General features: G+C 66.3%; 52 protein-coding genes (1 of these 52 only partly in view). 24 read left to right on the top strand and 28 right to left on the bottom strand.

All coding sequences use genetic code 11. From position 1 onward, the window contains the following. Positions 1-164 carry the final stretch of a hypothetical protein gene (locus OG203_RS25605; protein ID WP_405159808.1) on the top strand. The gene continues 271 nt to the left of window position 1, outside the view, so the window shows 164 of its 435 coding nt (coding positions 272-435); its start codon lies off the left edge, out of view; its stop codon occupies positions 162-164. Here OG203_RS25605 and OG203_RS25600 read toward each other — a convergent pair. The 3 genes from OG203_RS25600 to OG203_RS25590 form a co-directional block, all read right to left on the bottom strand. Continuing rightward, positions 143-1423: an MFS transporter gene (locus OG203_RS25600; protein ID WP_405159807.1), complete on the bottom strand. Its 1281-nt coding sequence runs from the start codon at positions 1421-1423 to the stop codon at positions 143-145. The genes OG203_RS25605 and OG203_RS25600 overlap by 22 nt on opposite strands. A gap of 193 nt (positions 1424-1616) precedes the next feature. Then, the gene (locus OG203_RS25595) at positions 1617-3170 is read right to left on the bottom strand and encodes a recombinase family protein (protein ID WP_405159806.1); all 1554 of its coding nucleotides are present in this window, start codon (positions 3168-3170) and stop codon (positions 1617-1619) included. 22 nt (positions 3171-3192) lie between these two features. Beyond that, positions 3193-4623: an ABC transporter ATP-binding protein gene (locus OG203_RS25590; protein ID WP_405159805.1), complete on the bottom strand. Its 1431-nt coding sequence runs from the start codon at positions 4621-4623 to the stop codon at positions 3193-3195. Positions 4624-4763: 140 nt separating this feature from the next. On the opposite strand from OG203_RS25590, the gene OG203_RS25585 reads away from it, so the two are divergent. Further along, complete coding sequence (locus tag OG203_RS25585) at positions 4764-7604, top strand: FAD-binding and (Fe-S)-binding domain-containing protein (protein ID WP_405159804.1); 2841 nt, start codon at positions 4764-4766, stop codon at positions 7602-7604. 362 nt (positions 7605-7966) lie between these two features. Beyond that, positions 7967-8914 (top strand): DNA-3-methyladenine glycosylase family protein, encoded by a 948-nt coding sequence (locus OG203_RS25580; RefSeq protein WP_405159803.1) that lies wholly within the window; start codon positions 7967-7969, stop codon positions 8912-8914. A 13-nt stretch (positions 8915-8927) separates the two neighbouring features. Here the strand turns inward: OG203_RS25580 and OG203_RS25575 are convergent, their stop codons facing one another. After that, entirely contained in the window at positions 8928-9680 is a 753-nt protein-coding gene (locus OG203_RS25575) for a TetR/AcrR family transcriptional regulator (RefSeq protein ID WP_405159802.1), read from the bottom strand. A gap of 98 nt (positions 9681-9778) precedes the next feature. Here OG203_RS25575 and OG203_RS25570 point away from each other — a divergent pair, with 98 nt between their 5' ends. Then, complete coding sequence (locus OG203_RS25570) at positions 9779-11290, top strand: MFS transporter (RefSeq protein WP_405159801.1); 1512 nt, start codon at positions 9779-9781, stop codon at positions 11288-11290. 75 nt (positions 11291-11365) lie between these two features. On the opposite strand, the gene OG203_RS25565 is transcribed toward OG203_RS25570, so the two are convergent. Both OG203_RS25565 and OG203_RS25560 read right to left on the bottom strand, forming a co-directional pair. Further along, entirely contained in the window at positions 11366-12361 is a 996-nt protein-coding gene (locus tag OG203_RS25565) for an oxidoreductase (protein WP_405159800.1), read from the bottom strand. Between the two features lie 74 nt (positions 12362-12435). After that, on the bottom strand, positions 12436-13377 hold the full coding sequence (locus OG203_RS25560) for an alpha/beta fold hydrolase (RefSeq protein WP_405159799.1): 942 nt from the start codon (positions 13375-13377) through the stop codon (positions 12436-12438). A 102-nt stretch (positions 13378-13479) separates the two neighbouring features. On the opposite strand from OG203_RS25560, the gene OG203_RS25555 reads away from it, so the two are divergent. After that, on the top strand, positions 13480-14085 hold the full coding sequence (locus OG203_RS25555; protein WP_405159798.1) for a TetR/AcrR family transcriptional regulator: 606 nt from the start codon (positions 13480-13482) through the stop codon (positions 14083-14085). An 18-nt stretch (positions 14086-14103) separates the two neighbouring features. Here OG203_RS25555 and OG203_RS25550 read toward each other — a convergent pair whose 3' ends face one another. Beyond that, the gene (locus tag OG203_RS25550; protein WP_405159797.1) at positions 14104-15174 is read right to left on the bottom strand and encodes a DNA polymerase IV; all 1071 of its coding nucleotides are present in this window, start codon (positions 15172-15174) and stop codon (positions 14104-14106) included. A 125-nt stretch (positions 15175-15299) separates the two neighbouring features. On the opposite strand from OG203_RS25550, the gene OG203_RS25545 reads away from it, so the two are divergent. Then, entirely contained in the window at positions 15300-15896 is a 597-nt protein-coding gene (locus OG203_RS25545; protein WP_405159796.1) for a DUF1707 domain-containing protein, read from the top strand. A 125-nt stretch (positions 15897-16021) separates the two neighbouring features. Here OG203_RS25545 and OG203_RS25540 read toward each other — a convergent pair whose 3' ends face one another. The 4 genes from OG203_RS25540 to OG203_RS25525 all read right to left on the bottom strand — a co-directional run bounded on the left by OG203_RS25540 (position 16022) and on the right by OG203_RS25525 (position 21163). Beyond that, positions 16022-17647: an FAD-dependent monooxygenase gene (locus tag OG203_RS25540; RefSeq protein WP_405159795.1), complete on the bottom strand. Its 1626-nt coding sequence runs from the start codon at positions 17645-17647 to the stop codon at positions 16022-16024. 96 nt (positions 17648-17743) lie between these two features. Continuing rightward, positions 17744-20104, bottom strand: a complete 2361-nt coding sequence (gene lon, locus OG203_RS25535) for an endopeptidase La (protein ID WP_405168004.1) — start codon at positions 20102-20104, stop codon at positions 17744-17746. A gap of 173 nt (positions 20105-20277) precedes the next feature. Next, positions 20278-20547, bottom strand: a complete 270-nt coding sequence (locus OG203_RS25530; RefSeq protein WP_405159794.1) for a Txe/YoeB family addiction module toxin — start codon at positions 20545-20547, stop codon at positions 20278-20280. Positions 20548-20551: 4 nt separating this feature from the next. After that, positions 20552-21163: a type II toxin-antitoxin system prevent-host-death family antitoxin gene (locus OG203_RS25525; RefSeq protein ID WP_405159793.1), complete on the bottom strand. Its 612-nt coding sequence runs from the start codon at positions 21161-21163 to the stop codon at positions 20552-20554. A gap of 188 nt (positions 21164-21351) precedes the next feature. On the opposite strand from OG203_RS25525, the gene OG203_RS25520 reads away from it, so the two are divergent. Beyond that, positions 21352-21894 (top strand): hypothetical protein, encoded by a 543-nt coding sequence (locus tag OG203_RS25520; RefSeq protein ID WP_405159792.1) that lies wholly within the window; start codon positions 21352-21354, stop codon positions 21892-21894. Beyond that, entirely contained in the window at positions 21891-22937 is a 1047-nt protein-coding gene (locus OG203_RS25515) for a PrsW family intramembrane metalloprotease (protein WP_405159791.1), read from the top strand. The genes OG203_RS25520 and OG203_RS25515 overlap by 4 nt, the downstream gene beginning before the upstream one ends. A gap of 4 nt (positions 22938-22941) precedes the next feature. Here the strand turns inward: OG203_RS25515 and OG203_RS25510 are convergent, their stop codons facing one another. Next, positions 22942-23658 carry a cupin domain-containing protein gene (locus OG203_RS25510; protein ID WP_405159790.1) on the bottom strand — a complete coding sequence of 239 codons (717 nt, stop codon included), beginning with the start codon at positions 23656-23658 and terminating at the stop codon, positions 22942-22944. A gap of 202 nt (positions 23659-23860) precedes the next feature. Here OG203_RS25510 and OG203_RS25505 point away from each other — a divergent pair, with 202 nt between their 5' ends. The 6 genes from OG203_RS25505 (at position 23861) to OG203_RS25480 (ending at position 29620) form a co-directional block, all read left to right on the top strand. Beyond that, complete coding sequence (locus OG203_RS25505; RefSeq protein ID WP_405159789.1) at positions 23861-25216, top strand: hypothetical protein; 1356 nt, start codon at positions 23861-23863, stop codon at positions 25214-25216. 122 nt (positions 25217-25338) lie between these two features. Then, positions 25339-26130 carry a TIGR03084 family metal-binding protein gene (locus OG203_RS25500; RefSeq protein WP_405159788.1) on the top strand — a complete coding sequence of 264 codons (792 nt, stop codon included), beginning with the start codon at positions 25339-25341 and terminating at the stop codon, positions 26128-26130. Between the two features lie 314 nt (positions 26131-26444). Continuing rightward, positions 26445-27182: a hypothetical protein gene (locus tag OG203_RS25495; RefSeq protein ID WP_405159787.1), complete on the top strand. Its 738-nt coding sequence runs from the start codon at positions 26445-26447 to the stop codon at positions 27180-27182. Between the two features lie 22 nt (positions 27183-27204). After that, on the top strand, positions 27205-28395 hold the full coding sequence (lhgO, locus tag OG203_RS25490; protein WP_405159786.1) for an L-2-hydroxyglutarate oxidase: 1191 nt from the start codon (positions 27205-27207) through the stop codon (positions 28393-28395). A 171-nt stretch (positions 28396-28566) separates the two neighbouring features. After that, complete coding sequence (locus tag OG203_RS25485) at positions 28567-29037, top strand: SRPBCC family protein (RefSeq protein WP_405159785.1); 471 nt, start codon at positions 28567-28569, stop codon at positions 29035-29037. Positions 29038-29047: 10 nt separating this feature from the next. Beyond that, on the top strand, positions 29048-29620 hold the full coding sequence (locus tag OG203_RS25480) for a ribonuclease H (protein ID WP_405159784.1): 573 nt from the start codon (positions 29048-29050) through the stop codon (positions 29618-29620). Between the two features lie 81 nt (positions 29621-29701). Here the strand turns inward: OG203_RS25480 and OG203_RS25475 are convergent, their stop codons facing one another. The 9 genes from OG203_RS25475 to OG203_RS25435 all read right to left on the bottom strand — a co-directional run bounded on the left by OG203_RS25475 (position 29702) and on the right by OG203_RS25435 (position 39427). Continuing rightward, positions 29702-30619, bottom strand: a complete 918-nt coding sequence (locus OG203_RS25475; RefSeq protein ID WP_405159783.1) for a hypothetical protein — start codon at positions 30617-30619, stop codon at positions 29702-29704. A 132-nt stretch (positions 30620-30751) separates the two neighbouring features. After that, positions 30752-31924, bottom strand: a complete 1173-nt coding sequence (locus OG203_RS25470; RefSeq protein ID WP_405159782.1) for an MlaD family protein — start codon at positions 31922-31924, stop codon at positions 30752-30754. Beyond that, on the bottom strand, positions 31921-33012 hold the full coding sequence (locus OG203_RS25465; protein ID WP_405159781.1) for an MCE family protein: 1092 nt from the start codon (positions 33010-33012) through the stop codon (positions 31921-31923). Before OG203_RS25465 ends, OG203_RS25470 begins: the two co-directional genes overlap by 4 nt. Positions 33013-33020: 8 nt before the next feature. After that, positions 33021-34130, bottom strand: coding sequence for an MCE family protein (locus OG203_RS25460; protein ID WP_405159780.1), 1110 nt, complete (start codon positions 34128-34130; stop codon positions 33021-33023). Then, positions 34127-35125 (bottom strand): MCE family protein, encoded by a 999-nt coding sequence (locus tag OG203_RS25455; protein ID WP_405168003.1) that lies wholly within the window; start codon positions 35123-35125, stop codon positions 34127-34129. Before OG203_RS25455 ends, OG203_RS25460 begins: the two co-directional genes overlap by 4 nt. Continuing rightward, on the bottom strand, positions 35125-36168 hold the full coding sequence (locus tag OG203_RS25450; protein ID WP_405159779.1) for an MCE family protein: 1044 nt from the start codon (positions 36166-36168) through the stop codon (positions 35125-35127). Before OG203_RS25450 ends, OG203_RS25455 begins: the two co-directional genes overlap by 1 nt. Before the next feature lie 73 nt (positions 36169-36241). After that, complete coding sequence (locus tag OG203_RS25445; RefSeq protein WP_405159778.1) at positions 36242-37738, bottom strand: MlaD family protein; 1497 nt, start codon at positions 37736-37738, stop codon at positions 36242-36244. A 6-nt stretch (positions 37739-37744) separates the two neighbouring features. After that, positions 37745-38608, bottom strand: coding sequence for an ABC transporter permease (locus OG203_RS25440; RefSeq protein ID WP_405159777.1), 864 nt, complete (start codon positions 38606-38608; stop codon positions 37745-37747). After that, entirely contained in the window at positions 38609-39427 is an 819-nt protein-coding gene (locus tag OG203_RS25435; RefSeq protein ID WP_378722349.1) for an MlaE family ABC transporter permease, read from the bottom strand. Between the two features lie 561 nt (positions 39428-39988). Here OG203_RS25435 and OG203_RS25430 point away from each other — a divergent pair. Next, positions 39989-40663: a serine protease gene (locus tag OG203_RS25430; protein WP_405159776.1), complete on the top strand. Its 675-nt coding sequence runs from the start codon at positions 39989-39991 to the stop codon at positions 40661-40663. A gap of 64 nt (positions 40664-40727) precedes the next feature. Here the strand turns inward: OG203_RS25430 and OG203_RS25425 are convergent, their stop codons facing one another. Together OG203_RS25425 and OG203_RS25420 are read right to left on the bottom strand one after the other, a co-directional pair. Further along, the gene (locus tag OG203_RS25425; RefSeq protein ID WP_405159775.1) at positions 40728-42179 is read right to left on the bottom strand and encodes an MFS transporter; all 1452 of its coding nucleotides are present in this window, start codon (positions 42177-42179) and stop codon (positions 40728-40730) included. 59 nt (positions 42180-42238) lie between these two features. Further along, complete coding sequence (locus tag OG203_RS25420; RefSeq protein WP_405159774.1) at positions 42239-42862, bottom strand: hypothetical protein; 624 nt, start codon at positions 42860-42862, stop codon at positions 42239-42241. 195 nt (positions 42863-43057) lie between these two features. Here OG203_RS25420 and OG203_RS25415 point away from each other — a divergent pair, with 195 nt between their 5' ends. The 8 genes from OG203_RS25415 to OG203_RS25380 all read left to right on the top strand — a co-directional run bounded on the left by OG203_RS25415 (position 43058) and on the right by OG203_RS25380 (position 52098). Further along, positions 43058-43597, top strand: a complete 540-nt coding sequence (locus OG203_RS25415) for a DUF6764 family protein (RefSeq protein WP_405159773.1) — start codon at positions 43058-43060, stop codon at positions 43595-43597. An 83-nt stretch (positions 43598-43680) separates the two neighbouring features. Next, entirely contained in the window at positions 43681-44949 is a 1269-nt protein-coding gene (locus OG203_RS25410) for a serine hydrolase domain-containing protein (protein WP_405168002.1), read from the top strand. 85 nt (positions 44950-45034) lie between these two features. Continuing rightward, positions 45035-46429 (top strand): cytochrome P450, encoded by a 1395-nt coding sequence (locus tag OG203_RS25405; protein WP_405159772.1) that lies wholly within the window; start codon positions 45035-45037, stop codon positions 46427-46429. 303 nt (positions 46430-46732) lie between these two features. After that, positions 46733-47641: a L,D-transpeptidase gene (locus tag OG203_RS25400; protein WP_405159771.1), complete on the top strand. Its 909-nt coding sequence runs from the start codon at positions 46733-46735 to the stop codon at positions 47639-47641. 170 nt (positions 47642-47811) lie between these two features. Beyond that, positions 47812-48741, top strand: a complete 930-nt coding sequence (locus OG203_RS25395) for a carbohydrate ABC transporter permease (RefSeq protein ID WP_405159770.1) — start codon at positions 47812-47814, stop codon at positions 48739-48741. Positions 48742-48791: 50 nt separating this feature from the next. Then, complete coding sequence (locus tag OG203_RS25390; protein WP_405168001.1) at positions 48792-49604, top strand: carbohydrate ABC transporter permease; 813 nt, start codon at positions 48792-48794, stop codon at positions 49602-49604. 16 nt (positions 49605-49620) lie between these two features. Next, positions 49621-50949: an ABC transporter substrate-binding protein gene (locus tag OG203_RS25385; RefSeq protein ID WP_405159769.1), complete on the top strand. Its 1329-nt coding sequence runs from the start codon at positions 49621-49623 to the stop codon at positions 50947-50949. Positions 50950-51018: 69 nt separating this feature from the next. Continuing rightward, entirely contained in the window at positions 51019-52098 is a 1080-nt protein-coding gene (locus OG203_RS25380) for an ABC transporter ATP-binding protein (RefSeq protein WP_405159768.1), read from the top strand. Positions 52099-52187: 89 nt separating this feature from the next. On the opposite strand, the gene OG203_RS25375 is transcribed toward OG203_RS25380, so the two are convergent. From OG203_RS25375 to OG203_RS25365, 3 genes are all read right to left on the bottom strand, one after another. Further along, positions 52188-54206, bottom strand: a complete 2019-nt coding sequence (locus OG203_RS25375; protein ID WP_405159767.1) for a M13 family metallopeptidase — start codon at positions 54204-54206, stop codon at positions 52188-52190. 92 nt (positions 54207-54298) lie between these two features. Beyond that, the gene (locus OG203_RS25370) at positions 54299-54679 is read right to left on the bottom strand and encodes a DUF397 domain-containing protein (protein ID WP_405159766.1); all 381 of its coding nucleotides are present in this window, start codon (positions 54677-54679) and stop codon (positions 54299-54301) included. Between the two features lie 10 nt (positions 54680-54689). Further along, on the bottom strand, positions 54690-55541 hold the full coding sequence (locus tag OG203_RS25365; protein WP_405159765.1) for a Scr1 family TA system antitoxin-like transcriptional regulator: 852 nt from the start codon (positions 55539-55541) through the stop codon (positions 54690-54692). 136 nt (positions 55542-55677) lie between these two features. On the opposite strand from OG203_RS25365, the gene OG203_RS25360 reads away from it, so the two are divergent. Further along, complete coding sequence (locus OG203_RS25360) at positions 55678-56187, top strand: hypothetical protein (protein ID WP_405159764.1); 510 nt, start codon at positions 55678-55680, stop codon at positions 56185-56187. On the opposite strand, the gene OG203_RS25355 is transcribed toward OG203_RS25360, so the two are convergent. Next, entirely contained in the window at positions 56174-56665 is a 492-nt protein-coding gene (locus tag OG203_RS25355; protein WP_405159763.1) for a DUF4190 domain-containing protein, read from the bottom strand. The genes OG203_RS25360 and OG203_RS25355 overlap by 14 nt on opposite strands. Before the next feature lie 180 nt (positions 56666-56845). Next, a complete protein-coding gene (locus OG203_RS25350) occupies positions 56846-57631 on the bottom strand; it encodes a pirin family protein (protein WP_405159762.1) in 786 nt (261 codons plus the stop codon). Positions 57632-57671: the final 40 nt, after the last annotated feature.

Genomic DNA, 57671 nt, shown 5'->3' with positions numbered 1-57671 from the left:
ACGGCGGCGGCACAATTCATCTCGGAGTCAGCTGGTATGACCCCGAGTTCTACGCAGACCGCAAGGTCGCGTGGTTCGGTGCGATGCACCAGCGGATCTACCAGCAGATCGGCGTACCGCTGGACAACATCGAGGTGACTCACTACCTCGTTGACGCCGCCTGATCAGGTCCCGGCGTGGTGGAGGCGGCGTCGACCGCCTCCACCACTCGCGCGGTCTGCCCGCGCACTGCACCCAGCGACGAACCGAACACCCCGACCGCCGCAGCGACCACAGCCAGTACCGACCCGCCGAGCACGAACCCCCGCGCTGGTCCCGCCGCGATCAACGCGGGAATGACGGCCATGCCCAACGTTCCTGACGCCCGCATAACGGTGAAATTCAGCGAATTCAACCGCAGCCGCTGATCGGCCGGGAACATCGCCAGCCGCGCCGCCATCGCGATACTGATGAACGGGGACACCGCACCCGAGGCCACCGCAAACGCCACGATCCACCCCAGACTCGACGCGGCCCCGGTCGCGATCAGCAGCCCCCCCGAGATGGCCCATGCTCCGCAGAACCAGCCAGGGAACCCAGCGGTCAGCCGAACACGCGCGGCAACGAGATTGCCCAGCAGCGCACCGACCCCGCTCGCGGCGAGCACCAGACCGTAGGCGCTGGCGTCGACGTGCAGATGATGAGCCAACAGCACCGGCATACCGATCGCAGGAATCGCGGACAGAAAGAACCCGACGCCGTGCACCAACCACGCCGCACCCAGTGAGGGATTCGCTCGCAGCAGCACCCGCGCGCTCGCTGGATCGACTCCCCGATCCGGTGCCGGACCGGAACTCACAACCGCGGATACAGCAGCGATCCGAGCCGCCACCAACAGCGCCACCGCCGATACCGCGAAAGTCACCGCGTCGGCGGCGAACAGCACCGAAGCCGGAGCCACCAACAGCAGCAGACCAGCCAGACCAGGCCCGGCGATCCGAGCTATCCGGCCCGTGATGTCCATCGCCCCGAGAATCGCTTGCCGTTCCTCCGGGGCAACCAGTTCCGGTACCAGCGAGCCGAATCCCGGATCGAAGACGCTGCCCGCAATACCCAGGGTTAGCACCATCACCAGCATCGCGGGCGTTCCGCCGACGTTCCACACCACTGGTAGCGCGGCGGCCAGACCAGCCCGCACCACATCGAACCCGGCCAGCACCCGGAACGACGCGCACCGGGCAACGATGCGACGCCCGAACGTCCCCATCAGCACGTAGGGAACGGATTCGGCAATCGCTACGGCTCCCATCGCCACCGGCCCGGATCGCTCCAGCGCGATCCACATCACCGCCAAGGCGAAGAACCTGTCGCCGAGCACCGATAGCGCGTTCGCCGACCAGAGCACCAGAACCGGCTTGCGACGGAGCAGTGACAGGTACGGCATAGCGGGGCACGGTAGTCCACCCCACCGACACCGCAACGATGCCACCCCGAACCTGATCCGACCTAGCGGATACCGGTCACATCGAGCAATTTCGATGCCGAGATCAGCTGTACTCTGCACGCGCGAAAGCCCCGGACCAAGCTGATCCGGGGCTCGCGGGCAACCGTCACGCGGCTACAGATTTATCCACAGCTCACGCTGTCACTTTCCAAGCCAGATCGACCAGCAACGGATCGAACCCCGAGCCGCGCCGACCAGGCAGCACAGTCACCGAAACCAGCTCATCAATGACCGCCCGGCGCTTCATCAGCGACAGGCCGTCTGAACGATCCGGCGAAGTCCCGAACCAATGCCGCTCAACGTCGGCAATCGTCGCGAACTCCGCCAACGGTCCAACTTGCGCCATCTCGGCTAGTTCACGCTCGATCGAATCCACACGCACCCGAAGCCGTTCCGAGCCAGTCGCCAACTGCCCCGCACTGATTCGATCGTCTGCGAACAGCGAGGACAGCTCATCAAGTCGGGCCTTGGCCCCGGTCAGTTCCACGCGCAGCCCGTTGACATCTGCCATGTTCGCCTTCGGCGCGAACAGCTCGACCATGTCCGGACGCGACAGCCGCTCTACCACTGACAGCTCAACATATGAGTCCAAGTCAGACACATCACGCGCAACATGCACAGCACCGTCGCGCTTGCGAATATCGCGAATACTCCGGCACCGATACACCTTCCGACCCGCCTTGCTGCTACTGACGATCAATCGATCCTCTTCGCACCCACCACACCCGTACAAACCACTACCGAGCCAACGCACAGCCGCTCCCCAGGTATTGGTCTTGCGGTCCGGGCTCGACAGAATCGCACACACCGCTCGCCATTGGTCTTCGCTCACCAGAGCAGGCCAGACGCCCTTACCGATGACCTCGCCCTTATATGTAGCCAGACCAGCGATCCGAGGATTCATCAGGACGCTCCGCAACGCCGACGAGGTCCAACGCTTCCCGTTACGAGTGGTCGGAACACCAGACGCGTTGAAGTCAGACACAATCGCCCGGACCGAAATCCCAGCACTAAGAGACTCGATCGTTGCCCGAACGATCAACTGTTCTGCCGGACGAATCGTCACCCCATCGGGTTCGTAACCGTAGGATCGCGGTCCACCAGCCCACTGTCCAGCCATCGCTCGCTGTTCGCGTTCGCGAATAGTTCGTTCTGCTTTGTGCTCGCTCTCGTACCGAGCTACTGCACCGAGCTGGCGCGCAACCATCCGTCCCGAAGGCGTAGCCAGATCCCAATGCCCCGCTTTGACAGTTTGGACCTCGACCCGGCGGCGCTCGACAATCTCAATGAAACGTTCCAGCTCAGCGGGCGAGCGGTGGAGCCGATCCGGATGCCAGGCGATCACGAAATCCACTAGGCCCGCTTCGATATCGGTAAGCATGCGTTCGTAGTCCGGCCGAGGCTTGCCCGAGTACGCAGACATATCGTTGTCGACGTAGATCGCGACGACCGGTCCGCCGACGAGCTTCGCCAGGGCGATGTCATCCTCGATCTGGCGTTCGACCCCACGAGCAAAACCCTTACGGTCACGAGAGATTCGCGCATAGATACCGATCCGAAGACCCGACCCTGCACGGTCTATGCCGACGATGGCCTTGCGCAGGCGAGCCACCAGCGCTCGGCGTTCCTTGGCGGTGAGCTTGACATCGGGGTTGTCTGATTCAACAGCTAGAGCAGGGACGTTCACTCCCTGCACGGTGGCACTAGTGTCAGACGTAGCAGCTGTGTTGCAAGTGACGGGATGCATGCCCGTCCTGGGTGACAAGGCCGACCGTGGCCCTGATCGACTCGGTGGTCAGCTCGCGCACGTCGGTTCCGTTCAACCGCACCGCGCCGCCGTCCACATCGTAGAGCCGGGAAACCAGTTGGGCGACAGTCGATTTACCGGCACCCGACGAACCGACCAGTGCGATCAGCTGGCAGGGCTCGGCGCGCAGCGACACGCTGTGCAGCACGTCGACGCCGCCGCGGGTGTCCAGGGTCGCGACGTCCTCCAGCGAGGCGAGCGACACCTTGTCGGCGGACGGGTAGCCGAAGGTCACGTTGTCCAGTTCGACGGCGACCGGCCCGTCCGGCACCGGCACCGCGCCGGGCGCGTCCTCGATCAGCGGCTTCAGGTCGAGCACCTCGAAGACGCGCTCGAAGCTCACCAGCGCGGCCATCACCTCCATGCGGGCGCTGGCCAGCGCGGTCAGCGGCGTGTAGAGCCTGGTCAGCAGCAGCGACAGGGCAACGACGGCACCGGCATCCAGCTGGCCGCGCAGCGCGTACCAGCCGCCGAGTCCGTAGACGAGGGCGATCGCCAGCGCCGACACCAGGGTGAGCGAGGTGACGAAGATGGTCTGCAGCATCGAGGTCCGCACGCCGATATCGCGCACTCGGCGGGCACGCACCTCGAACTCGCCGGATTCCTGCAGCGGACGGCCGAACAGTTTCACCAGCGTCGCGCCGGGCGCGGAGAACCGCTCGGTCATCTGGGTGCTCATGGCGGCGTTCAACTTGGCCGCCTCGCGCTGCATATCGGCAAGCCGGTTGCCCATCCGGCGGGCGGGCAGCACGAACACCGGCAGCAGGACCAGCGCGATCAGGGTGATCTGCCAGGAGATGCTGAGCATCACGCCGAGCGTGAGCGCGAGGGTCACCAGGTTGGCGACCACGCCGGACAGGGTGTCGCTGAACGCGCGCTGTGCGCCGATCACGTCGTTGTTCAACCGGCTGACCAGCGCGCCGGTGCGGGTCCTTGTGAAGAACGCGATCGGCATCTTCTGCACGTGGTCGAACACGGCGGTGCGCAGGTCGAGGATCAAGCCCTCACCGATACGGGAGGACAGCCAGCGAATGCCCAAGCCGAGTGCGGCATCGAAGACCGCGAGGACGGCGATGATCAGCGCGAGGTCGACAACGACCCGCGGCGCGGCACCACCGATGATGTTGTTGACCACCCGGCCCGCCAGCACCGGCGTCGCCACCGCGAGCAGCGCCGACACCACGCTGAACAGCAGGAATATGCCGATACGGCGCCGGTGTGGCGCGGCGAACCGGAGAATGCGCCGCGCGGTGGCCATGCTGAACTGCCGCCGCTCCTGCGGCGCGTTGGCCCGCCGGTACATCTGGCTCCAGGCCACCGATTCGATACTCACGTTATTTGTCCTCTCGCTCCCCACCCATCAAAGCCCTCGGCACTGACACTAAGACCTCAACAAAGCTTGAGAGCAAGTCGATTCCACCGGCTATCGATTCCGCGCACAGCGAAAACGCGCTACACGCTTAGGCTGGCCAGGTGACCAAGGACCGGGTGGTGGAGGTGCTGGGCGGCAGGCTCGACGGTGAGGTCGACGCGTCCGAACGTCGGCGGGCGGAGTATTCCTCGGACGCCTCCAACTATCGGGTGCCGCCACGAGCGGTCGTGTTTCCCCGCACGGACGAGGACGTGGCCATCGCGCTCGAGGTCGCCAAGGACAACGGGCTTTCGGTGACCGCGCGCGGCGGCGGGACCTCGGTGGCCGGTAATGCGATCGGGCCGGGGCTGGTGCTGGATTTCAGCAGGCACCTGAATCGGATTCTTGCGGTGGATCCGCAGGCGCGGGTGGCCAGGGTGCAGCCCGGTGTCGTGCTGTCGGAATTGCAGCGCGCCGCCCGGCCGCACGGGCTGCGGTTCGGGCCGGATCCGTCGACGCAGAACCGGTGCACCCTCGGCGGCATGATCGGCAACAATGCCTGCGGTCCGCGCGCGGTGGCCTGGGGTCGCACCTCGGACACGGTGCGCGAGCTGCGCATTCTGGACGGCACGGGTGCCGAGCGGACGCTCGCGAACGATCTGTCGGTGCTGCCGGGGCTTGCCGAATTCACCGGGGCGAATCTCGCGGTGCTGCGCACCGATTTGGGTCGTTTCGAACGTCAGGCCTCCGGTTATGGGCTCGAACATCTACTGCCCGAACGTGGTTCGGCGGTGGCGAAGGCGTTCGTCGGGTCGGAGGGCACCTGCGGTTTGCTGCTCGACGCGACGGTCGAGCTGGTCGCGCTGCCGAAGGCCGCAGTGCTCACGGTGCTCGGCTACCCCGATATCGCCACCGCCGCGGACGATGTCGCGGCGGTGATGGCGGGCAAACCCACCGCGGTCGAGGGTATCGACGCACGGCTCGTCGACGCGGTGCGCGCGCATCGCGGCACCGTTCCCGACCTGCCGCGCGGTGGCGGCTGGCTGTTCGTGGAGACCGCGGGCGATACCCCCGCCGAGGCGCTGGCGGGCGCCGAGCAACTACGCCGTGGTGTCGACGCGCTCGATTCCCGCATCGTCACCGATCCCGCTGCCGCGGCGGCACTGTGGCATATCCGCGCGGACGGCGCCGGCCTGGCCGGACGCACGCCGGACGGGCATCCGGCCTGGCCCGGGTGGGAGGACGCGGCGGTGCCGCCGGAGCGGCTCGGCGCCTACCTGCGTGAGTTTGCCGAGCTGATGCGCGAGCACGGTGTGGATGGATTGATGTACGGCCACATCGGCGACGGCTGCATCCACGTGCGCCTGGATCTCCCGATCGCCGAGGCCCCGCAACGGTTTCGGCGGTTCCTGTTCGATGCCGCCGAACTGGTTGTGCGGCATGGCGGTTCGCTGTCCGGTGAGCACGGCGACGGCCGTGCTCGCTCGGAGCTGCTCTCGCTCATGTACTCCCGCTCGGTGCTCGACGTATTCGCCAGATACAAAGCACTTTTCGATCCCGCCAACGTGCTCAACCCCGGCGTGCTCGTCGCACCGCGGCCGATCGACGCCGACCTGCGGCTGGCCGGGCTGCCGCTGGTACCCGCCTCGGGCGGCTTCGCTTTCCCAGATGACAAGGGCGATCTGAGCACGGCGGTGCACCGCTGCGTCGGCGTCGGCAAGTGCCGCGCCGATACGCGCGCCACCGGTGGTTTCATGTGCCCGTCCTACCTGGCCACCAGGGATGAGAAGGACAGCACCCGCGGACGTGCCAGAGTGTTGCAGGAGGTGGTCCGCGGCGCGCTGCCGTGGTCGTCCGAGGCAGTTGCCGAGTCGCTCGATCTGTGCCTGTCCTGCAAGGCATGTCGTTCCGACTGCCCGGCGGGCGTCGACGTGGCCACCTACAAGGCCGAGGCGCTGTACCGCAAGTATCGGCACCGTCCGCGGCCGCTCGATCACTACTCGCTGGGCTGGCTGCCGCGCTGGCTGGCGCTGGCGACCCGGCTGCCGCGCGCCACCAACGCGCTGGCGGGCAACGCGGTGCTGCGTCGAATCGGGTTGCGCGCGGCGGGTATTGATCCGCGCCGCGAGGTACCGCGACTGGCGGAGCGCAGCTTTCGCCGCAGGTGGCACGACCTCGGCGGCGTTGTCCCGCCCTTGGTGTCGGCGGATCAATCGGGCGATACCCAAAGTCCGTCCACCGCAACGGAAGCCGGTGCGGATCGGCCCGAGGTGATGCTGTGGGTCGACACCTTCACCGACGCCTTCGATCCCGAAATAGCCATGGCGGCGGCGCGATTGGTGCAGTCGCTCGGCTATCGGGTGCGCATTCCCGCGCGACGCGTGTGCTGTGGGCTCACCTGGATCAGCACCGGTCAGCTCGACGGCGCCCGGGCACGGCTGCGCGCCACACTGGACGCGCTGGATGAGCACGTGCGCGGCGGCGGCATCGTGGTCGGGCTCGAGCCGTCCTGCACCGCGGTGCTGCGGTCGGATCTGCCCGAACTGCTAGCGGAAGATCCGCGCGCGGCGGCGACGGCACGGGCGGTGCGCACGCTCGCCGAGTTCCTTGCCGAACAACCGAACTGGCGGCCGCCGCAATGGCCCGAGCGGACAGTGGTGGTTCAACCGCATTGTCACCACCACGCGATTCTCGGATTCGAGACCGATCGCCAGTTATTAGCCACAATGGGAATCAATGTGACTGAAATCACCGGGTGCTGCGGACTCGCGGGAAACTTCGGAATGCAACGTGACCATTACGACATTTCGGTCGCGGTAGCCGAGAACGGCATGTTGCCCGCGTTGCGATCCGCCGAGAACGAGTCGATTCTCCTCGCGGATGGCTTCTCCTGCCGGACCCAGGCCGCTCAGCTGGCCGGCCGCGAGAGCCGCCACCTGGCGCAGTTCCTGCTGGGGCAGTGAGTCTTTCGCGCGCTCGCCGGGACAGCGATCACGGCGAGTGCGCGATATCGGTCAGCTGCCGAATGGCAGGGTGCCCGGCGGAATCTGATAACCCGAGCTGCCTGCGGAAACACCGCCCCAGGCGCTGAGCAACCAGTTGAGCAAGTTGGTGATCATTCGATACCTCCATGTGGCGACTGCCAGCTGTTTGCCGATCGAAACGAATATCGCCACATTCATTCTTAGCGTTACAAAATACCTGGTACCTGCGATCATGCATATTCGGCATCGAATGGCGTCGAATTATGTTGTGCGCGCGTAGTTTCTCGATCGACCGTGGACTGGCGCGCATTCCGGGCCGGGCCATCGGGCAGAATGGGTCGATGCGTAACGCGATGGTCGAGCCGGTAGGGGACCCAACCGGTCTGGCCAGGACCGTGACGTCCGACCGTCCGATCGACCTGGCGTGCACCATCGCCCCGCTGCGCCGCGGCGCGGGGGATCCGTGCCATCAGACGAGCCGCGACGGCGCGCACTGGCACGCGTCACGCATGTCATCGGGCCCGGTCACCTACCGGCTGACCCAGTCAGGGCCGTGCTCGGTGCAGGGCCATGCCTGGGGTCCCGGCGCCGAGGAATTCCTCGACGGACTCGACCACATGCTGTGCCTCGACGAGGACATGGACGGCTTCGTCCCGGATCACCCCAAGCTCGTCGAGGCGCATCGGCGCTTTCCCGGCCTGCGGATGCTGCGCACCGGACTGGTCCTCGAGGCGCTGATCCCCGCGGTGCTCGAGCAGAAGGTGCACACCATCTCAGCCCGGGGTTCCTGGCGAAAGCTGGTGCGGCAGTTCGGCGATACCGCGCCGGGCCCGGCGCCGGAGGGGCTGCGATTGCCGCCCGACGCCGACACCTGGCGGCGGGTACCGTCCTGGGCCTTCCATCGGGCCAATGTCGGTCCGCAGCGGGCGCAGACGATCGTGCGGGTCGCCCGGGTGGCGGGCTCGCTGGAACGGGCGGCGGGTGTCGACCCCGCCGAGGCCGCCCGCAGGCTGCGCACGATTCCGGGGGTCGGCGGGTGGACCGCCGCCGAGACCGCGCAGCGTGCGTTCGGCGACGCGGACGCGCTGTCGGTCGGCGATTTCCACCTCGCGGCGATCGTCGGCTGGACCCTGCTCGGCCACGCCATCGATGACGACACGATGGTCGAATACCTGGAACCGCTTCGGCCACACCGTTATCGGGCGGTTCGGCTGCTGGAGATCAGCGGTCAGGCGCACAAGCCGAAGTTCGGTCCGCGCACACCGCTCACCGATCACACCTGGCACTGACGCGGTCGGGCCGTCACAGTTTCCGGCGGGGTTCAAGCCCGTCCAGCATGCGGTCGAGCCCGTAGAAGAACCGCTGGTCGCGGGTCTGCGCGGGATCGGTGTCCCAGCCAACCTCGGGCATCCCCTCCTGCAAATTCGGAAACTCCTCGGCGGCCTGTTCGGCGGCGGGCCGCAGGCTGGCGAGCAGCTCCGTTTCGGTCTGGCCGCTGCGGACGAGCAGGCTCAGCCACGCGGCCTCGGTGACGCCGACACCGATGACGTAGCCGAGCACCACCGTGATGGCGTCGGAGATCTCGTCGGCGGGGAAGCCACCCGTGGTGAAGACCGCTGCCATGCGTTCGTTCATCCGCATCACATTCGGACCTAGATAGGACAGACCGACTTGGCCGAGGGTCGAGGCGATCCACGGGTGACGCAGGATCATCGCGCGTAGCTCGGTGGCGAATCGCGTCGCGGCGGTTCGCCAGCCCGCCGGATCGGCGATCTCCGGCAGCCGGATCTCGCCGTAGATCTCGTCGACGACCAGCTCGATCAGCTCGTCGCGGTTGGCGACGTGCCGGTAGAGCGAGGTCGCGCCAGCGTTCAGCCGGGCACCGAGCTGGCGCATGGTGAGCGCCTCTAAACCCTCGGCATCGAGCAGGCTGACGGCCTCGGCCACGATCTGCTCCCTGGTCAGCGCTGGTTGATCCCTGCCCTTGCGCGGACGTGTCCACACCGATCCAACCTGCTGTTTTTCGACGGCCATGCCGACTCCCTTCGTTCCCATCAGCGTAGCGCACAACGTGCGCACTTGCGAACGTATGAAAGCTATGCGTACAGTGTTCGCAACAAGAGAACGACGTACGCAACGGAAGAGAGTTTCCGATGAACGCGATTGAGACCCGCAATCCGAGGCGCTGGTGGATTCTGATCGTGCTGTGCCTCAGCACGCTGGTCCTGGTCATCGACAACTTCGTGCTGGCCGTCGCGGTGCCGGTACTCGCCGAGGATCTGCACGCGAGCGCTCAGGACATCCAGTGGATCCTCGACTCCTACATCCTCGTTTTCGCGGGCCTGCTGCTCACCTCGGGCAGCCTGGCCGACCGGTTCGGCAGGCGCCGGGTGATGATCATCGGCCTTGTCCTGTTCGGCCTTGCCTCACTGGGCGCCGCGCTGGCCGCGAGCCCGGTCGAGATGATCGTGGCGCGCACGGTGATGGGTATCGGCGGAGCGCTGGTGCTGCCGAGCACGCTGTCGATCCTGATCACCGTGTTCGACGACGAGGAGCGGCGTAAGGCGATGAGTTTCTGGAGTGCCGCCTCGGTGCTCGGGCTGGTCGGCGGGCCGGTGCTCGGCGGCGCGCTGATCGCGCACTTCTGGTGGGGCGCGGCGTTTTTGATCAACATCCCGGTCGCCGCCGTCGCCATTGTCGCCGCCGTGGTGCTGATGCCGGAATCCAAGGGGCCGTGGACCAAGCCGGATGTGCCGGGTGCGGTGCTGTCCATTGTCGGGATGGTCGCGCTGGTGTGGACCATCATCGAATTCCCCAAGGGCGGTTTCGATCACGCGTCCACGGTGAGCACGCTGGTCATCGCCGTCGCAAGCATCGTCGCGTTCATCGTGTGGGAGAAGCGCGTCGAGCACCCGATGGTGCCGCTCGAGCTGTTCCGCAATCGTGACTTCGCCGGTGGCAGCCTGTCGCTGACACTGGTCCAGGTCGCCAATGGTGGTCTGCTGCTGGTGCTGACCCAGTACCTGCAGTTCGTGCTCGGCTACTCACCGACCAAGGCCGGGCTGGCGTTCATTCCGATGATGGCCGCCTCCATCGTGTTCAACGGGCTCGGCGCTGGTCTTGGCGGCAAGGTCGGCAACCGCACACTCGCCGTGACCGGCATGCTCGTCTCGACCGCCGGCCTCGCGCTGTTGGCCAGCCTGTCCGCGGACACTGGTTTCGGTGTGCTGTCCATCGCGCTGGTGGTGCTCGGCGCCGGTGCGGGTCTCGCACAGCCGGCGGCCATCGCCGCGCTGATGGGTGCCGTGCCGCAGGAACAGGCGGGTGTCGGGTCCGCGCTGAACGACACCATTCAGCAGGCGGGCGCGGCCCTCGGTATCGCGGTGCTCGGCAGCATCCTGTCCAGCTCCTTCACCAGCGGCATGCCGGATTCGGCCCCGGAGATCGCCAGGCATTCGATCGGCGACGCACTGGCACTGGCTGCCAGCACCAGCGACAGCGAACTGCTCGGCACCGCGCGGGAAGCCTTCACCAACGCCATGTCGGTCAGCTTCATCGCGGGCGGTGCCGGAATCCTGGCGGGTGCTGTTGTCGCACTGTTCGTCATGCGCGACAAGAAGACCGCACCGGCCGAGGTGCTCGAAGAGGTGGCACTCGTCAAGTAGGACAACCGAATTCGGCGAAGGACCGGCTCAATCCCTGATTGAGCCGGTCCTTCGGTGTCCGCGGGGAATCCGGTGTCAGAATTCGCCGAGGACGTTGAAGACGGTGCGGCCGGTGTGCGTGCCGCCCTGGATGGAGTGCAGGACCTTGGCGGCGTCGGTGATCGAGGCGAACCGGGTGAGTGCCGAAAGGTGTTGCGGGCGCAGCTCGTTGCCGAGGCGGGTCCACAGCTCCCGCCGCTTCTCGATCGGGACGAAAACCGAGTCGATGCCGAGCAGGGTGACGCCGCGCAGGATGAACGGCAAGACAGTGGTCGGCAGGCCGGAGCCGCCGGTCAGGCCGCTTGCCGCGACCGCGCCGCCGTAGCCGATGGCGCTGAGGATGTAGGCGAGTGACTTGCCGCCGACGCTGTCGACCGCTGCGGCCCAGCGGGCCTTGTTCAGCGGCCGCGGCTTGGCGTCGGGGTCCTCGGGCAGGCGGCCGATGATCTCGTTGGCGCCGAGTTCGCTGAGCAGATCGCCCGCGTCGGCCTTGCCGGTGGAGGCGATGATCTCGTAGCCGAGGCCGGACAGGATGTCGATGCTCACGCTGCCGACACCGCCGGTCGCGCCGGTGACCAGCACCGAACCCGACTCCGGGGTGAGGCCGCTGTCGAGCAGGGACTGCACGCTCAACCCCGCGGTGAAGCCAGCGGTGCCGAGCGCGGCGGCGTCCCTCGGGCTAAGGCCGTCGAGCTTCACCACCCAGTCCGCGGGCACCCTGGCGTACTCGGCGAACCCACCGTTCTGCGAGACCCCGATGTCGTAGCCGTGCGCCACCACCAGATCACCGGGCGTGAAGTCGTCGTCCTCGGAGGAGACCACCTCGCCGGTGATATCGATGCCGGGAATGATCGGATACTTCCGCACCACCCCGCCGCCCGGGGTGATCGCCAGCCCGTCCTTGTAGTTCGCGCTGGAGAAATGCACCTTGATCGTCACCTCACCAGGCCCGAGGAACTCCTCCCCGACCTCCTGCTTGACGAGATCGATCCCACTGTCCGATTCATGCGCCACCATCGCCCAGAACTCCATGCCGACGAGCATACGATCGCCGACCCCCGCCCGGACAGATCTCGGCGTCCGCACTCCGCGCTCGGCGGGGCGGCTCAGGCGCGCAGGAAGTCGACGAGTTCCCGGGTCACGACGTCCGGCCGGTCGACGTGGACGAAGTGTGATGTTTTGTCGAGCCATACCGACTTTGCCGAGGGGACAAGCCTTTCCAGCGCTTGACCCATAGCCGGTGAGACGATCGGATCGTTCTCCGTGCCGTACATGATCATCAATGGGACCGGGAACGGGCGGTTGTCGTCACGCAGGCTACGTAGCCGGTTGGCGGTATCGCGAAGGTCGTTCGGCCGCAACGCATCCTGCATATAACGCACAAAGGTCCGGGCGCGATCGCGGCGCGCAAGCGGCTCGCCATACATCCGCGCCTCCTCCAACGACTTCAGGGTTCCGTCGTAGTAGTGAGTCCGGTAGTGCGCCCAGCGCAGCGGTGAACGACGGACATACGCCGCCAATCCGCCGGCGACACCGGGTACCGCGAGCACCCAGCACAGGGCCCGGTGCCGGAACTCCGGTAGCACCGGCGAATGAATCAGCACCACCCGCTCGAAGGACGACGGGTCATCGAGAGCGCGACGCAATACGAAACATCCGCCGAGTGAATTGCCGACCACGGCACAGCCTTCGATTCCGAGGGCACGCTGGAACTCGCCGATCCACGTCGCCAGCGCCGCGCCGCCGTACTTCCGGTCGATAGGCCCGTCGCTGCGGCCACCGCCGGGCAAGTCCACGGCGATCACCCGGAAGTGCCTACCCAGCCCGGCCAGGACATATCGCCAGGAATAGCTGGCGGTCATGAGTCCGTGAATCAGCAGCAGGGGCGGCCCGGTGCCCGTCGTCCGGTAATGCACTCGGATCCGGCCGAACGGCACCGAGTCCATCTCTATATCAACTTGTTCCGCATCGAAATACGTGTGCGGCACCCTCGGATGTTCCGGCAAATCCTGGTATCGAGGCTGCTCGAAACCGATGGAATGTGCCATGACAATCGACCCCCACTTGCTGATCGCATCACCTTGTCGCGGCGTACGCGATAGTGTTTGTTCGTTCGAACGAACAACATCACACTAAGCGGCAGACACCCGATGAGCAAGGGGATCAACGAACACATGCCAGGCCCGTCGAACACCCGAGAACGCATCGTCATGGCCGCTCTGCGGATCATCGGAACCGTCGGCGTTGCAGGGCTGACCAATCGCCGCATCGCTGCCGAGGCAGGGCTCTCGCTCGGCTCGATCACCTATCACTTCGACACCCAGGACGATCTGCTGCGTGCGGGTCTGCAGGCATTCATCGCCGAGGAGTCACGCAGATTCACCGAGCTTGCCGACCAGTTTCAAGCGGGCGAGATCGGCCTGGAACAAGCGGGGGCGCTGCTCGGCGACATCGCCACGGATACCAGCTTCGGCGTCGATCACACCGCATGGTTCGAGCTCTATCTGCAGGCGGGGCGCGAACCGGAGTTGCACGACGCCGCGAGCGCGTGCTTCGCGGCCTACGATCGGCTCGCCACCTCGGTACTTCGGGCCATGGGTGTCCCGGCTGCCGCCGATTTCGCCGAAATGAGTGTCGCCCTGCTGACGGGCATGCAGCTGCGACGGCTGGCAACCGGAAGCAATCCCGATCGCCTGGTCGAAGCGCTCACGCTGTTCGTCGGCACCCTTGCGGAGAAGGCGAAACCGGGGGATTGATCCGGTGCCGTAACCGGCCTATTCCGGGACGAGTTCCAGGCGGACGCCGAGCAGGCGGATGGGGCGGTCGAGGGGGAAGCGGTCGATGATGCGGAGGGCGGTTTCGGTGATGTGGGCGGGGTCGATGGTGGGAGTCGGCAGTTTTTCTTGTTTGCTGCGGGTGTAGAAGGTGTTGGTGCGGACGGTGACCGAGACTCGGGTGCCGATGCGGCCCGCTTCGGCCATTTCCTCGGCTACCTCGGTGGCAAGGCGGGCAACCTGGGCGCGGATTTCGGCGGGGTCGGTGAGGTCGTGCGGGAAGGTCTCGGATTTGCTGCGGCCCAGCGGAATTCGGGGTTCGGTGCTGACGTCGGTGTCGCCTTTGCCGTGGCCGAGGACCCAGAGGTAGGGGCCGGTGTTCGGGCCGAATTCGGCGGCGAGGCGGTGCCGGTCGGCGGCCATCAGGTCGGCGACGGTGGCGATGCCGAGGTCGGCGAGGCGGGTGGCGATCCGAGTTCCGATGCCCCACAGGGCATTTGTCGGGCGGTGCGCCATGACCTCGGTCCAGTTCGCGGCGGTGAGGCGGAAGATTCCGGCGGCCGCGCCGTCGTCGGTGGCCGGTCCGTCCGACGACTTACCCGCTGATTTGGCGAAGCCGGTGGCGAGTTTGGCGGTGAGCTTGTTGTCGCCGATGCCAATCGAGCAGGACAGCTCCAATTGCCCGATGGCGCTGCGGATTTCGCGTGCGAGAGCCTCCGGGTCGTCGGTGTCGGTGGCGAGGAACGCCTCGTCCCAGCCCCACACCTCGACGCGGCCGGGAAAGGTCCGCAGCAGCGACATGACCTCGTCCGACGCCTCCTCGTAGCTGGCCATGTCCAAGGGCAGGAACACACCCTCGGGGCACTTACGCTGCGCGCTGCGCAACGCCATCCCTGCCCGCACCCCGAACGCGCGCGCCGGATAGGACGCGCAGGTCACCACCTTGCGCGGCTCGGCAGGATCGCCGTTACCGCCGACGATGACCGGCAGGCCGCGCAGCTCCGGATGGCGGCGGAACTCCACCGCCGCCTGGAACTGATCGAGATCGACATGCAACAGCCATCTGGCCATATGACCGTCTTACCCCACCGGTATGACAGGCAGCCGGAATTCCGGCCCGATCGGCCGCCGACGTCGCCACGCGGCGCCGGTCATGGCCGTACGATCTCCCTGAGCACGAACAGGGGAGCAGACCGATGACCACTCCGCAGGACAAGCCCGCCGCGCTGCCCGCGGTTCGAGTCGACGACACCGCCAGGGAAGTCGCGGTACGACGGCTGCACATCGCGGTGACCGAGGGCCGCCTGGACGTGCTGGAACTGGACCGGCGGCTGGTCCTGGCCTACTCGGCGCAGACCAGCGCCGAGCTGGTCGCCCTCACCGCCGACCTGCCGACGACCAACGAGCCGATCGAGTTGCGCACCGGCAGCGGGTCGCTCGAGAAGCGTGGGCAGTGGACGGTCCCTGCCGAGCTCACCGCCGAGTGCAGCTCCGGAAGTATCACCTTCGACTTCACCAGTGCGCTGTGTCCGCACGGCGAGATCTCGCTGCACGCCACCGTCGGTTCCGGCAGCGTCAAGCTGATCGTGCCGCGCGGGTGGCGGGTCGATGTCGATCGAGTGCGGACCAAGAGCGGCAGCGTGTCGAATCGCGCGACCGAGCCGCTGCATCCGGGTGCGCCGGTGCTGCGGGTCGATGGGAAGGTCGGCTCCGGTTCCATCGACGTGCGGTATCCGCGGCCGGCTCGCCGGTCCTTTCTGGCCTGGTTGTTGCGTCGGCCGCGTCCTGCCTGAGGTTCCCGAGTGGCGGGCCTCGATGCGCTTGCCTTCGCGACGGTCGCCAACGTGCCTCGCGGCGGTCGCGAACATGCCTGGGTGGCGGTCGTGAACGCGCTTGGCAGAGTTGTCCCGGCTCGGGATCAGACGCCAGTTGACGCGCCCGCGTCATCGAGAGACATTGCCCCACTTGCCAACCCGCCGACGATGCGACGCAGCGCCGCCGTGAGCGTGCTCGGGTAGAGATCTTCGTCGGAGCGACCGGCGACGATCCCGTCCGGTCGGACGAGCAGCGCACCGCCTTCCGGCAGGCCGGTGCGTGCGGCCCATTCGGCATCGGGCAACGCGTGCACGGTGATGTCGATTCCGGTGTCCCACTGCGCATCCGCGACCGCGTCGCGCCACGCCGCCGAGGTGCCGGTGACCAGCAGCGCGAAGCCAGGACCGTTCAGATCCAGGGTCGAGATCTGCTGCGACCCATCGACCCACAGGTGCGGCACCCTGGTACCGACCTGGCCGGTCAGCTGGTCGACGTGCGGTGCGCCCGCGCTGTCGCCGAGGACGGCGGTCGAGGTGTACCGGTACCGGGTCATGACCGTATCGGTATTCAGCTGACGGGCGAGATCGGCTGCGTTGTCCGGGGTTTCGACGCCGTAGCGGGTGTCGAAGTCGGTGCCGAGCCTGGCTTGCTCAGCGCCGACGATCGCGCGCGGACGCCGCTCGGGCTGGTAGGTGTCGAGCAGCGCGGGCCCGGCCGTGCCGGACAGCACCGACGCGAGCTTCCAGATCAGGTTGTGCGCGTCCGCGATTCCGGTGTTGGCGCCGTAACCACCCCACGGCGCGTGGCGGTGCGCGGCGTCACCGACCAGGAAGATCCGGTCGCGGCGGTATTCGTCCGCGACGAAAACACCGGTGTCCCAGGCGGCTTTCGCCAGCACCTCGACCGCGATATCGGGCACACCGATCGCGGCGCGGATCAGCTCGACACAGCGTTCGTCGGGATAGTCGGCCAAACCCGCACGCGCGGGGTCGTATTCGAGGTGGAACGACCAGTCGTCGGTGTTGTTCTTCGCCAGCACCAAGCCGCGCACCTTGTCGTTGACGATCTCGCACTGGCTGAAGGTGCGGCCGTCGAGCACCTCGGTGAGGTCGGTCCGCACGAAGACATTGAGGTAGTGGTGTGTCGGCGGCAGCTCCCAGCCGGTGATCCCGAGCGCCCGCCGAATCGGGCTGCCCGCGCCGTCGGCGGCGATGAGGTAGTCGGCCCGAATAGTCGAGACGCCGCCCGCCTGATCGCGCAAAGTAGCGGTGACACCTTCGTCGTCGGCCGCGAATTCAGTCAGCTCGACACCGAAACGCAGGTCACCGCCGCGCTCGCGGGCCAGCTCGATCAGCACCGGCTCGAGCTGCACCTGCGGCAGGAAACAGAAGCTGGACGGGCTGGGTTCGTGGTTCGACAGGCTGTTCACGAAATTGCCGAGATCGAGCGGCTCGGCCACCGCCAGCGTCGCGCCCCGCCGCGCGCCGCCGAACCGGCCCGCCCGCAACGCGGTCGCGGCGGCCTGCTGAACCCGGTTCTCGATGCCGAGCTGCCGGAACAACTCGACGGTCCTGGTGTGCACGCCGCGCGAGCGAGGCAGCACCGACACACCGGTTCGCTTCTCCACGAGCACGAACGGCACCCCGTGGTATTCGAGAAAGAGCGCGGCGGACAGTCCGACCAGGCCACCGCCGACGAGGAGAACGGGTACTTGCTGTGTCGAAGTCATGCACCGATGTTGTGCGCGACCGCTTGCACGGCCCTTGCGTACCGATTACATGAGAAAGAGCCGGGCACCTGAGGTGCCCGGCTCCTTCGGAGCACGTCAGGCGGAGGCGGCGAAGGCCCGTCCGTCCAACGCCGGTTCGGCGACCGGCTCGATGGCGTAGGCCAGGATGTCGGCCACGTCGGCGACGGGGCGGACCTCCAGTGCGGCAAGCACTTCGGCAGGGACGTCGTCCAGGTCCGGCTCGTTGCGAGCCGGAATGAACACCGTCTTCAGGCCCGCGCGCTGGGCGGCGAGCAGCTTCTGCTTGACGCCGCCGATCGGCAGCACCCGTCCGTTCAGCGTGACCTCGCCGGTCATGCCGACATCGGCGCGCACCTGCCTGCCCAGTGCCAGCGACACCAGCGCGGTGACCATGGTGACGCCCGCCGACGGTCCGTCCTTGGGGACCGCGCCCGCCGGGAAGTGCACGTGGATATTGCGATCGAGCACCGACGGCTCGATGCCGATCTCCGCCAGGTGCGAGCGCACGTAGGTCAGTGCGATCTGCGCGGACTCCTTCATCACGTCGCCGAGCTGGCCGGTCAGGGTCAGCGAGCGCTCGCCCTCCGCGGCGTTGGCCTCGATGTAGAGAACGTCGCCGCCGAGGCCGGTGACCGCGAGGCCGGTCGCCACACCCGGGACCGCGGTGCGTTCCACCGAGTCGGGGGTGAAGCGCGGACGACCAAGGTAGTCCTTCAGATCATCCAGGTCGATGGTCAGCGACTTCTGCTCGCTGCCTGCGGATTTCACCAATGCGTCGTAACCGAGTTCGGCCTCGTAGCCGAGATCGGTGTCGGACGCGCCGATTCCGTCCTCGGACAGTCGAGTCGCCGCCTTGCGCAACGCCTTCGCGATCAGGCGCTCCATCTGCCGCACCCCGGCCTCCCGGGTGTAGTTGGCGGCGATCTCGCGCAGCGCCTCGTCGGTGACGGTCACCTCGTCGGTGGTCAGCGCGTTGCGTTCCAGCTGCCTCGGCACCAGGAAGTCGCGGGCGATGCCGACCTTGTCGTCCTCGGTGTAGCCGTCGACGGTGATCAGCTCCATCCGGTCCAGCAGCGGGCCGGGGATGGTCTCCATGACGTTGGCGGTGGCGATGAACAGCACGTCGGACAGGTCGAGGTCCAGATCGAGGTAGTGATCGCGGAACGTGTGGTTCTGCGCCGGATCGAGCACCTCGAGCAGCGCGGCCGCCGGGTCGCCACGGAAGTCCGAGCCGACCTTGTCGATCTCGTCCAGCAGGACAACGGGATTCATCGAACCCGCCTCCTTGATGGCGCGCACGATCCGGCCGGGCAGCGCGCCGACGTAGGTGCGCCGGTGGCCACGGATCTCGGCCTCGTCGCGCACGCCGCCGAGCGCGACGCGAACGAACTTGCGGCCCATGGCCCGTGCCACGGATTCGCCGAGCGAGGTCTTGCCGACACCGGGCGGACCGACCAGCGCGAGCACCGCGCCGGAGCCACGTCCGCCGACGACCTCGAGCCCACGCGAGGCTCGCCGGGAACGCACGGCCAAGTACTCGACCATGCGGTCCTTGACCTCGTCCAGGCCGTGGTGATCGGCGTCGAGCACCGCGCGAGCCGCCGAGACATCGGTGCTGTCGGTGGTTTTCACCGTCCACGGCAGCTCGAGCACGGTGTCGAGCCAGGTCCGGATCCAGCCGGTTTCCGGGCTCTGATCGCTGGCGCGTTCCAGCCTGCCGACCTCGCGCAGCGCCTCGGCGCGCACGTTGTCGGGCAGGTCGGCCTGCTCGACCCTGGTGCGGTAGTCGTCGGCGCCGTCGGGCTCGTCCTCGCCGAGTTCCTTGCGGATCGCGTTGAGCTGCTGGCGCAGCAGGAATTCGCGCTGGCTCTTCTCCAGCCCCTCGCGGACGTCGTCACTGATCTTCTCGGTGACCTCGGCCTCGGCGATGTGGTCCTTGGTCCACTCGATCAGCGTGTTCAGCCGTTGCGTGACGTCGGGAGTTTCGAGCAGTTCACGCTTCTGATCGTCGGTCAGGTACGGCGCGTAGCCCGCGGTATCGGCGATCGCCGACGGATCGGTCAGCTGATTGACCGCGTCGATGATCTGCCAGGCCTCGCGGCGCTGCAGCACCGAAACGACCAGCTTCTTGTATTCGGCGGCGAGCTCTTTCGTCCGGCCGTCCGCGGCGGGGATCTCGACCGGCTCGGCCTCGACCCACAGCGCGGCACCGGGCCCGGTCACCCCGTGCCCGATCTTCGCGCGCCGCTCGGCCTTCAGCACGGCCGCTGGTGCGCCGCCGCGCATCCGCCCGACCTGTTCGATGGTGGCGACCACGCCGTAAGAGGCGTAGCCCTCGGTGAGCCGCGGCGCCAACAGCACCGCGTCGGTCTTGGCCGCGCGCGCGGCATCGATGGCAGCCTGCGCCGATTCGTCCAGTTCGATGGGCACGACCATGCCCGGCAGCACGATCGGATCGGTCAGGAACAGCACCGGCAGGTTCTGTGGTGTAGTCACGTGTTCGACCCTTCCAAAAGTTGAGCGATACCAACTCAACCCCCGCCCTTCCCCCTTTGTTCCGAATCCGCCCCACGTTCGCTGTGGGCGAAGAAGAAATCGAATCCCGCACGTCAGTCGTCGTAGTGACTTCCCACCTGCACAATGACAACCTCGGTATCGGTGACGTAATAGACCAACCGGTGCTCCTGGCTAATCCGTCGCGACCAGTGCCCGGCAAGCTGATATCGCAGCGGCTCGGGCTTACCGATCCCAGCGAACGGATCAGCAAGCACGGCGTTGATCATCTTGTTCGCCGCCTTCAGTACCGCACGATCCCGCGGCAGCCAGGATGCATAGCTACGCCATCCCTGGGCAGTGAACGTCAACTTCCGATCGGGCACGCCATCACGCCTTCCGTCGGCGCGGATGTACCGACCGGCGAATCCCGGTTGTGTCGTCCGGCTTGCCGGTCCACAACGACACGAACTCATTTTCAGCTACGCGAGACTGCAACTCATCCACAAAGCGCTTGAAGCGATCCGCGGAGTTGGTTGCTCCGGCGTCGTCGCCATAGAATTTCTCCGCGATTGCCCACAGCACCGCACCCGGCGCAACCGCGTATCGCTTCGCGCCCTCAACGAGAAGCTTGTCCGGGACGTCGTCATCGGTCGCAGATTCGTTGTGGAACTTAGGCTCGACCGCCCAGACAACGTCACCGCGCTGGAGCGTGAAAACGCGAGTCGGCAGTTCTGCCGACGTCTCGTCGTCCGGGTCGATCAGGGCGTGAGCTTCCGTGCGCCCTGCACGAGCGTCCTCAGCAGAAGCAAGCAATTGCGCGCCTCCGTGCGTCTGGAGCACGTACAACGTCTCCATGATCGAGTTCCAATCGGACTCGGCCATGAGAACGGCGTTCTCACCGGTCTTCGTGACCACCGTCACCTGGTCGTGGTCGTCGTTGACCTTCTTCACCAGTCCGAATAGGTCCTGACGAACGGTCGAGATCGGTAGCGCTGACATCGGCAATCACCCCTTAGAAGTCGTACGACATATCGTACACCTTGACTCGTACAACATGCCGTACAGCAGTAGCGGCGGGCGTGTTCCCCGGGAAACGCTGCGGCCTGGCTTATCGTTGAGCCGACCGCACCGCTGGTCGGTGGCAGTTTCTCGGTAGCGCGCAGCAGACCGCCGAGGGGAGCACGTGCATGAGTTGGCCGACCCGCACCGGCCACGACTGGAAACCGGCCGGGCTGGTGCTCGCGGTGGTCGCGGCGCTGATCGCGGTCCCGGCGGCCCTCGCCGCGCTCGTGCCGACCAGGGAGACACCGGTCGCCGCTGACGCGGCGATCACGGTGACCGCGCCGGGGGAGGAGCCGGACACGGTCAGCTTCGGCGGCGTTGGCGGCTGGCAGCGCAGGCCGACGGGGGACCAGACGACCGCCGTGCTGATGGCTCCGGATGGTTCGCGACTCGCGGTGAGTGTGATCGACGGCGTCACGGACTTCGCCGACGCTGCCGAATGGCGGCGGAAAGTGCTTGGCGCACAGGGCTTCGCGGCGAGCTTCGACGGCGCGCAGGTCAAGACGCCGAACGGATTCAGCGGGCGGACCTGTCGCGGCACCGATCGCGCGGGAGTGTGCGCGATCGTCGGCAGCGAGAAACTGGCGGTCACGATGGTGCTCATCGGTGACGACGCGACGCTGCCCGAGCTGACGAAGGTGCTCGACACGCTGAAGGTGCGCCGATGAGGTGGTTCCAGCCGAGATCGGCGCTGTTCTGGACGTATTGCCTGATCTCGCTGCTCGGCCTGGTCGGTCTCGTGCTCCAGGTGACACCGGTCGCCGCGCTGACCTGGCGCGACATCCTGGTCGGCTTGCCGTTCACCCTCGCGACCCTGGTCGTCTTCGGCTGGCTGGTCCTGCATTTGGATCGGCTGCACGCGCGGCACCGAATCCGGACACCGCTCGTCATGGGCTTTGTCTGGGGTGCGCTGGCCGGGCCTGGCATCGCCATGTTCGCCAACGACAACAACATGCGGATCGTGCGGAACCTGGCCGGTGACGCGTTCGCCATCGACTGGCAGGCACCGATTTCCGCGGCGATCGTGGAGGAGGCGGTCAAGGGCATCGGCGTGTTCGCCGTGGCGTGGCTCGCGCGGCCGCTGTTGAATCGGCCGATACACGGGCTGTTGCTCGGCGGCTGTACCGGCCTCGGGTTCCAGGTCGTCGAGAACATCACCTACTCGGCCAATGCCGGATTGCTGTCCGCGCAGGACAATTCGGCGACCGCGGTGCTGGTCGGCGTCGTGCGGCTGCTCACCGGCATCACCTCGCACTGGATGCTCACCGCCCTGGCTGGTATCGGCATCGTGCTCGCGGTGACGCGATCGGACTGGCCGGCCAGGCGGCGTGCACAGGTCTTCGTCATGTTCTATCTGCTCGGTGCCGCACTGCATTTCGGTTGGGACGCACCGAGTCCGGCGAACATCCCGATCGGCTCGATCGTCGCGCGGACGCTGCTGTACATCCTGATCTTCGCCATCGTCTATTCCTGGGTGGTGCACACCGAACGGCAATGGTTCCGCGCGGTGGTCGGCTGGGCGGTGACGCGGGGGATCGCGCCGGCCGGTGAACTGAGCACGCTGATCTCGCGGCAAAGCCGGCGCCGGGCCCGCAAGGCGGAGCGGATGAGCGGTCAGCGCAACCGACGTCATCAGGTACAGCGGCAGCGCGTCCTGCTCGACTGGGTCCAGGACACCGGTGCGGGATCGGGTATTCGCATTCCGGCGTGAGGCACTACTTGCGCCTGGTGATCACCACCGGCTTGACCTCGGTGGGCACGGCGCCGAACGCGGAAACCGGAACACCGAACGCGGCCGCGAGGATCTCGCGGGGCAGCGAATTCACCGTTGCGACAATGCCGATGTCGTCGTTGGGTTCCTGCGCGCTGGTATTGAAAACCACCAGAACCTGGAGGGGTTGCTCGGTGCTCGCATTGCCGAAGTAGTGGAAGAAACCCTGCGGCACGAACACCAGATCGCCCTGCTTCGCCGCGAAGGCGTCGTTACGATAGGTGCCGTCCGGATGGGTGCCGAGGATCGTCCAGTCGGCCTTGCCGGAGATGATGTAGTTGAGTTCCCACGCCGTCGGATGCCAATGCGGCTCGCGGATGGCGCCGACCTCGAGTTCGACGAAATAGACCGACGCCTGCTGCCCGGTCAGCACCGGAAAGGTGCCCTCGTGTGCGCCGCGCAACGTGCCGCCGTCGTATCGGTCCGGCTCGGCCGAGGTGAGCCGGAACAGGTGAGCGTCGGTGTCCAGCTTGGTATTCGAATCCGCCGCGGGCGTTGCGCTGGTCTGCTCGGCTCTGGCGGACCCGCCTACCGTCGCGGCGAGCGCGCCACCGATGGCCGCGCCACCGATGGCGGCGCCGGTCCCGATGACCCGGCGACGGCTCAGCCGCGCGTCGTCGTCCTCGGTCGGTAGGTTGTCGGGAACTGGGTTTTCGGACACGCGACCTCCTGCGACGTCGGCGGTCCGCGACCGCGCGAGGGGGATGCCATGCTCACGCCCAGATCCAGCTCGGGCGCGCTCATGGTAGCCCCGCCGCGCTACCGTGCGCCCGCGTTGACACTCGCTCCAACGCAATGACAATGTTGGGGCCTTGATACCTCATACCGGCGGTTCCGCCGGTTCGGCCTAGGGAGATCCATCGATGAGTTCACTCGCCGCCGGCGTGTTCATCGATTGGGAAGATCTGACGGGCCAGTCCAAGTTCGTGGTCGATCTGGTGACGTTCCCGATCTTCAGCGCGCTCGCCGGCTGGCTGACCAACTGGACCGGCGTACTGATGTTGTTCTGGCCGGAGCGATTTCGCGGTTTCCGAATCCCGGGACTGTATCTGCTGTATCCGTATTTCCCGCGCCGCGTTCAGGTGTTGCCGACCTTCTCCGGGGACGGACGGCAGCTCGGCTTCCAGGGGTTCATCCCGGCGCGGGCCGAGAAGATGGCGAGCATCTGCGTCGACAAGGCGCTGATGCGGATCGGCAGCCCGCGCGACTTCATCCATGAACTCGACCTGGACGGCATCGCCGACTACGTCGCGGTGCTCGCCCGTAAACAGGTGCAGCCGCTGGTCGACGAGCTGATGAACCGGGAGAACCCCGACCTGTGGCGCACCGTGCCGCGCGCGGCCAAGCAGATCATCTACCAGCGGGTTGACCGGGAAATGCCCGCGCTGTCGCGGCGCGCGTTCGAATCACTTGGCGACAACGTCGATCAGCTCATCGACATCAAGAGCTTCGTCATCCGGTATCTGCAGGACAACCCCGGCATCCTCAAGGATCTGACCACCACGATCGCGGCGCCGGAGCTGCGCTTCATGGTCAGGATCGGCCTGCTCGGCGCGCCGTTCGGCCTGCTCCTCGCGCTGTATATGCATGTGCACCAGCACATTCCGGTGTTCGGCCTGGTACCGGGCTGGGTGATCGTGCTGCTCGCCTCGGCGGCGATCGGCGTGATCGTCAATGTCATCGCGGTCAAGATGGTGTTCGAGCCGGGCGACCCGCAGCCCTGGTACAAGTACCTGTGGCAGCAGGCGCTGCTGGCCAAACGCCAGCCGCAGGCCGCGACCGACCTCGCGAACATCCTGGCCTATCAGGTGCTGACGCTGCCAAACCTGTCGAAGGAACTGCTGGACGGACCCAACGGCGACAAGACCCGCCAGCTGCTGGAACGGCTCGTCTCCGACGAGATCCACCGCCAGCTCGGCCCGACCACCTCGTTCGTGCGCGCGGCCCTCGGGCGTCGCCAGTTCGACAACCTCAAGGCGGGCGCGGCCGGGGCGGCGGTCGGGCTGGCGCCGAGTCTGGTGGAGGACGAGGAATTCACCCTGGAGCAGGCCAAGACCATCGACGTGTTCGCGGCGCGCAAGCTTCGGCAGCTGACGCCGGGGGAGTTCATGGAGATGTTCTATGCCTCGGTGGAGCAGGACGCGTGGCTGCTGTATCTGCACGGCGCGGTGCTCGGGCTGGCCGTCGGCCTCTCGCACCTGATCATTTTCGGCTGGTAGACAAGCGTTCTGGCGGTCGACAGAAATACAATCACGCGTGCTTGCATTTCTGCGTGGCCACTGCGATGCTGAACCGCGACGGCACACGCGGTGGTGTGCGTTCAACTGATCGGCAGGCGACCATGGCTGACCTCGAAGCGCTGCTCAACGATTTCGCCGACGAGTGCGCGGATCTGGAACGAATCGTCAGCCCGCTGGCGGCGGCCGACTGGGCGCTCGCCACTCCCGCACCCGGCTGGACCGTCGCCCATCAGATCGGCCATCTGGCCTGGACCGACGAGGTCGCGACGGTCGCCGCCACCGATAACGTGGCCTTCCAGCGACTGGTGACCGAGGCAGGGCCGAAGGCATTCACCTTCGTCGACGAGGCGGCCGAGGAAGCGTCGACCGTGCCGCCCGCGGACCTGCTCGATCGGTGGCACCGCGGCCGTAAATCGCTCACCGACGCGCTGCGCGCGGTGCCCGCTGGCGCCAAGCTGCCCTGGTTCGGCCCGCCGATGAGCGCGGCCTCGATGATCACCGCCCGCATCATGGAAACCTGGGCGCACGGCCAGGATGTGGCCGACGCCATCGGCATTACCCGGACGCCGACCGCGCGGCTGCGCACCGTGGCCCACATCGGCGTGCGGACCAGGAACTTCGCCTACACCGTGCACGGAAAGACGCCGCCCGCAGCCGAATTCCGGGTCGAGCTCACCGCGCCCGACGGCACGATCTGGTCGTGGGGACCCGAGGACGCCGAGCAGCGCGTCACCGGACCCGCGCTCGACTTCTGCCTGCTGGTAACCCAGCGCCGCCATCCCGACGACCTCGCGATCGAGGTGGCCGGCCAGGACGCGACAGAATGGCTGACCTTCGCGCAGGCCTTCGCGGGGCCGACGGGCGCGGGCCGGGCGGCGGGTCAATTCGCCTGAAAATCAGCGATGGCCGGATGCGTACATCCGGCCATCGCCGACACCCGACCCGATCCAAAGATTTCGGGAGCGGGCGAGCGCCACACTTGGGTGCGCCGTTCGTGTCGGCCGGACGCCATTGGCCGGGTGTCTCGATGTGGCAGTCGAGGATGACGCTCGCCAGCTAGAGATTTATTTACCCGCCCTCGAGGTGCTGGAAACATAAACGACCCCACGGATTCGGTGCCGGTTCGTCGGCCGATCCGCTGGGGACTGTGATCCTGCTCTCCCCGAGGCAATGCCCCGTACGGCCGCGCCGTAACCTGGACAACCGTATGGCTTTCAACGATGTGGGCCGACTTGCCAGGGGAGCAGGGAAGGAACACATCGTGATAAGAAAAAAGCAAGCCCAGATCGCTCGGCACGCCGCGATCGTCCTCGCGGGTGCCGCCAGCCTGAGCCTCACCGTGGTCGCGGGTTCGTACATCGTGCATCAGATAGCCGACCTCAACCGGCCCGGCGGCGATATCGCCGCACCACCCGCGCAGGCCGTCGAGGACTCGACGAGCGACGGGGCCTGGACGGATACCGTGCTGACCGGCGGACATCACGGACTGCCCGTGGCATTCACCAGGCATCCGCTCGGCGTGGCCGTACCGACCCCGAAAGCCGCTGCCCCGCATACTGATTCGGCGTTCGTCCCGCACCAGGACACGGTCGCCGCGAAGCTGCGACTCGGCGATGCCTACCTCGACGCGCAGGTGACGGCCGTGCGCACCGACACGATCTCGGTCACCGTCGGCACCAACGCCTTCACCGTGCTGACCGGTCACCCACAGGAACACCAAGGCATCACCCAGCTGCGCACCGAATTCGACACGCGCAGTGGCGAAGTGGTGCTCATGCTGACCGATCCGGCACTCGGCGATCACGATCTGCGGCTCAACCGCGCCCCGGCACCGAACCCGAAACCCGCGCCGGACACCCGCGTGTCGACCACAACGCCCGAACCGGCCGCGACGGACCATGCGATCGCCTCCGGTGCGAGCGCGGAACAGACCGTGGCGGTGTAACGCTCGGCCTACTGTTCTCGGTATGCCGAACAGTACCTACGACTTCTGTGTGATCGGCGGTGGCATCGTCGGGGTGGCGACGGCGCATCGGATACTGCACCGCCATCCCGGCGCGACCCTCGTGCTGCTGGAGAAGGCCGAGGCGCTGGCTACCCATCAGACCGGACACAACAGCGGCGTCATCCATTCCGGTATCTACTATCCGCCGGACAGCCTGAAGGCGCGGCTGTGCCGCCGTGGCGCGAGCTGGACCAAGAAATTCGCCGCGGCGCACGGGATTCCGTTCGAGGTGTGTGGCAAGCTGCTGGTCGCCACCGACGCGGCCGAGCGGCAGCGGATGCTCGCGTTGCACGAGCGTTCGGTGGCCAACGGCGTCGCGGTCGAACTGCTCGACGCCGCCGAACTGCGTGGGCGTGAGCCGAGGGTGACCGGCGTCGGCGCATTGTTCGTGCCGGATACCGGCATCGTCGATTACACCGCGATCACCACCGCACTGGCCGACGAGGTCCGTTCGGCCGGTGGGCAACTCGTCTTCGGCGCCGAGATCACCGCGCTCGCCGAAACCGACGCGGCGGTCACCGCGACGGGGCCGACCGGAACATGGACGGCGCGCACCCTGGTGGCGTGCGCGGGACTGCAGGCCGATCGGCTGGCTCGAATGGCCGGGCTGCGCAACGACTTCCGGATCGTCCCGTTCCGTGGCGAGTACTACCAGCTGCCGCCGGAACGGGCCGGGCTGGTGCGCACGCTGATCTATCCCATCCCCGATCCCACGCTGCCCTTCCTCGGGGTGCATCTGAGTCCGACCATCGACGGCACGCTGACCGTCGGGCCGAACGCGGTACTCGGGCTGGCCAGAGAGGGTTATCGCAAAGGCAGTTTCGACGCCAAGGACGCGCGGGCGGTGCTCGGTTTCCCCGGCGTGCACCGGGTGGCCGCGGCGAACGTGCGGACCGGGCTGCGGGAACTGCGCAATTCACTGTTCAAGCGCGGCTATCTGGCCGAATGCCGAAGGTACTGCCCCGAATTGACCCTCGCCGATCTACGCCCACGCGAGGCGGGGATTCGCGCGCAGGCGGTGCTGCGGGACGGAACACTGGTGCACGACTTCATGATCGAACGCACGCCGCGCTCGGTGCACGTGCTCAACGCGCCATCGCCCGCGGCCACCTCGGCCATGCCCATCGCCGAGCACATCGTCGATCAGCTCTGACCGCTCAGAACAAGACCGACCGGTCCAATTCAGCTATTGACCAGCGACGAGCAACCAAGCAACCGGCCGGTAGCAATGTGGAAAACCGGCTCACCAAATCCCGCGCAACCGCTCCAATAAAGAGGAGAGCTGTAGTACTTTTAACGCCAGTCGTGGAACAGGGAGGGCCTGATGGGCCACATCAAGTACGCGAGTGACGTCGGGGCGCCGGTCGAGGTCGCCTTCACCTACACGGACAACCATCTGTTCGTACCGGACTGGATGTTCGCGGTCGCCGACTTCGAGCCGACCGGCGAACTCGACGCCGGCCTCGGCGCGATCTTCACGACCACCGCGCGGCTGGTGTTCTGGCGGCCGACGATGACATGCGAGGTCACCGAATATCGTCGGAACGTGGTGATCGGGTATACGCTGCGTGGGCGTTTGTCCGGGACCCTGACGCTGCGCTTCGATCCGCTCGGATACGGGCGGTCGGTGCTGACGTCCGAGGCGGAGTACAGCCCCCCACGCGGTTTCGTGGGGCGCCTCTGTGTCGGTCTGGTGGATTCCGCCGTGAAATCGGCGCTCCGCCGCACCGAGTCCCAATTGCGAAGGGAGATAGAAGAATTCCACGGTACCGATCTTGTCGGTCGGATTGCGTAGGGTGCCAGCCATGATCATCGTGAGCACCGACGGATCCTGCCTCCGCAACCCCGGCGGCGCCATCGGCTGGGCTTGGGTCAATCATCAGGGCTCCTCGATGAGCGGCGGCGGCGCGTCCGGCACCAATCAGGTCGCGGAGCTACGCGCGGTACTCGAGGCGATTCTCGCCCATCCGAGCTCCGAGCCCCTGCTGATCGAAAGCGATTCGCTCTACGCGATCAAGTGCGCGTCGGAATGGATCTCCAGTTGGCGGGTCAACGGCTGGCGCACCTCCACCGGTGGCGCCGTGAAGAACGTCGAACTCATCCGGCAGATCGACAAAGCGATCGCCAGCAGGCCCGGCCCGGTCCGGTTCCGTTGGGTCCGTGGACATGTCGGCAACTACTTCAACGAGCAGGCCGACGCGCTTGCCGGTGAAGCGGCTCGGAAGGCGGCCGCCACGTCGGCTGTCTGCGAGGCGAACACCGCGGCGATTCCCGCGGTGACTGTGGAAGAAACGCCGACGGCGCCGGAAGCGCCGATCGACAAGGCCGCGGGGAAGGCGGCCGCGCCGTCGGCGCCGCACACTTTGACGCTGTTCTGATCCGTCCGAGCAGAGACCGACCGCCCGAATGACCTCCGGCGGTGGTGGCTCGGCCCACCGCCGGAGGCGCTCGGTGTATCGCTACCGGGGAGCTTGCTGCGGCTGCCCGCTCTGCGCGGGTCCGCTCGGAGCGGCACCCGGTGCCGCGGCGCCCGGCGTGGGGGCACCCGGTGCGGCACCGGAATCCGGCGTCACGTTGCCCGGTGCGGGAGCATCCGGAGCGCCGGGCAGTCCGGTACCGCCACCCTTCAGCATCGGCGAATCGAGCTTCTCGACCTGCCACTTGTCACCCGACTTCGTCAACTGCGCGATCAGCACGACGAACTGACGCTCCGGGGTCGTTTGAGTGAAGTTGGTCCGGTATTCCGTGAGCGTGACGAGCACCTTCGCCTCGGACTTGTCACCGGACTGGTAACCACACTGAACGTCGTCGGCCCACGACTTCACCTTCGCCTGAACCATGGCGTCCTTGAGCGCGGAGCTGGCATCGCCGAACTCCTTGAGGAATTCCCCACCGGCCTGCGATTTGACCTTGGCGAAGTAGTCGTCGAGGTTCTTCGTGTAGTCGTAGCTCGACACGTCCTTGCCGAAGGTGCAGCCGGCCTGCGTCGAATCCCGGATCGCGTCGAGCTTGTCGCCGCGGTCCTTGCCCTGCAGGAAGAACACCACCACCGCGGTGATCGCCGCCACCGCGAGCACGCCGGCCACGAACGCGGCGATCAGCGGCAGCGAGGCGGACCGTTTCGAGGTGGCCGGTTCGGCCGCGTCGGCATCGGCCTTCGGGGCCGCCTTGTCCGCCTTCTTGTCGGCCTCATCGGTTGCTGCCTCGGCTGGCTTCGGCTCAGGCTCCGCCTTCGACAGCTCAGGCTTGGCCACCGTGGTGTCCTCGACCTTCGCTGCCTCGGCGCTCTCGGCCTTCGCCGTCGCAGCGCCCTCGGTCACCGAGGTGTCCTCGGTGGTCTCGGCGTCCTTGTTGGTGTCGGCGTCATCGGTGGACATCGATACAAACCTGCACTTTCCCGGCGCGCGGGCGCACCGATCGACTGACGGGCCCGCATCTCGGGCGAACCGTACGCGTTGTCTCGGCGAGTATGCCCGGACCCACGGTTTCGCCGCAGGACAGGGGGCAACTCACCGCACCGGGGGCAGGGTCCGTTCGTTCGGATCAACACCCGGCGGCATATGCGCGCCGTTGTTCGGCACATCGGGTCGCGGTGCGTTCGCCGCGCCACGGATTTCGGTACCAGGAGGCGGATTCTCGCAGTAGTTCCACTTGGGAACCGTGCCGTCCTGGATGACTTCGTTGCGGATCATCGGCGTGTTGTACGTGCAGTACGGGCGCGGCCAGAGGTCGATGATCGCGTGGAATTCGCCGTCGTGCGCGGGCACCCCGAGCGCGGACGCGCCGACCGCGAGCGACGGGAACAGCGCGCGCAACGCGGGCAGGCGCAGCTGCGCGGCCTTGGTCATCGCCGCGAAGTTGGTCGCCAGGCTGGTGATCGGATCGCTGGTCTTGTCGAGCACCGCGCCGAGGCTGCTCAGCTGGCCTGGCGCCTTCTCGAGAATGCCCTGCAGTTCGGCATTGGCGTTGTTGAACTGACTGAACAGCTGGCCGGAATTGCGGGTCAGCGTGCCGAGATCGGGCTGGGCGTTGGAGGTCGTGTCGGCGATGGTGCGCAGGTTGGCGATCAGGTTCGTGGTCTGCGGCAGCAGACTGTCGAACCCGGCCATGGCCAGGCTGATGCCGTTGACCATGCCGCGCAACTGATCGGGGCCGCCGCTGAGCGCGATGTCGAGCTCGTGCAGGATGACGCCGAACTTATCCGGATCGACCTGTGCGATCAGTGCGCTGGAGTTGTCGAGGACCGACCAGATCGGGGTCGGCGTCTTGATCTTGTCCGCGTCGTATTTGATCACCGCGCCGTTGCCGAGGTACGGCGCCTGGTCGCTGGCCGGGCGGAAGTCGATGTACTGCTCGCCAGCGCCGGAAAGCGCCTGCACCGAGATCGCGGTGTCGACCGGGATCTTGTACTTGCTCTCGATCTCGGCCGCCGCGGCGATGGCCTGCCCGCGATCGGTCAGCTTGATCGAGGTCACCTTGCCGACCCGGTAGCCGCGCAGGGTCACATCGTTGCCTGGCTGCAGCCCGCCAGAGCGGTCCAGGTTCACCGTGACGGTGTAGCTGGACTTCAGCGGATTCACCCGCATGATGCTGATCATCAGGTAGGTGGCGCCGATCAGGAACACCAGCACCAGGCCGATGCTCGACAGCACCAGCTTGTGCTGCATCAGTTTCGCCATCATCGCTGGCCCCCCTGCACTCGGTTCTGCACGATCTGCAGCACCTGGATCAGGCTGCCCGCGAGGTCCTGGAAATCGCGCAGATCCTGGAACCCGCCGTATTGCGGATCGCTCAGCGCGCTCAGATCGAGGTTGGTCGCGGTGGCGTAGACGGCGAAGCTCTTGCCGCGGAAGGTGGCGTCGACCTTGGGCCGGATCACCTTCAACCGATCGAGCAGGATGCCGAAGTTGTCGCCGGTGTTGGCCAGCGCGTCCATCAGCTTGTGGGTGTTGTCGAGCAGGCTGCCCAGCTGCTGGCCGGAGGTATTGGAATAGTCACCGAGCGCGGCGCTGGTGGTCGACACCTTCGTCAGCAAATCACCGATGGCCCTGTTGTTCTCGGCGATGGCGCCGATCATCTGCGGCAACGTATCGGCCACCTGACCGAGCTCGCCGCGGCGGGCCTCGATGGTGTTGGCCAGCGCGCTGAACTCGTTCAGCACACCATCGACCTTCTTGCTGTTGTCGTTCAAACTGCCGACCACACCGGTCATTTCGGTGATCAGATGCGAAAGCTGCCCGCCTCGACCGCCGACGATCGAGTCCAGCTCCGAGGTCAGCTTGCTCAGACTCGCCACCCCACCACCGTTGAACAGCATCGAGATCGAAATCAGCAGCTGCTCGACGGTCGCACCCGCCGAGGTCTTGTCCAGCCCCAGGGTGTCGCCGTTGTGCAGCATGTTCGCGCCCGGTTGGGTCTTGGGCTTGGACACCGCGACGAACACGTCACCGAGCGGGGTGGCCTGGCGCAGCTCGGCGGTGCTGCCGTCGGGCAGGTCGATGTCCTTGCTGATGGTCAGATCCACGACCGCCTGGAAGTTCTTGGTCTTGATGTTGGAGACCACCCCGACATCGGAACCACCGATCTTCACCTTCGCCTGATCCGGCAGGTTCAACGCGTTCTCGAAAACCGCGTGCACGGTATAGGTGTCACCGGAAACACCCGGCTTGGGCAGCGGCAGTTTGTCCACCGTGAGACCGCAGCCCGAGGTGATGCCAACGCCAGCCACCGCCGCGACGGCGATCAGCGCGCGGCGTGCCTTGATCGTCATTCGGTACGTCATTTCGTCAGTCCGAGCAGCGCCGCGGTGAGACCGTAGTCGGGTCCGAAGTCCTGCATGTTTCCGGTTCGGCAACCGTCTGGCTTCAGCTGGATGCGCTCGCAGAACAGGCTCACCTGTTCGCCGCTCAGTGCCGTGCCGATGAGCGCGCTCAGCCGGACGTAGCCTTTCTCGCGGTTCATGATGTTGTCGACGTTCTGGAAGACCATCGGCGCCACGTCGACGATTTCGGTGATGCCGTAAGCGTTTTGCCGCAGCTGGCTGGTGACGTTGGTCAGTCCGGCCAGGCTGCCGGCCAGCTGATCCTGATACTGCACGAGCGTGGTGCTGGTGTTGGCGAGGAAGTCGTTGATCTGATTCAGCGTCGCCTCCAGCCCGGGGGCCTGATCGGCGAGTAGGCCGGTCATCTGGGTCATCCGGTTGCTGAAGTCGCGCACCGATTGATCGTTGTCGGCCAGCATCGTGGTCAGCTCGTTGAGCTTGATGATGATGTTGGACACCGCGTCCTTGTTGTCGACGCCGACCTTCAGCGCGCCGGACAGCGCGTTGAGGGTGTCGCGCATCTTCGCGCCGTTGCCGTTCATCATCGGGTACAGCACCCGGCCGGAGAGCGGGCCGATGCCTTCGCTGCCCGGTTCCGGCTTGAGCGCGGCGGCGAACTGATCGATGGTCTTGATCATCGTATCGAGTTCGACCGGCGTCTTGGTCTTGCCGAGCGGCAGGTGCGCGCCGTCGGCCATGGTGTCGCCCTTGGTGTATACGGGGGTGAGTTCGACATGCCGATCGGTGACGATGGATGGCGAGATGATCGCGGCCATCGCGTCTTTCGGAATCTTCACGCTCTTGTCGATCGACATGTGCACCTCGACGAAGGTGCCCTTCGGCACGATCTTCTCGACCTTGCCGACATCGAGCCCGAGCACGGTGATCGGGTTGCCCTCGAAGATGCCCGCGATGTTCTCGAAGTCGGCGGTGACCTGAATCGTCTGGCCGAGTGCGTCGTTCACCGAACTCGGCACCAGCGAGCAACTGCCGACGGCCAGCGCGGCGGCACTGACCACGAGCATCTTGGCGATGGTCCGGACGTTGACAACGTTGCGGAAGGTCATCCCTGGCACCCCTCTAGAGCCTGAGCGAAGCACAGCCAGTTGTCGGGGAAGATCCATGGCAGCCCGACGCTGCCGTACGGTCCGTTGCCGCCCCACGAGTTCGCCAGGTAACGCACCGTTGGCGGCATCAGCGACAGCAGTCGGTCCAGGTTGTCCTTGTTCTTCTGCAAGCCCTCCGACATCGTGTTCAGCTGCTGGATGGTCGGGCCGAGCTGGTTGTTGTTCTGCGCGCCGATCTGCTGCAGCTGCTTGGTCAGCGACGCGACATTGTCGAGCAGCTGGCGCAGCAGACCCTGGCGTTCCATCACCCGGTTCGCGATGGCCTCACCCTGGGTGATCACCAACAGCACGCTGTTGCGGTTGTCGCCGAGGATCTGGGTGACCCGGTCGAGATCCTTGAGCAGGCTGTCGACCTCGGTCTTGCGGCTGTCCATCACCTTGGCCAGCGCGCCGACGCTGTCCAGCGCCTGCGCCATCAGCTGGGGGGAATCGCCCATCTGCTGGTTGATCAGGTTCAGCGAGTCGGACAGCTTCTTGGTGTCGAGTGCCTCGAACTTCGGCGTGCCCTCCTGCACCACGTCGGCCAGGTTGTACGGAACCGCGGTGTTGGACACCGGGATTCGGCCACCCTTCAGGCCGGAGCCGTCGCCGGGGTCGAGATCGACGTACCTGGCGCCGAGCAGCGTGGCCATCTTGATCGAGGCGTGCGCGTCCGGGCCGAGCTTCACGCCGTTGTTGACGCTCAACGACAGCAGTACGTGGTCGCCCTCCAGCTTCGCTCCGTCCACCCGGCCGCTGGTCACGCCCGCGACGTTGACCCGGTCACCGACCTTGATCCCGGCGGCCTGCACGAACTCGGCCTGCACCGTCTGCTCGCCGACGCCGACCAGCTTGACCAAGCTGGACGCGAGCAGCAGCACCACGATGAGGGCACCGCCGAGGATGCCGAGCCAGAAGTAGCGATTGGCGGCGAAACGTGTCTTCAACTTCGTCATCATGGGCGGCACACCGCCGAGTGCGAAGTGCCACCGATCTGCGAGAACAGCCCGCGCGGGAACAGCACGCCGTAGAGCGAGACGTCCAAGCCGCAGAGATAGGCGTTGGCGTAACCGCCCTCCGAGGTGTGCCTGCCCGCGGCGGAAAGGATGTTGGGCAGGTCGATCGCGGCCTGATCCAGCTTGGCGCCGTTGGCGAGCAGCAGGGTCAGCGCGGCACTGGTGGAGTTCTGGGCGGTCTGCAGCTTCGGCTGGATGTTGCCGACCATGTCGACCAGCGAGCTGGTCGCGTCGGCGATCTTCACCGTCGAGGTCTGCAGCGACTGGCCCTGCTCGTACAACCCGCCGATCAAGGCCCGGGTCTGGGTCACCAGGGTCTCCAATTCATCACCTCGTTTGGCCAACCCCGCCATCACACCGGAGAGGTTGGAGATCACATCGGACAGGATCGCATCCCGGCGCTGGAAGTCGGTGGCCAGCTGCGCGGCCTGAACGATGAACGCGCTCAACGAGACTCCATCACCCTGCAACGCCTGGATGAAGGTTTCCGAAAGGCGGTTCACCTGCTCGGGCTGCAACGCCTGGAACAGCGGCTGAAAACCGTTGAGCAGGCCCGAAACGTCGAACGACGGCTCGGTCCGGTCCAGCGGGATCGACCCGTTGTTCTTCAGCTGCACCGGGTTGGACGACTTGCCCGGTGCCAAGGCCACGTACCGCTGGCCGATCAGATTCTGGTAGCGGACAAGGGCTTTGGTGTCATCGAAGAGGTTCTGATCCCGCTCGACGATGAAAGTCACCTTGGCGACTTGCTTTTTCGATTTCGCGTCGCGTTCCAGCCCGATCTTCTCGATCTTGCCGACCCGAACACCAGCCATCCGGACGTCGTCGCCCTCGTGCAGACCGAGCACGTCGGAGAATGTCGCCGAATAGGTGTTGGTGTCACCATTCACGATGCGCGCCAACGTATTCCAGACGAGCACCGTGACGAGAATCGAAACGATCGCGAAAATGCCGAAGCCGATCAGCGGTTTACGAATACTCATGACGCCACCTCGCCAGCGCTCGGTTCCGGCACGCGCATCGCACGCTGGCACATGATTCGCTCGCCGCGCTCACTCATTGGCCACCCCGGTTATCGGCCACGTGCATGGTCCCGCCCTTCAGAATCGAGCTCAGCAGCAGATATTCGGCGGTCGTCGGCTGGCGACCGAGCAACTTGGTGATTGCCGCGTCACCCTGGTACGAGATCTCGCCCGCGGACGGAGTGCCCGCCGGTGCGGCGGCCGGTGCCACCGGAGCCGGGGGCGGAGCGGGCGCGGGGGCCGGTGGTTGACCGAGACCGGGCAGCATCGGGAACAGGCCCTCGAGCGGGGTGCCGGCGAACGGACGCGGCGCACTCGGCGCCGCGCTCTCGGCGGGCCGCGCGTCCGGCATGGTGACGCCGGGAATCATCGGCAGACCCGGCATCGGCACCACCGGCGGCAGACCGGCCGCCGAGTCGAGCGCCCTCGGCTTCAGCTTGTCCGGCAGCGGCGGCAGCTCGTTCACCGAGGGTGCGGTGGCACAGCTCGGTCCGGCCAGATCGCCGTAGCGCGGGCAGTCGGCCACCGTGTACGGCTTGTACGGGGTGAGCGTGATGCCCGCGTTCCAGACCTGCTGCTTCTGCGGACCCCAGGTGAAGGTGGTGTCCATCCTGCGGGTCGTCTCGCTGAAATTCAGGATCGTCTTGGTGATCGCGTCGGGGTCGGCGGCCACCGCGCCGAACATGTCGCTCGTGCCCTCGGTGACCTGCTTGCCCACGTCGCCGTTGCGGGCGAACAGGTCGTTCACGGTGTCGACCGTGCTACTCGTCCCGGTGATCAGGGCGACCAGCTCGCTGCGCCGATCGGCGATGGTCCGCGCGGTCTGCACCGAGGTGCCGAGCACGTCGAGCAGTTCCGGCGAGGATTCGTTGAGCGCGTGGAACGAGCTGGAGAAGTCGCCGAGCAGCACGCCGAGGTTCGGGATCGCGTCGTCCACCGACTGCAGCCAGTGATCGAACCGCTCGACGGTCGAGCCGGGCATCCGGCCGCTGCCGTCCAGCGCCTGGGACAGCGTGCCGAGTACGCGACCGAATTCCACCGGATCGATCCGGTCGAGGATGTTGCGCACCGTGGTGAGCGTGTCCTGCAGCGCGAGCGTGCCTTTGCTTCGATCTTCCTCGATGACCGAGCCCTCGTGCAGGTACTGATCCGCTGGCCCATTGAAGACCAGCTCGACCGAGGTGACGGCGAACAGGTTGCTCGGCACCACCCTGGCGGTGACGTTGGCCGGCACGCCCTTGGCGAACTCCGGCTTCACCTCGATCTGTACCTTCTGCAGCTCGCCCTTGGCCGCGACCTCGACGCTCTTCACGGCGCCGACCAGCACGCCGCGGAACTTGACGTCGGCCTGCGAGGGCAGCCCGTCACCGGTGGTGGTGAGGTTCGCGGTGACGTTCACCTTCTGCACGAAGTAGCCCTGGTAGCGCAGCGTCAGGAAGCCGAGCACCAGCGCGAGCACGATCAGGCCCGCCAGGCCAGCGACAAGCAGCTGACGCATCGTGGGTCCACGCCCACTGGGATCGATGATCATCTGGTGCTACCCCGAGATCCTGATGCCGGGGTTGATGCCCCAGATCGCCAATGTCATGAACAGGTTCGCGAAAACGACCGCGATGATGCAGACCTTGATCGCCCGGCCGGCCGCGACGCCGACGCCCTCCGGTCCGCCGGAGGCGAAGAAACCGTAGTAGCACTGGATGAAGGTGGTGATCGCGACGAACAGGATCGCCTTGAGCAGCGAGTAGATCACGTCCGTCGGCACCAGGAATTGGTAGAAGTAGTGCTGGTAGGTGCCGCTCGCGGTGCCGCCGATCAGCTGCACGGTCAGCGAGCAGGAGATGTAGGCCATGGCGAGGCCGAGGCAGTACAGCGGGATGATGGCGACCATCGCCGCGAACATCCTGGTGCTGATCAGGTAGGGCAGCGGCCGGATCGCGATGGACTCCAGCGCGTCGATCTCCTCCGAGATGCGCATGGCGCCGAGCTGCGCGGTGAACCGGCAGCCTGCCTGCGCGGCGAAGGCGATGGTCGCGAGCAGCGGGCCGAGTTCGCGCGTGGTGGCGAAGGCGGAGATGGCGCCGGTGATCGGACTCAGGCCGAGCAGGTTCAGCGAGTTGTAGCCCTGGATGCCGACGGTCATCCCGCCGAACGCGCTGAGGATGACGACGACGCCGATGGTGCCGCCGCCGACGACCAGGTTCCCGTTGCCCCAGCTGACGTCGGAGAGCAGCCGCCACACTTCCTTGGGATAGTGCTTGAGCGCCAACGGGATCGAGCCGATCGAGCGCAGCAGGAAGAACACCTGGTGCCCGAGCTTGGCCAGCAGATCGACCGGCGCGTTCGCGGTTTTGCGGAGCTGCCGTAACGGACGAAGCAGCGGGGGAACATATGTCGACGACACTCAGACCACCTGTGACGGGAACAGTGCGTTGTACACCTGGGTGATGACGAGATTCACGCCGAACAACATGATGGCGGAACTCACCACCGCGGAATTCACCGCGTTGGCCACGCCGCCGGGGCCACCGCGGGCGTTCAATCCGTTGTCGCAGGCGATGATTGCGGCGAGTAGCCCGAAAATCAGCGATTTGACCAGTGCGACAAAGAGATCGGTGGTCACCGCGAACGACGAGAACGTGCCGATGTAGGAACCCGGCGTGCCGTTCTGCGCGAAAATGTTGAAGATGTAACCGGTCAGGAAGCCGACGAAAACGACGAAGCCACAGAGCAACACACTGACGAGCATCGCCGCGCCGAGCCGGGGGGCGACCAGCCTGCGCATCGGATCGACGCCCATCACCTTCATGGCGTCGATCTCTTCGCGGATGGTGCGCGAGCCGAGATCAGCGCACACCGCGGAGCCGACGGCGCCCGCGATCATCAGCGAGGTGACGAGGGGAGCGCCCTGCTGGATGATGCCGAGGCCGTTGGCCGCGCCGATGAAGGAGGTCGCGCCGACCTGGCCTGCGATCGAGCCGACCTGGATCGAGACGATGACACCGATCGGGACGGCGACCAGTAGGGTCGGTGCTGCCGAGACGCTGGCCATGAAGGCGCACTGGCGAATGAACTCGTTGAAGGGGAAGCGGCGCCGGAAGATCGCGATGAACAGTTCGGCGACCGCCGCGATCCCCATGGTGATCTGGCGGCCGAAGGTCTCCAGCGAAGCCTTCGGATGGTCTGCCCAGTAACCCTTGGTCCAATCGACCGCATCACTCATCCGTGATCCTGTTGGAGGACTCTTGGTCGACTGCACTGGCTAACCCCTCTCGACGCCGGTTGGCTGCCCCGACGACTTGTTTGCTTGACGCACCTTACTACGTAGTAAGCCAGAACACACCACCCTCCTGTGATTGCAGTCATAGACCTCCGTCACTGCGGTGTAAACGCTATGACGCAGGCCACCGACATTGGGTCAGCGCCCAAAAAGGAGGGTGGTTCTCCTGGAACAAGTTACAGGTCAACCGGACGAATCGGCAGCCCACACATGATCATCGCGCTAATTTATTCGGAAAGAATTCATTCAAAATCGCATTTGTTTCCGGAACCGAACAGAACGGGCTGTACTACTGTTCGAGTACAAACTCGAACTTGGTATCGTCGCTTTCTATAGCTTGTCGCTATTATTAACAATAAGAGACATAATGGTCCCAATGTCGAAAAAGGGGTTAAGGCTCGCCCGCCATGGACACCCCGTAGTAGATGACGCGCCCGGGCCCGAATACTGACACGATGGGTGCGACAGATTGATATCGTGCGGGCTTCCGACGTCTGGAGGGACATGTTCAGCAAACTCGCCAAGGTGGCCAACGCCGCCTTCGCCGTAGCCCTCGGTGCGGCGCTACTCGGGACGGGCGCGGGGGCCGCTCAGGCCGATCCGGGCCCGCCGGTTGTCGGCGGCGGTTCCGGCATCATCATCGACAACCAATTCGAGTGCACCGTCACCACCGTCGGCCACGACAACGCGGGGCGCCTGGTCGGCCTGACCGCGGGCCACTGCGGTGATCCCGGCGCGGAGGTGTTCGCTGAGGCCAACCGCGGCGCCGGCGTGATCGGCCGGTTCGTCTACTCCAACCATGATCTCGACTACGCCGTCATCCAGTTCGAGCCGGGCAAGATCGTCCCGGTGAACCGGGTCGGCAATGTCAGCATCACCGGCCTCGGCGCGCCGGCGTCGTTCCCGAACATCGTGTGCAAAGAAGGCCGCACCACCGGCAACACCTGCGGTATCAGCTGGGGCGACGTCTTCGGGTCGAACATGGAGACCTGGAGCCAGATGTGCGTCGTTGAAGGCGATTCCGGTGCGCCGGTCGTGATCGGGACGACCCTCGTCGGCATGGTGAACGCCTACCTCGCCATGGCCTGCTTCGGCCCCGAGGTCGGCACCAACATGAGTTCGATCATGGATGACATCAACGCCCGCGGCAGCGTGGGCGCGGGTTATATGCCCATTTAGTACGTCTCGACCAGACCCGAGAAGTGGGCGGGCGCCCCCGGTTGACCGAACCGGCCGCGCCCGCTCATTTTTCGTTGTGTACCGGGGCGATCGCCGGACCGGCCACCGCGCACTGCGGCATGCAGTCGACGCTGTCCAAGCTGGCTGGGCGGCGCGGCTGGCGCAGCAGTGCGGCCGCGAGCACCGCACCGGCCAGCAGCAGGCCGACGCAGATCCACATGGCGGTGCCGAAGCCATGGTTGAAGGCGGCCGGATCGCCGAGGGCGCCGGAGATTCCGGCCAGACCGGGCAGCGCGGCGACGGCGAGCAGCTGCGCGGTCCGCGCGACGGCATTGTTCACCCCGGACGCGATACCAGCCTCGCTGGACGGCACCGCGCCGAGCACGGCACCGGTCAGCGGGGCGACCAGCGCGGCGAGGCCGAAGCCGAAGACGAGCACGCCGGGCAGCACGTCGGTGAAATAGGCGGTGTCCGGACCGATCCGAAGCAGCAGCACCAGCCCGCCCGCGGCGAGCAGCGGGCCGACCGTCATCGGAATGCGCGGGCCGTGCACCTGCGCCCAGCGTCCGGCGGGCGCCGAGAGCACCAGCATGATCAGCGTGATCGGTACCGTCGCCACGCCCGACATCAACGGTGAATATCCGGCCACCAACTGCAATTCCAGAATCAGCAGGAAGAAGACGCCGCCGAGTGCCGCGTAGACCGCGAGGGTGACCAGGTTGGCCGCGGTGAATACCCGCGAGGCGAACAGCACCGGCGGCACCAGCGGATGGTCGCTGCGCAGCTCGATCACCACAAACGCGGCGAGCAGCAGCACACCCGCCACGATCAGCACCGGCATGGTCTCGATCAAGCCGAAGGTCAGCGCGCCGAGCGCGAGCGCGACCACCAGTGCGCCTGGCACGTCGAGCTGTGTCTTGGCATTCGGATCATGGCTCTCCGGCACGTGTTTCAGCGCGACGAGCACCACGACGAGGGTGAGCGGCACATTGATGAAGAAGATCGAGCGCCACCCGGCCAGCTCGATCAGCCAGCCGCCGAGGAACGGCCCGAACGCGCCGGCCACCCCGCCGAAGCCGGACCACAGGCCGATCGCCGCGCCCTGATCGCGCCGATCGATGGACGAGGAGATCAGCGCGAGACTGCCCGGCGTCAGCATGGCACCGGCCACGCCCTGCAGGATGCGCGCGAACACGAGCATCTCGATACTCAGCGCGGCCCCGCACAGCACCGAGGCAAGCGCGAAACCGATGGTGCCCCAGACGAACACCTTGCGCCTGCCGAGACGGTCGCCAAGCGAGCCGCCGAGCAGGATGAACGAGGCCAGCGTCAGCGTGTACCCGTTCAACGTCCACTGCAGCCCGGCCACATCGGTGTGCAGCGACTCGCCGATGCGGGGCAGCGCGATGTTGACGACGGTGGCGTCGAGCGAGGCCACCGACGAGCCGAGGATGGTGGCCAGCAGAATCCACCGACCGGTGGCCGATTTCAGCCGGGGCAGATCAGTCGTACTCACCGACCCAATTTAGCTGCCGGACTTCGTATTGACGGGAGTTCCGCGCTGGGCGGAAAGTGTCAGATCTCCTGGACGCAGACGACGAAGTGGCGCTGTTCGTAGACGTATCCGGTGCCGCTGCCGCAGACGCTGACATCGTCGGCGCTCTCCACCCGTTTGACCACCTTGACGCCCTTCACCGGCGACGCACCGGTGCAGTCGATCCGCTTGGGATCGTCCCCACCGACGTCCATGCAGCCGCCGACCACCCAGTCGATGTCGAGGCAGTACGCGCCCTGCTCGATGCCGTTGAGGGTCTCGGCGTAGTAGTTGTCGGCATCGCCGACGCACTGCGTGCTCTTGGGCGCCTTGCCGATCACCTTGTAGTTCGCCGCGCGGCTGCCGCAGGACGCCTTCGTGATCGTGGCGTTCGCGGTGGTACCGCCGAGGGTGACGCAATCGCCCTCATTGGCCTGGAAGTCGGTGTTGCCGCCCTTGCTGCTGGTCGGCGCCGGCTTGCCGGTGGTCGGCCGGCCCGCCGACGGCTTGGGTGTGTTGGTGATCGAGACGGCGTTGATGGTGCCGTTGTCCACCGCGGGCTGCGCGTGGCCGCTGACGCTGGAGCTACAGCCGACTACGGAGAGGGCGGCCACCGCGACGAACGTCGCAAACACGACACGACCCCAGGTCAGTTGACCAGACACGTAACAGTCCTCCCGAGCTGTAACGCTCCGAACTCACGCCCCCGTAAGAATCCGAAGTAAACAAAACTTAGCTGTGCTTGAAATACACGCCATGCATACACCATGGCACGCGCACACGTCGACTCGACCGTGGAATCCAGGTTCCAGCAACCCATCTGAGTACAGTGGGGTTTCAGAGCTGGAGAGGAGTTGCCCGTGAAGCTGATCAGCGTGATCGTCTGCTCGGCCGCCGCGGTTATCACCTCTCTCGCGCTACCGGCCGTGGCCTCAGCTACCGATGTGCATTGCACGTCGCAAAACGGGACCGACATCACGGTCATCGACGGGCGCACCGCGTGCCGTGCCGCGTCCGACCTGCTCGGCCAGGCGAAATCGCTCGGCATCGACGGTGTCGGCTATGCCAACGCCACCGCGGGGGCCAAGGCGGTCGGCATCGGCGTGCGTGGTGGCGTCGGTGCCAGCGACGGGGCGGGCGGGATGCCGATCGCGATCGGCATCGGTCAGGACGCCATCGCCATGAGTTCCATTGACAGCGACGCGGTTTCGGCGAGTCCAGCGGCGCCGATCGTCGCGGTGTCGGTCGCGCTGGACGGGTCACGGGCCGGTGCGCAGACCACCGAACGCACCGTGGTGTGCCTCGGCGCCGGGGCTTTCGCCTGGAATTCGCGAACCGGCGACGCCTGCCTCAGCACGCCCTTCGGCCGCTGGCAGACCCCGGTGCACCAGCTACCCTGAGGGACGCACCGTGATCGGTGGTGCGGCCTCGCGCATTCGCGCTCGCAAGCGCTCCGAGGAGGTGAGACCTCATGGTTTCGGCAATGGCGGCGGGCGGCTTCGACGCCGCCGACCCGGCGAATGGCAAGCTCGCCGCGCCCAAAGAGATGCTGGTCGACCCACGGTTCATCCGCTTGGCCGACCAATTCTTCGGCATGTTCACCCAACCGAATCGCGGCGGCGGCGCGTTGGCCGTCTATCTCGACGGCAAACCGGTCGTCGACATCTGGGGCGGCTGGGCCGGTAAGGATCGGCGCTGGAACGGCGACACCGTCGCGCTGACCTTCTCCACCGGCAAGGGCGTCGCCTCCACCGTGCTGCACCGGCTGGCCGAACGCGGCCTCATCGACTACGACGCGCCGGTCGCCAGGTACTGGCCCGAATTCGCCGCGCACGGCAAGGACGACATCACCGTGCGCGATGTGCTCTCGCACCGCGCCGGACTGCATCGAGTACGCGGCCTTGTCCCCGGCCGCGAGGGCATCCTCGACTACGACGCGGTGATCAAGGCGCTGGCCGACAGCCCGCCTGACCCGCGCCGCATCCGCACCTCCGGCTATCACGCGATCACCTTCGGCTGGCTGGTCGCCGAGATCGTGCAGCGGGTGACCGGCGACCCGTTCACCGACGTGCTGCGCAGGGAGATCGCCGAGCCGCTCGGCCTCGACGAATTCTGGTTCCGGGTACCGGAATCCCAGCGCTACCGGATCGCCAAGATCTTCCCGCACCTCGCCCCGCCGGGTATCCGCTGGAACACCGCCTCGTCGGTGCTGTCCTGGGTGCGCCCGATTCGCGGGCTTGCCGAGGCGGGGATGCCGGAGAGCTTCGATGAGCTGGTCCGCGACCCACGGGTGCACGACGCGGTGATGCCCGGTTGGAATGGCGTCTTCTCGGCGCGCGCGCTGGCCAGTATGTATGGGGCGCTGGCCAACGACGGGCGCGTCTTCGTGGACCGGCGCGGTGAATTCGTGCGGTTGCTGCGGCCGGAGACGATCGAGACCATCAACCAGGTGCAGCCCGCGGAGAGCCGCGACTATGTGCTCGGGCTGCCGCTGCGTTTCACCCTCGGGTATCACCGCCCGGTGCTGATGTCCAAGCAGCAGCCGCGAAAGGCGTTCGGCCACTACGGCGTCGGCGGGTCCGGTGCCTACGCCGATCCGGAGTTGGGCATGTCGATCGCGTTCGTCACCAATCGGCTCGGCAACGCGGTGACCGCGCTCGGTGACGCCCGGCTGGCCCGGTTGGCGGCGACCGCGCGAAATACGGTGCGGCGCGCCAAGCCAGCGGTGGTCGTCGACGAGACAGACTCCTAGCCTCTGTGGAGGCGCCGGATGGGACTTCGACACAGGACCTAGCCCTGCGTCGAACCCACGGTGCGGTCAGTTCGTAGTTGTAGATATGGACGTGGGCACCGCCGGTCCCGGCAGCGACGAGCCGCGAGTGGTCGCGCCGCCACGGCTGATCGTGCTGCACGCGCTGGCCGCCGGCATCGACTTCGAGAGGTACTTCCGCTGGCGAAGGGCGCGCGAGGGCGATCCATTCTTCGTGCGCTTTCCCGGCTTCGGCTCGGCGCTGTTCACCGGCACGGCCGAGGGCGCGCGCGAGATGTTCCGCGCGCCGGTCGACACCATCGAACCGCCGCGACCGAATCCGATCGAGCCGCTGGTCGGCACCGCGTCGCTGATCCTGTCCTCGGGCGAGCGGCATCGGCGTGATCGCGCGCTGCTGGCACCGGCCTTCCACGGTGCGCGAATCCGCGCGTACGGGGAGATCATCCGGGATTCGGTGCGCACGGAGATGACCGAGGGGAACCAGCCGTGGCGGCCGGGGGTCCGCATCGATTCCAGAGCGGCGGCGCGGGCGATCACACTGCGGGTGATCCTGGAGGCGGTGTTCGGGGTGGACAGCCACGAGCGGCGGGCCGAATACACCAGGGCGGTCAGCGACTTCCTCACCGCGTTCTCCGGGCCGCTGATGCTGCTGCCGCTGCTGCGGCACGGGCTGTTCGGGCGGGCGCCGTGGGATCGGTTCGTCGCGGCCCGCGAGCGGCTGGATCGACTGATCGTCGACGACATCGCGCGCAGGCGGGCCAGCACCGGGAACTTGGCCACCGACATCCTCGGCATGTTGCTGAACACGCGCTACGACGACGGCACCGCGCTCACCGACGACGAGCTGTGCGAACAACTGCGCACCCTGCTTGTCGCCGGACACGAGACCACCGCGACCACCCTGGTCTGGGCACTGTTCCACCTGCACCGCGACCCGGCCACGCTGGAACCGCTGCGCGCGGAGTTGCGCGCCGCTGGACCGGACGCCGACCCGGTAGAACTGGCGCGGCTGCCCTATCTGGACGCGGTGTGTCAGGAGACGCTGCGGCTACATCCCGCGGTGCCCATCGTGGTGCGCCGATTGACCGCGCCGTTCACGCTGCGCGGGGTTGACCTGGCGGCGGGGGACACGATGGGGGTCGCGGTGCCGTTGCTGCACTCGGATCCCCAGGTGTGGACCGAGGCGCGACGGTTCCGGCCGGAGCGGTTCATCGAGCGCAAATACGGGCCGTTCGAGTTCGCGCCGTTCGGCGGTGGGCATCGGCGCTGCGTCGGTGCGTCGCTGGCGGACTACGAACTGCGAATCGCGTTGGCTACCATGGTGAGCCGGGTCCGGCTGCGGCTGGTCCCTCGGTATGCGAACGGGCGTACGCCAATCTCGGTGCCGCACAACATAGCAACCGGTCCGCACCGCCCGATTCCGTTCGATGTGGTGAGTGATTTACGTCACGAAGGCGTTTGACCATACCGACAAAGCGACCGACCAGCGGCATCGATCCACCCACCGGACTCGCCGACGTGACCGGTACCTTTCGAGAAGCAAGACGACCGCCACCGGGTTATGTGACGGCTACCACACCGCGCGGTCTGATCGAATCATTATGAAACGCAACTGGCTTCGAGCCACTCCGGGACGGTAGGAAGGATGCAGGGTCGGGCCGTCAATACCCGTGGGTCAGCTCTGCCTGCTCCACGCCGATGAGAGATCTCATGGCACGCGTGCGTCCGCGCGGGTGTCGCGAGAGATGGAATGGACGAGAAACCTATGCATGTCGCTTCGCACACCGGGTCGCTACCTGCTCACCGCAGGGGAGCACAGCTAACCCGCAGGCTGCGGGCGGGCGCCCTGTTGTCCGCGACGATCGCGGCGGGGGTCCTGCTCGCGGTGCCCGCCGACGCCGATCCGTTGTTCCCCGGATTCGGCACCGGATCCGCCGGTTCGGCGACGGACCCAGGGCCACAGCAGCCGAACTTCGCGCCGCCGGGGATCAACATCGCCGACGGCGAGGTGGTCGGGGTCGCCCAGCCGATCATCATCAACTTCAAGGACCCGGTGCCCGATCACGCCACCGCCGAGAAGTTCATCAAGATCACCTCGTCGAAAGACGCGCCGGGCCACTTCTACTGGCGCGGCGACAAGCAGGTGCGCTGGCGGCCGAACGAGTTCTGGCCGGACAACACCGACGTGCACGTCGAGGCGGGCGGGACGCGCAGCGACTTCAAGATCGGCGACGCGTTCGTCAGCACGGCCGACGACAACACCCACATGATCACGATCACCCGCAACGGTGAGGTGGTGAAGACGATGCCGACCTCGATGGGCAAGACCAAGCACGAGACCCCGAACGGCACCTACGTCGTCGGCGAACAGCTGCGCAAGATGATCATGGATTCGTCCACCTACGGTGTGCCGACCACCGACCCCGAGGGCTACAAGCTCGAGGTCGAGTACGCGACCCGCATCTCCAACAACGGCATCTTCGTGCACGCCGCACCGTGGTCGGTCGGCCAGCAGGGCAACTCCAACTCCAGCCACGGCTGCCTCAACGTGAGCACCGAGAACGCCAAGTGGTTCATGGAGAACTCGCGCAAGGGTGACCCGGTCATCATCGAGAACACCAAGGGCGGCACGATCGACGCCAGCGACGGTTTGGCCGGCGACTGGGTCGAGTGACCTTCCAGCACAACCGAAGACACGTCACGAAGCCGAACATTACGATCAATTAAGCAATTTGCTGATCGTGGTGTTCGGCTTCTTGATTCACTTGGCGCGTGTTCGAGAAGTTCAGCGTGCCGGGGGCTAGCGTTAACCGGTTGTTTGCCCCCGTCCGTAGAGTGCGCGACGTGCGAGCTAAGCCGGAAAGAGTTTTACCCCAACCGCGCGGACGCGGTTTGCGGAACCGGCCCTGGCAGGATTACGCGCTGTTCTTTGTGCTGGTAGCACCGAATTTCGCGCTGCTGACGCTGTTCGTCTATCGGCCGTTGATCGACAACATCCGGCTCTCGTTCTCCGACTGGAACATCTCCGACACGGCGCTCACCTACATCGGGTTCGACAACTACCGGGAGTGGTGGGGGCGGTCGGATTCCTGGGCCATCGTCACCAACACGGTGGTGTTCACCCTGGCCGCGGTGGTCGGCAGCATGGTGCTCGGCCTCGGGCTCGCCCTGCTGCTCGACCGGAAGCTGTTCGGCCGCAATGTGGTCCGCTCGGCGATCTTCGCGCCGTTCGTCATCTCCGGCGCCGCTATCGGCGTGGCATTCCAATTCCTCTTCGACCCGAGCTTCGGCCTGGTCCAGGATTTGTTGCACCGCATCGGCGTCGACAACGTGCCCGACTTCTACCAGAATCCACACTGGGCGCTGTTCATGGTGACGGTGACCTACATCTGGAAGAACCTCGGCTATAGCTTCGTCATCTATCTTGCCGCGCTACAAGGGGTTCGGGCCGAGCTGATGGAGGCGGCCGAGATGGACGGCGCTGGCCGGTGGACCACCTTCACCAAGGTGTTGCTGCCGCAGCTGCGCCCGACCACGTTCTTCCTGTCGATCACGGTGCTGCTGAATTCGTTGCAGGTCTTCGACATCATCAACGTGATGACGCGGGGCGGGCCGCTCGGCACCGGCACCACCACCATGGTTTACCAGGTGTACCAGGAAACCTTCCGTAACTTCCGCGCCGGCTACGGCGCGACCGTGGCCACCATCATGTTCGTGGTGCTGTTGGTCGTCACGCTGGTGCAGGTTCGCGTCATGGATCGGAATGAGCAGTGAAAAGCGCAGGCGCTGAAACGGTTTCCTATAAGCGTCGCCAACTCGGCGTGATGCTGCTCGGCTACGCCGCCATGGTGTGCGTGCTGATCATCGTCGGCGTGCCACTGTTCTGGATCGTCATCACCTCGTTCAAGGCGCGCCCGGACATCTACGTGCAGCCCGCGGTCTACTGGCCGCACAGCTGGCATCCGGAGAACTATCACGACGCCACCACCGCGCTGCCGTTCTGGACCTTTTTCCGCAACTCACTGATCGTCACGGCGGTCATCTCCGTGGTGAAGTTCGTGCTCGGTGTGTTCAGCGCGTACGGGCTGGTGTTCCTGCGGTTCCCCGGTAAGTCGGTGGTGTTCCTGGTGATCATCGCGGCACTGATGGTGCCCAACCAGATCACCGTGATCTCCAACTACGCGCTGGTCGCGCAGCTCGGCTGGCGAAACACCCTGATCGGCATCATCGTTCCGCTCTGCGGCGTCGCATTCGGCACCTTCCTGATGCGTAACCACTTCCTGTCGCTGCCGTCGGAGGTCATCGAGGCGGCCAGGATGGACGGCGCCAACTGGTGGCGGCTGCTGACCAGGGTGGTGCTGCCGATGTCCGGGCCGACGATGGTCGCCTTCGCGGTGGTCACGCTGGTCAACGAGTGGAACGAATACCTCTGGCCGTTCTTGATGTCCGACAGTCCGCAGACCGCAACGCTGCCGGTCGGCCTGACCCTTTTGCAGAACACCGAGAATCCCAGCGTCACGAACTGGGGGCCGGTGATGTCCGGCACGCTGCTGACCATGCTGCCGATTCTCGTGGTGTTCCTGCTGCTGCAACGCCACATGATCAAAGGCCTCACCTCTGGTGCGGTCAAAGGTTAGATACAGGAGAAACCACGTGTCCACTTCTCAGTTCCCCGCGCTGTCCAGGCGCGGATTCATCGGGCTGGCCGGCGCTGTCGCCGCGGGCGCGGCACTGACCGCATGCGCGGGCACCGGCGGTGGCTCGAAGCAGTCCGGCGACGCCAACACCATCAACTTCTGGTCAAGCCACCCCGGCACTTCGAAGGATCAGGAAACCGAGCTGATCAAGCGCTTCCAGGCGAAGTTCCCCGACCTCAAGGTCAACCTGATCGACGCCGGTCAGAACTACGAGGAAGTGTCGCAGAAGTTCAACGCGTCCCTCTCCGGCGGCGCGCTGCCCGATGTCGTTGTGCTGTCCGATGTCTGGTGGTTCAACTACGCCCTCAACGGCTCCATCGAACCGTTGGACGGGCACTTCGCCGCCGCGGGCGTGCAGCTGGACGACTACGTCGACTCGCTGGCCGCCGACTACCTGTTCAACGGCAAGCACTACGCACTGCCGTACTCCCGCTCGACGCCGCTGTTCTACTACAACAAGGACGTCTGGGCGAAAGCCGGTCTGCCGGACCGTGGTCCGAACAGCTGGCAGGAGTTCGACGAGTGGGGCCCGAAGATTCAGTCTGTCGTCGGCGACGGCAAGCTCGCGCACGGCTGGGGTGACGCCAAGAACTACCTGGCCTGGACCTTCCAGGGCCCGAACTGGACCTTCGGCGGCGCCTACTCCGACCAGTGGAAGCTGAAGTTCACCGATCCGAGCACCGTCGCGGCGGGCCAGTTCCTGCGCGATATGATCCACACCAAGAAGTACGCGGGCATCAAGCCGCAGATCGCCGTCGATTTCGGCACCGGCGTGATCGCCTCGACTATCGCCTCCACCGGTGACCTCAAAGGCATCAAGCAGAACGCGGAAGGCAAGCTGCAGTTCGGCACCGCGAACCTGCCGCACCCGAACGGACCCGGCGTCACCACCGGCGGTGCCGGTCTCGCGATTCCGTCGCGGATCTCCGATGAGCGAAAGGTGAACGCACTCAAGTTCATCGAGTTCATCACCAACGCCACGAACACCGCGTACTTCTCGCAGGCCACCGGGTACATGCCGGTGCGCAAGTCGGCGGTCACCGATCCGAGTGAGCAGGACTTCCTGGCAAAGAATCCGAACGCGAAGGTCGCCATCGATCAGCTGCCGCTGACCAAGTCGCAGGACTACGCCCGGGTGTTCGTGCCGGGCGGCGACCAGATCATCGGCACCGGGCTGGAACAGATCGGGCTGCAGAACGCCGATCCGGCAACGGTTTTCGCCAATGTCACCAGCCAACTGCAGGCCATCATCGACCGGCAGATCACGCCGAAGCTGCCCAAGTAATACCCGCACCCCGGTGGCGGCCACCCAGCGTGGCCGCCACCGTGAGTTCACACGAGGAGATCGACGCCCATGGCCACAGTGCAGTTCGACGGGGTGACGCACCTGTATCCCGGTGCGCCGACACCCGCCGTCGACAGCCTGGAAATCGACATCGCCGATGGGGAATTCATCGTTCTCGTCGGCCCATCGGGCTGCGGCAAGTCGACAAGCCTGCGCATGCTCGCCGGACTGGAATCGGTGGAGGCCGGTCGAATCCTGATCGGCGGCAAGGACGTCACCGGGCTGCCGCCGCGGGCCCGCGATGTGGCGATGGTGTTCCAGAGCTACGCGCTGTACCCGAATATGACCGTCGCGGAGAACATGGGCTTCGCGTTGCGCAATGCGGGAATGAGCAAGGCCGACACCCTGGTCCGCGTCGAAGAAGCGGCGAAGATGCTGGAGCTCGAGCAGCTGCTCGACCGTAAGCCGGCGAAACTGTCCGGCGGACAACGGCAACGGGTCGCGATGGGCCGCGCGATCGTGCGCAGGCCGCAGGTGTTCTGCATGGACGAGCCGCTGTCCAACCTGGACGCCAAGCTGCGCGTCAGCACCCGGTCGCAGATCGCCGCGCTGCAGAAGCGGCTCGGCACCACCACGGTGTACGTCACCCACGATCAGGTGGAGGCGATGACCATGGGCGACCGCGTCGCGGTGCTGCTCGACGGCAAACTGCAGCAGATCGCCGCGCCCCGTGAGCTTTACGACAATCCGGTGAACACCTTCGTCGCCGGTTTCATCGGCTCACCCGGCATGAACCTGCTCGAGGCACCGGTGCGCGACGGTGCGGCGATCCTCGACGATCTGCGAATCCCGGTGCCACGCACCGCGAAAACCGGTGATCGAGTCGTCGTCGGTATTCGCCCGGAATCGTGGGAGGTGACCACCGACGAAGGTGGTCTCACCGTTGCCGCGGAACTGCTCGAAGAACTCGGCGCCGAGTCGTTCGTCTACAGCCACGGCGTCGCCGCGGACTGGAACAGCCGCTCGGGCAAGGTGGTTGCCCGCGTCGACCGCCGCTTCCAGGTCGCGCTCGGCGATCAACTGCGGCTGCGACCCAAACTCGACGATGTGTTCTTCTTCGACGCGGAAACCGAGCAACGCCTGCGCTGACGGCCCGCACTGATCCGAAAAGACGCTGCGCTGGCGGCAATTGAGGGGCGAGGGCACTACCTGGAGCGGTAATGCCCTCGCCTGCCGAGCTACCAGATCTTTACGCGCTCCGCCGGGTCCAAATACAGGGCGTCGCCCGGAGTTACCTCGAAGGCCTCGTGGAAGCTGTCGATATTGCGGACCACCGCGTTGCAGCGGAATTCGGGCGGGGAGTGCGGGTCGACGGTGAGGCGGCGGATGGCTTCCTCGGTGCGGGCCTTGGTGCGCCAGACCTGGGCCCAACCGTAGAAGACGCGTTGCAGGCCGGTGAGGCCGTCGAGCTCGGGAGCCTCGGCGCCGTCGAGGGAGATCTTGTAGGCCTGCAGGGCGATGGAAAGACCGCCGAGGTCGCCGATGTTCTCGCCGATGGTGAATTCGCCGTTGACGGTGTGCTCGTCGGGCAGGTCCTTGGGGGAGAGCACGTTGTACTGGTCGATCAATGCCTTTGTGCGCTTACCGAATTCGGTGCGGTCGTCGTCGGTCCACCAGTCGACCATGTTGCCGTCGCCGTCGTATTTGGCGCCCTGATCGTCGAAGCCGTGGCCGATCTCGTGCCCGATGACCGCGCCGATGCCACCGTAATTGGCGGCGTCGTCGGCATTCATGTCGAACATCGGCGGCTGCAGAATCGCCGCGGGAAAGACGATTTCGTTCATGCCAGGGTTGTAGTAGGCATTCACGGTCTGCGGTGTCATGAACCATTCGTCGTGATCGACCGGGCCGCCGAGCTTGTTCAGGTCGCGATCATGATCGGCGGCATAGCCGTTGCGGTAATTGCCGACCAGGTCGGCCGGATCGATCACCACGTCCGAGTAGTCGCGCCACTTGTCCGGATAGCCGATCTTCGGGGTGAACTTCTCCAGCTTGGCCAGCGCGGCCGCCCTGGTGTCGGCGCCCATCCAGTCCAGCTCCGCGATATTGCGGCGGTAGGCCTCCTGCAGGTTGGCGACCAGCTCCACCATCCTTGCCTTGGCCTCCGGCGGGAAGTGTTCGGCGACATACAGTTTGCCGACCGCCTCGCCGAGCAGATCTTGCACCAGCGAGACGCCGCGCTTCCAGCGCTCCCGAATCTCCTTGGCGCCGGTCATCGTGCGGCCGGCGAAGGCGAAGTTCTCCTCGATCACCGCATCGGTGAGATACGGTGCGCGCGAACGGATCAGCCGCCAGGCCGACCACGCCTGCCAGTCGGCCAGCGATTCCGCGGACCACACTTCATTGAACGTGCTCAGGTAATCCGGCTGGCGGACAATGACTTCGGCGAACAGGTCGGGACCGGATCGGTCGACGCCCTCGGCGAGCGCCGAAGTCCACGCCGCCCAATCGAATTCGGGGTAGTCGGCGACCAGCGCGTCGAAGGTGGTCGGATTGTAGCTGCGTTCGGCGTCGCGGCGGCGGACCACGTCCCAGTGCCCGGCGGCGAGCTTGCGCTCAAGCTCGAACACCCGCTGCCCGACCGTGTCCAGATCCGACGGGAGCAGCGCGGCGATCCGAGGATCCGCGGCGACCAGCGCGAACATCCGGCCGATGTGTGCGATGTACTCGGCGCGGATCTCGGCGAATTCGTCCTGGCGGTAGTACGACTCGTCGGGCAGCCCGATGCCGGACTGGGAGGCATGCACCAGGTAGCGGGTGGAGTTCTTGTCGTCGGTGTCGACGTAAAAGCCGATGGCGCCGCTGACACCGGTGCGCTGCAGCCTGCCGAGCAGGCCAGCGAACGCGCTGCGGTCGGTGATCGCGTAGATGGCGGCGAGCTCGGCCGAGATCGGCGCCAGCCCGGCGGCGGCCACGGTCTCGGTGTCCATGAAGCTGGCGAACAGATCGCCGATCTTGCGGGCATCGGTACCCGGCTCCGCCAACTCGGCGGCGGCGTTCTGAATGATCACCTGCACGTGCCGCTCGGCCTGGTCGTACAGCGTGCGCAGCGCGCCGTCCACCGCGCGGTCCGCGGGTATCTCGTAGTCGGCCAGCCATTTGCCGTTGACGTGCGCGAACAGGTCATCCTGCACCCGCACGCCCTGGTCGAGATAGGACAGATCGATACCGGAGGGACTGCTCAGCTCGGAGGTCACGGTCTCCAGTATGCCGACGATGCGGAAGAGTCGGCCCCCGGCCGCGAACGGCCGGGGGTGGCGGTCAGGAGTTCGAGGAGGTCAGTGCGTGTTCAGACGGTGAGTGCGATGCGATCGAACTCGCCGTCGCGCACGCCGAGCAGGAAGGCGTTCCACTCCTGCGGGGTGTAGCCGAGGACGGTCGTACCGTGCCGGAGCATGGTGTTGCCGTCGGCGGCGGTGTGCGCGGTCAGCGCGCCGGGCGTTCGCCCCGACGCGCGCAGGGTGTCGAGGAAAAGGGTCCATTCGCGAGCGGTAACAGTGATGATGGGCTCGTCGGCGAGACAGTTGGCGGGATCGCGGCGGTATTTGCTGTCGCGGACGAGCACAGCGTCACCATCGAAGCGGACCTCGACACATTGGTTGCCGTTGTTCGATCGGGTCGACCGAAACCAGGCTGTGAAAACCGACCGGGGAGTAGCGGTGGTGGTCATGGGCAGGATTTTACACTCGGGCATAGGTCCTGATCAGGCTCGATGACTCGGCACGCGACAGCGATTGCTCCTGTGCGCGAACGTAAGCGAAGCTCAGATCCCGCACCAGTTCCGGGTCGTCGACCGCCCCGCCGAACACCGCGCTCTCCGCCCAGCCGAAGGTCGGCAGCTGCTCCCCGGCGAAGTCGATGAGATGGAAACTCGACCCGCCGAGCACCGCGCCCGCGGTGGCGGCGAACGGGATGACCCGCACCTCGACGGTGTCGAGTTCGTCGATCAGTTCGGCCAGATGAGTCAACTGCGCGCGCAGCACAGCGGGCCCGCCGGTCTGCTGCAGCAGGGTGCCCTCGCCGATCACCGCGGTCAGCTCGACCGGCTCGGCACCGCGCAGCCGCGCCTGCCTGCGCATCCGGATCGCGACCAGCTGCTCGACCTGCACCGGACGGATCATCACATCGGCGCTGATCAGCGCGCGGGCGTACGCCTCGGTCTGCAGCAGGCCAGGCACGACCAGGCTGTCGTAGCTACGGATGCTGTGCGCGCCGTATTCCATGCCGTAGAGGCGCTGCAGCTCGGGCCCGATCAGCGCGGACGATTTGGTCCACCAGCCGCGCTGCTTGCTGGCGTCGAGCAGGGCGAGCAGCTCCGCGCGTTCCTCGGCCTCCACCTCGAGCAGCTCGAGCACCGGGCCGATGGTGTTGGTGGTGAGCACGCGTCTGCCCTTCTCCACGTGCGACCAGTTGGCCGGGGTGAAGCCGACCCGCTTGGCGAAACCCGCCGAGTCGAAGCCGCGCTGTTCGCGCAGCTCCCGCAGCCGCAACACCAGTTCCCAACGGGCAACGGCGGGCGAGACGGGTGCCATGACAGGCGATCGTACGCGGGTTCGACTCACCGGCGTGTGACTATTGTCAGCGCACTAGTGCGGCATTAGGGTCGGGTTTCAGCGGTCGATTCTCTCCCCCTTCACGCGATCCACCCGCATCGAGGCGAGGTTCGTCATGAGTGTGTCCCGCACTGAGTCAGGTAGTCAGCCCGCGTCCTCCGATTACGCGACGATGCAGGACGCCATCGCCCGCTGCCGTCGCTACCGCAAGGATCACGGCCTGTACGGCGTCGTCGACCCAGCGCTCGGCCGGATCATGTTGGAAGTAGGCGCGGTTGGCGCGGTCGTCATGCCCGCCGCACTCGGCCGCCGGGTGCGGGCGCAGCTGACCGAGGAGGCGCCCGAGGAGCTGCCAGGCCCGATCATCGGGCACCCACGCTCGGACCGGTGGACCTTTCTGACCGGCCCGACCGACAACTCCTACCTGGACACCGAACTGTTCGCCGACCTGTTCCGGGTCTGCGCCTCGGTCGCGCTGCCTGGCAGCCACATCGTGCTGCCCTCGCCCACCGACGAGGGCAGCGGCTACCGCAAGTGGATCTCGGTGCCCGAGCGCGACTTTCGCCCCGAAATGGGGGATGTGCTAGCCGCTACCCGGGCCTGCGCGGCGGTCAGCGGGGAGTAGGCGCGGGCGGCGGGGTCAGCGTGATGCTGTACTTGTCGTCCAGCCGCTGGTTCCAGTCGTGTTCGCACTGGTCGATCTTGGTCTGATCGCCGTTCGCCTTGCTCACGCAGTCGACGAAGTCCTTGCCGCCACTGTTGATGAAGAAGCTGTAGCCGACGATGGTGACCACAATGGCGCCGATCAAACCGAGCGCGCCGAGGATCAGGCCGGTGATCGCCATGCCGGTGCCGCCTGCGCGACCGGAACGCGTCTTCACCAGCGCGACGATGCCGAAGATGATGGCGAAGGCGCCGAACAGGTAGCCACCGACCAGCGTCCAGAAGCTCAGCAGCGCGAGGATGCCGAGCACAAGCGCGGTGATCGCCAGACCCCTGCCCTTCGGCGACTCCTGCCAGTAGGCGGGCTGACCCGGCTGCTGGCCGGGCGGCGGGTACCCGGGGGGCGGCGGGTACTGGCCGGGCGGCGGATATTGCGACATGAACTTCCTCTCCGTCGGTGCCTCGCGTTGCTCGAGCCAGACCTGCCGGTCCGGTGCATATGCGGGGATCGCCTACTGATCGCATGCGCTACGGGCAGGTGTTAATGCGAGGTATGCCCATTTTGACGTAGCCGAACGGAGTCCGTTCTTTAGACGCGCGCATGGCCGGAGTGAATTGGCCTACTGCGCGCCCAGCCTGGCGTGCATCTCCCACACCAGAATCTCCGAGGGTCCTCGGGCGATGACGCGCTGGCCGCCGGTTCGAGTCAGCCGGACCGCGTCCCCCTCGTCGAGGGTGCCGACGCCCTCCATCTCCACCTCGCCGTGGGCGATGAATACGTGCAGGTAGGGAGCGTCGGGCAGATCGATGGCCCGCTCGGGATCGCCGGACATCCGTGCCACGTGCAGCGCCGCGTGGCTGCTGTTGATGGCGATGGCGGTGCGATCGCGGTAGCGCGGCAGGCCGGCGGCCACCGTCACCAGGCCGCCGCCCGCCAGCGCGTCGTCGATCTCGAGCTGTTCATAGCCGGGCGTCAAGCCTGGTTCGTCGGGGACGACCCACATCTGCACGAAATGCACCGGCTCGTCGTGTGCGGCGCCGTTGAGCCGCCACGAGTCGTTCTTCTCCGAGTGCAGGATGCCGGTGCCCGCGCTCATCCGCTGGGCCAGGCCCGGATAGATGATGCCGCTGTGGCCGAGCGAGTCCTGGTGCACCAGGCTGCCGCCGAGCACCCAGGTCACGATCTCCATGTCCCGGTGCGGATGCGTATCGAAGCCTTGACCAGGGGAGACGACATCGTCGTTGTTGACGAGCAGCAGGCCGTGGTGGGTGTTGTCGGGATCGTAGTGCTCGCCGAAGGAGAACGAATGCTTCGAATCCAGCCAGGAGACCCGCGTCTTCATGCGGTCGCCTGCTCGATGGACGTCGATGTGGGGTGTCATGAGCGAACGAAGTGAGCGAGTCATGTCACAGCGTGCGGCTGGAGTGTGGACATCGAGGTCCTCC

This window comes from Nocardia sp. NBC_01499 (genome assembly GCF_045040275.1).
Classification (GTDB): Bacteria; Actinomycetota; Actinomycetes; order Mycobacteriales; family Mycobacteriaceae; genus Nocardia.
The sequence above is the reverse complement of the archived record's forward strand: the minus strand, read 5'-3'. Positions and strand labels throughout refer to the sequence as shown.

Bases quoted from the DNA above. Each gene is read 5' to 3' on its own strand.
- OG203_RS25545 (WP_405159796.1), top strand. From the start codon at position 15,300: ATGACCACTCCGCAGGACAAGCCCGCCGCGCTGCCCGCGGTTCGAGTC.
- OG203_RS25525 (WP_405159793.1), bottom strand. From the start codon at position 21,163: ATGTCAGCGCTACCGATCTCGACCGTTCGTCAGGACCTATTCGGACTG.
- OG203_RS25380 (WP_405159768.1), top strand. From the start codon at position 51,019: ATGGCCACAGTGCAGTTCGACGGGGTGACGCACCTGTATCCCGGTGCG.
- OG203_RS25550 (WP_405159797.1), bottom strand. From the start codon at position 15,174: ATGGCCAGATGGCTGTTGCATGTCGATCTCGATCAGTTCCAGGCGGCG.
- lon (WP_405168004.1), bottom strand. From the start codon at position 20,104: ATGGTCGTGCCCATCGAACTGGACGAATCGGCGCAGGCTGCCATCGAT.
- OG203_RS25455 (WP_405168003.1), bottom strand. From the start codon at position 35,125: ATGACGAAGTTGAAGACACGTTTCGCCGCCAATCGCTACTTCTGGCTC.
- OG203_RS25515 (WP_405159791.1), top strand. From the start codon at position 21,891: ATGAGGTGGTTCCAGCCGAGATCGGCGCTGTTCTGGACGTATTGCCTG.
- OG203_RS25600 (WP_405159807.1), bottom strand. From the start codon at position 1,423: ATGCCGTACCTGTCACTGCTCCGTCGCAAGCCGGTTCTGGTGCTCTGG.
- OG203_RS25575 (WP_405159802.1), bottom strand. From the start codon at position 9,680: ATGGGAACGAAGGGAGTCGGCATGGCCGTCGAAAAACAGCAGGTTGGA.
- OG203_RS25505 (WP_405159789.1), top strand. From the start codon at position 23,861: ATGAGTTCACTCGCCGCCGGCGTGTTCATCGATTGGGAAGATCTGACG.
- OG203_RS25555 (WP_405159798.1), top strand. From the start codon at position 13,480: ATGAGCAAGGGGATCAACGAACACATGCCAGGCCCGTCGAACACCCGA.
- OG203_RS25465 (WP_405159781.1), bottom strand. From the start codon at position 33,012: ATGACGATCAAGGCACGCCGCGCGCTGATCGCCGTCGCGGCGGTGGCT.
- OG203_RS25430 (WP_405159776.1), top strand. From the start codon at position 39,989: ATGTTCAGCAAACTCGCCAAGGTGGCCAACGCCGCCTTCGCCGTAGCC.
- OG203_RS25580 (WP_405159803.1), top strand. From the start codon at position 7,967: ATGCGTAACGCGATGGTCGAGCCGGTAGGGGACCCAACCGGTCTGGCC.
- OG203_RS25405 (WP_405159772.1), top strand. From the start codon at position 45,035: ATGGACGTGGGCACCGCCGGTCCCGGCAGCGACGAGCCGCGAGTGGTC.
- OG203_RS25350 (WP_405159762.1), bottom strand. From the start codon at position 57,631: ATGACTCGCTCACTTCGTTCGCTCATGACACCCCACATCGACGTCCAT.
- OG203_RS25470 (WP_405159782.1), bottom strand. From the start codon at position 31,924: ATGATGGCGAAACTGATGCAGCACAAGCTGGTGCTGTCGAGCATCGGC.
- OG203_RS25485 (WP_405159785.1), top strand. From the start codon at position 28,567: ATGGGCCACATCAAGTACGCGAGTGACGTCGGGGCGCCGGTCGAGGTC.
- OG203_RS25565 (WP_405159800.1), bottom strand. From the start codon at position 12,361: ATGGAGTTCTGGGCGATGGTGGCGCATGAATCGGACAGTGGGATCGAT.
- OG203_RS25390 (WP_405168001.1), top strand. From the start codon at position 48,792: ATGCTGCTCGGCTACGCCGCCATGGTGTGCGTGCTGATCATCGTCGGC.
- OG203_RS25500 (WP_405159788.1), top strand. From the start codon at position 25,339: ATGGCTGACCTCGAAGCGCTGCTCAACGATTTCGCCGACGAGTGCGCG.
- OG203_RS25560 (WP_405159799.1), bottom strand. From the start codon at position 13,377: ATGGCACATTCCATCGGTTTCGAGCAGCCTCGATACCAGGATTTGCCG.
- OG203_RS25400 (WP_405159771.1), top strand. From the start codon at position 46,733: ATGCATGTCGCTTCGCACACCGGGTCGCTACCTGCTCACCGCAGGGGA.
- OG203_RS25480 (WP_405159784.1), top strand. From the start codon at position 29,048: ATGATCATCGTGAGCACCGACGGATCCTGCCTCCGCAACCCCGGCGGC.
- OG203_RS25460 (WP_405159780.1), bottom strand. From the start codon at position 34,130: ATGACCTTCCGCAACGTTGTCAACGTCCGGACCATCGCCAAGATGCTC.
- OG203_RS25360 (WP_405159764.1), top strand. From the start codon at position 55,678: ATGAGTGTGTCCCGCACTGAGTCAGGTAGTCAGCCCGCGTCCTCCGAT.
- OG203_RS25495 (WP_405159787.1), top strand. From the start codon at position 26,445: ATGGCTTTCAACGATGTGGGCCGACTTGCCAGGGGAGCAGGGAAGGAA.
- OG203_RS25520 (WP_405159792.1), top strand. From the start codon at position 21,352: ATGAGTTGGCCGACCCGCACCGGCCACGACTGGAAACCGGCCGGGCTG.
- OG203_RS25365 (WP_405159765.1), bottom strand. From the start codon at position 55,541: ATGGCACCCGTCTCGCCCGCCGTTGCCCGTTGGGAACTGGTGTTGCGG.
- OG203_RS25540 (WP_405159795.1), bottom strand. From the start codon at position 17,647: ATGACTTCGACACAGCAAGTACCCGTTCTCCTCGTCGGCGGTGGCCTG.
- OG203_RS25410 (WP_405168002.1), top strand. From the start codon at position 43,681: ATGGCGGCGGGCGGCTTCGACGCCGCCGACCCGGCGAATGGCAAGCTC.
- OG203_RS25435 (WP_378722349.1), bottom strand. From the start codon at position 39,427: ATGAGTGATGCGGTCGATTGGACCAAGGGTTACTGGGCAGACCATCCG.
- OG203_RS25450 (WP_405159779.1), bottom strand. From the start codon at position 36,168: ATGAGTATTCGTAAACCGCTGATCGGCTTCGGCATTTTCGCGATCGTT.
- OG203_RS25475 (WP_405159783.1), bottom strand. From the start codon at position 30,619: ATGTCCACCGATGACGCCGACACCAACAAGGACGCCGAGACCACCGAG.
- lhgO (WP_405159786.1), top strand. From the start codon at position 27,205: ATGCCGAACAGTACCTACGACTTCTGTGTGATCGGCGGTGGCATCGTC.
- OG203_RS25570 (WP_405159801.1), top strand. From the start codon at position 9,779: ATGAACGCGATTGAGACCCGCAATCCGAGGCGCTGGTGGATTCTGATC.
- OG203_RS25355 (WP_405159763.1), bottom strand. From the start codon at position 56,665: ATGTCGCAATATCCGCCGCCCGGCCAGTACCCGCCGCCCCCCGGGTAC.
- OG203_RS25445 (WP_405159778.1), bottom strand. From the start codon at position 37,738: ATGATCATCGATCCCAGTGGGCGTGGACCCACGATGCGTCAGCTGCTT.
- OG203_RS25370 (WP_405159766.1), bottom strand. From the start codon at position 54,679: ATGACCACCACCGCTACTCCCCGGTCGGTTTTCACAGCCTGGTTTCGG.